Here is a 56,585-nt window from a genome sequence, read left to right as displayed (position 1 = left end):
CGGCATTGCCGCCTCCAAGCTGGACAGCATCTTCGAGGCCTTCCAGCAGGCGGACGGCACCACCAGCCGCAAATATGGCGGAACCGGCCTCGGCCTTACGATCTGCCGGGAGCTGGCTACACTGCTCGGCGGAAGAATCGAGGTGGATTCCGTAGAGGGCAAGGGCAGCACCTTCTCCCTGATCATTCCCGCCGTGGAAGCAGGAGAGGATGCCCGGACCCTTGCTGCCGCAGCTTCAGCAGCAGCCTCTCCTGAGATTCCGGCTTCCGAGCCTATCCGCCGCGAGAATCCGGCCTTCCGCGAGTCCTTCGTGCCCGACATTTCCATCTCCAATCCGAAGCTGCTGCAATATGCTGAGATGGATGATGACCGGAGTAATCTGCTAAGCGGGGATATTATTCTCCTGATCATCGAGGAGGACGCCGAATTCGCCGCCCGGCTGCTGGAGCTGGCACGCAGCCGGGGCTTCAAGGCCATCGTCGCCTTCCAGGGCGATCAGGGACTTGCCCTGGCCCATGCCTACAAGCCTGATGCGATCCTACTGGATCTGCATCTTCCCGTTCTAGATGGCTGGTCCATTATCAGCCGCCTGAAGAGCCGGCCGGAGCTGCGGCATATCCCCGTGCATGTCATCTCAACAGCTGAAGAGAACCAGCAGAGCCTGTCGATGGGCGCCTTGTCCTTCTGGAAGAAGCCGAATGATTATGCGGAGCTGGAAGCAGCCTTCCTTCAGATCGAGACTTATATCCGCCGTCCGGTGAAGAGTCTGCTGATTGTCGAGGACAATAAGATTCTGCGCAGCAGCCTTGTCGAATTCATCGCCCATCCCGATGTGAACATTATTGCGGTTGGCACCGGAAGAGAAGCAATGGAGCATCTGGCCAGCCATCATTTTGACTGTATGGTACTGGACCTGGGCCTCTCGGATATTTCCGGCTTCGACCTGCTGGAGCAGGTCAAGACCAACCGCAAGCTGCAGACCCTGCCGGTGATCATCTATACAGGCAAGGATCTCAGCAAGACAGATGAGCAGCGCCTTAAGCACTACGCCGAGAGTATTGTGATTAAGAACGTGCGTTCAATGGAACGGCTCTATGACGATACGGCCCTGTACCTCCACCGCAAGTATGCAGACCTTCCGCTGGACAAGCAGCGTCTGATTGAGAACCTTCATAATCCGGAGGCCGCTTTTGCAGGAAAAAGCATTCTGCTTGTGGATGATGATATGCGTAATATCTTTGCGTTATCCAGCGTGCTGGAAGGTTATAATATGGAGATCAGCTTTGCCCAAAATGGCAGAGAAGCCCTTGAGCATTTGAAGACCCACCCCGGCACCCAGCTCATATTCATGGACATCATGATGCCGGAGATGGATGGTTACGAGACGATGGAGCATATCCGGCTTAACCCGGACTATGATCAGATTGTCATTATCGCGCTGACCGCCCGCGCCCTGGAGGAAGACCGGGTCAAATGCCTTGAAGCAGGGGCCAACGATTATATATCCAAACCAATTAATACCACACAGCTGGTGAGCGTGCTGAAATTATGGTTGATTCAATAGGAGGCAGCATGGAGTATCCGATTAATATTTTAGTTGTAGATGACCGGGCAGACGAGCTCCTGTCCCTTCAGGCCTTGCTGGCCGATTCGCCCTACCGGCTGGTTCAAGCCCTCACCGGCATGGATGCGCTGAAATGTCTGCTTGAGCAGGAATTCGCCCTGATCATTATGGATGTGCTGATGCCTGGGATGAACGGATTTGAAACGGCGAAGCGGATTAAGATGCGTCAGAAATCACGGGATATTCCCATCATTTTCTTAACCTCGCTTACCTCCGAGCTGGAGAACTATATGATGGCCTACTCAGCCGGGGCGATTGACTACCTGACCAAGCCGTTCCATCCGACCGTACTAAAAAGCAAGATTGACGGCTTCGTCCGTCTCTACCAGACCAGCAAGGAGCTACAGCTCAAAACGCAGGAGCTGGAGACCGCCAACAGCATCCTGACCGAGCTGAAGGAGACCGCCGAGGTGGCCCTGCGAATTAAGAGCGGCTTCCTCGCCATGATGAGCCATGAGATCCGCACCCCGCTGAACGGGATTATTGCCATGTCAGATGTGCTTCGTTCCTCCGAGCTGTCCGCTGACGACCAGGAGATGGCCGAGATCATTCATACCAGCGGTCACGCGCTAGTATCTGTCATTACACACATCCTGGACTTCACCAAGATTGAATCCGGTAAAATGGAGCTCGATTACGAGCTCTTCAATCTTCACTCCTGTGTCAAGGAGACCGTTGATCTGTTCCGGGCGCTGGCCAGAGAACGCAGCCTGACCTTGGAGACCTCTATTGATCCTGACATTCCTGCCCTGCTTATCGGTGACCCCAACCGTTTGCGGCAGGTACTGAATAACCTGATCGGCAATGCCATCAAGTTCACGATCACCGGCGGCGTCAAAGTGCATGTCCATCTCCGGCAGGTCATGGACCAGCTGCTGGAGCTGGAATTCATTATTGAAGATACCGGTATTGGCATTCCGGCGGACAAGATGAACTATCTATTCCAGCCGTTCACCCAGATCGGAGCCACCATCAACCGCAAGTTCGGCGGAACCGGCCTCGGACTGTCCATCTGCAAAATGCTGGTCGACCTCATGGGCGGTAGGATCTATGCCAAGCCCGATGTAGTGGGCGGAGCTACCTTCATCTTCACCATCCAGGTCGCTGAAGGCCAGCCGGACTGAGTCCAACAGCATACAAGATACAAGAAGCTCCACCTTCAGATGATGAAGAGGGAGCTTCTTTGTTATGGGTAAGGATTATTGTAGAATGGAATCAACCAACTGTGGAAGGGGATGAACTCTATAGATGGGAACCTCCAGATTCCCTTTGTTCCAGCAAAACTTCGTGCTGCAAGCGCGAAGTACAACTCATCATTGGGAAGGCACTGGCCCCCTTTCCTTAAAGACATTTCGGAATGGCCGGGCTTATTACAAAACAAAACTCGGCCATTATGCTGTTGAGCGAGAGGGCTACCTCCTGTTAAATGAAGGGGAGCAGTACGCTATAGCCATTGAGTCAGAAACCGAAGTCGACTCTTTTTGTATATTTTTCAAGACTGGCTTTGCTGAAGAGGTTCATAGAGCCGTTCATTTAGGAATAGAGAAGTCCTTAGACGATCCATTTTCAGAAACAACGCACCCGTTGCAATTTTACGCCAAGTCATACCGCCATAGTCATTTGATAACTCCGCTTATCGAGAACTTCAAGAACTCCTTACCTGTACTCGGTAGCGAGAATCTCTGGGTCGATGAACAGTATCAAAATCTAATTCATGCACTGCTTAACGTCCATCAGAAGATTTCTCAAGAAATTAATACCGTCCCCGGCACGCGCCCTGCCACCAGGGAGGAGCTGTTCCGGCGGTTGACCGTAGCATACGAATACTTGCATGCGTACTACAACCAAAATGTGTCTCTTGAAGAAGTTTCAAGAGTCGCTTGTCTTTCTAAAAACCATCTGATCCGCAACTTCCGCCACTTTTTCAAAAGAACGCCACACCAGTTCATCCTCGAAAAAAGGATGCTTGAAGCACAGCGTCTCCTTGCTCAAACGGAAAGCAGTGTAACCGAGATTAGCCTAAGTATTGGCTTCGACAATGTCTCTTCCTTCAATAAGGTTTTTAAACAAAGAACGGGACTCTCACCCCGGATGTTTAGAAAAAAGTGATTTTGGAAAAGTAACGCTTCATCCGCACATGTTACATTTACTGCGTGGAACATACAATATAACAAGGGAGCGATATTGAAATGCATTCAGAATTTCAAATTAAAGGCATTGGGCAAATATCCATTCGGGTACATGACATGGAAGCTGCTACCCGGTTCTATCAAGATACCCTAGGCCTAAATCTGTTATTTCAGATCCCAAACATGACCTTCCTGGAGTGTAACGGGATTCAGATGGTCTTGGGTATTGCTGAAGACCCGCGATTCGATCATCCCAGCTCGGTGTTCTATTTCAAGGTTGACAATATTCAAGCATCGTACGAAACGTTAGTCGGGCGGAATGTACATTTCCTGGACAAGCCGCATAAAGTGGCTGAGATGGGTCAAACCGCAACCTGGATGACGTTCTTTCAGGACCCCGACCAGAATGTACATGCACTGATGAGTGAAGTACCTGTGTCTTAATAATCAGCATTCTCCCCTATTTGAAGACTCCACATGGAGAATAGGCCTAAACTCTGAATTTGGTCTAATGTATTACTTTTGTTTTACCCACTCTCTCGTTCATTATTATGTTGGCACGAAAAAAGCACGCAGACGACTGCGTGCTGTGCTGGCCAAAGTATACTCACATCAGACCATTCAAAGGGAATTATCAAACATTAGAATACAAAAGAATACAAAAGAATACAAAAGAATACAAAAGAATACAAAGCCACCTTATTAAAAAATAAGGTGGCTAGGGACTTTTAGCAAGCTACGCAAGCTTGGCACGCCGTCTTGGCTATTCGTTATTGTATGCGTCAATTTTAACTTATATTCGTACTAAAGTCAATCCATCTTAGATCCATTCATTTATTTTCGAATTTCCCATCCGTTCAAATAGAGCACAAGTAACATCATCATTACCATACTTATTTTCAATATTCCAAAAATTATGTAAAAACAACTTTATTTCTGTTAAATCAATATACATTCTTAACACTTTTAATACATCGAATAATTTAATTACATACTGTGATCTCATAGGTGATAAATGTAAATCAGAAATGATATGATTATTTACTTTTAAATTATGTGATGTCCTAAACCGATTAACCAGTTCAAAATGAGCACAGGAATTTCGTAGCTCCCTAATTATCTCTAGAGAGTTTATGAACTTCTCCTTCTCGTAGGGCTTCAAATTAAAATCTCTTAAAATCCCATCAAGCGTACGCTTTTTTAATCCATACATTAATATAATTAAATCGTTTAACATGAGTGTTTTAATGACAACCCAGAATGGTGGATTATTATAATCATTAATATATGAGAATTTCAGCTTACAATCATCAATATAGTTTAAACCTTGTATAGTTTCTTCTCTTTGTATATTTATGTTGAGAGATACAGTTGATCCTGAGGTTGTACTTACTGTATTAAGTGCAGCTAAAAGTGTTTTTTGGTTTGAGTTATAGAATGTACAGATGCCCGCTTTTACTTCCCTTATCGAAGAAGATCCAAAACGGCCAGTAAAGACTCCGTTTAGTATTGTCTTCGAAGGCTGATACGTTACAATTCCGCTAAATGCACCTCTGAATTTTCCTCTATACTTATAATTACTTCTAAATAATTTATGTGTTTTTTCTTGATCATTGGAATGGTAAAAATATTTCACATATTGTTTTGGACCATCAGTTAATCCTGGTTTATTATAATGATTTATGTCTATATAGTTGTTGTTTTCTGCCAAAGTTGAGCAATGATTTTTACAAAAATGATATGAGATTGTTGTTTTTAATTTAGTTTCAAACTCAGATATTTTCTTTAGTATTAGGCTCGAAAATTGTTTGTCAAAATCATGGAGCCTTAAAAAATTATCAAATGACTTTTTAGTATATTTCTTAGGTGATCGTTTTGCATCATCAAGTAGGAGTGTCTCATGACCATTTATAAGATCAAAATAGTTCTTATCTTTAAGATGTTCTTTAGCAGAGCTCAAATTATTAATTTGCAAACCCCTATTTTTCAATAACCGAATCTGATCAAAAATAGTATTAAATGCTTTGTCTCTTGGCACCAAAATCCCCCCTTCTAACTATTTTACAAAAATTTAGAATCTATTAATAGACAATATAAGTACTATAATAAATTTCGCCCTACTTATGATAGCTTCACCCTAACAGCAGTCCCCTGCCCCCCTATCCCCCCACCGCCGCAATCAGCACCGGCAGGACCAGGAAGGAGGCTAGCGTCGTCCAGACGATACAGCGCGAGACCAGTGCAGGCGAGCTGCCGAAGCGTTCGGCCAGGACGACGGAATTGACTGCCACCGGCATGGAGGCCAGAATCAGCAGCACCGCGAACAGGGTGCCTGTGATGTTCAGGGCGAGCAGCACCAGCGCGGCCAGCAGCGGAGCCAGCAGCAGCCGGACGGTCAGCCCCGTCCAGAAAGCCAGCTGCACATTGCGCTCCGTATGCGCGGCTCTGACCTTCACCATTTGCGCGCCGAGAATGGCCAGCACAACCGGCGAGTATGCACCGGCGACCATCGACACCCCCGAAGCCAGCTCATGCGGCATATGCAGGCCCAGCGCCCGCAGCAGCAGCGCCAGAATGGCGGCGTAGATGGCTGGCAGCGAGAAGACTGACTTCATCGCGCTTCGCACGGAGAACTGTGACCGGGCGGCAAAATACACGCCGATCGTATTCACGATCACCATCTGGGCGATGACATAGACCGATGCCTTGTCCAGGCCCAGCTGGCCGAAGGCCAGCAGCACCAGCGGCAGACCGTAATTGACGCTGTTCGTGAAGGTGGAGATGAGCGTAAGACCGGCGGCTTCCGGCGGAGCCAGCTTGAGCATTTTGCCAATCAACGTCGCCACGCCCCATAAGAGGAACAGATTCAGCAGCGAGAATGAGAGTGTCTTATAGACATCATCGAAGGAGATATCTGCCGTAGCCAGCGTGTCGAGAATAATAGCCGGACTGAGAAAATACAGGTACAGCGTCAGCAGAGGCTTCGTATCAAGCTGCTTATACCGTCCAAGCAGCGCTCCGGCGGCCACCGGAATGGACAGCGGTACGATGACCTCAACAAGTGTCGTGAGTACAGTCTGAATCACAAGCCAGGACTCCTCTATGTAGTAGTTATTTCTACTATAACCCTCCCGGCAGGGAGCGTCTAAGACAAGGAATCAATATCCTTGATAGCAATTGCCTATGGCAGCCAGACATACCCAAACCCCACAAAATGGGGAGTAAGCCTCGATGGTGACTCAAGTACTTTGCGGAGGAGCCCAAAACATAAAGAAAATCCCGCGCCCTTAAATTAAGGGCCACGGGATTCCGGTTAAGACTTCGGTTTACAGCATTTTGATCTCAAGCAGCTCGTATTTGATGACACCCATCGGGGCATTGACGCTGATGATATCGCCTACCTTTTTGCCGATCAGCTCTTTGCCGAGCGGGCTCTCGTAGGAGATCTTGTTGTCCAGCACATCGGCTTCCGCCGGCCCAACCACTCTATATTCGATCTTCTCCGAGTACTCCACATCATTGAGGATAACGATGCAGCCTACGCTGACTGTGCTCAGATCCAGATTGCTGGCATCCACGATCTGCGCCTTGATCAGCATCTTCTCCAGAATCATAATGCGGGTCTCCATGAAGGATTGATCCTCCTTGGCGGAGTGGTATTCGCTGTTCTCCTTCAGATCGCCGTAGCTGATCGCCAGCTTAAGCCGGGCGGCAAGTTCCTTACGCCCTGCTCCCTTCAGCTCTCTTAGCTCTTCCTCCAGCTTGGCCAGGCCTTCTTTGGTCAAAAATACTTCATCATTGTTGGACATGTATACAACTCCTATTATTTGCTCGCTTTATAGTATTCTAACTCATAATCGCCCAACATGCGAAGAGAAAGCGCTATAACGCATGATAAAGGAGTATTTAGGGCAGAGTCCCGGCTTCAAGCCTCCGCCTGCGGAGCAGGGGCCGCTGCAGGCTTGCCGTTGCCGCCTCTCAGGAGGAAGGTCAGCGGAATAGCCAGCAGCCCCACTGCCGTAGCGATCAGGAAAATATCCTGTACGCCCATCGTCATCCCCTGCGCTTTCATAATCAGGTAGCCTTAGCATAAGGCCGGTATTATCAATTATACTAGGTAGACATATGACAAAGTAACCGGTAAAGGACGGAATCTAACTATGGCTGATGAACAGAAGGACAAGCACCTCGAAGCTCTGAACCAGGAGCTGATTACGCTGATCCGCCACGGCTCGCTGGATAAGAAGCATGGCGGGCTGGACCGCTCCTCGTATACCCTGCTCCAACATCTGTCGATGCACGACAAGGTAGGTGTTAAGGCGCTTGCCGAACAATTCGGCCTCGACACCTCTACCATCAGCAGGCAGACGAGCGTCCTGGAGGCGAAGAACTATGTGGAACGGGTACCTGATCCGCAGGATGGGCGCTCCAGCTATTTTCAGCTTACAATGCTTGGTGCACAGACCTTCGCTGAGGCCCGGGACATCCGGCTGGAGCGCTACGGGCAGATCTTCGAGGACTGGTCCCCGGAGGATTGCGGACTCTTCAGCGGACTGCTCGCCCGGCTCAACCGAACTCTGCAGCAAAAATAGCACGAAGAGGATTGACGGATGCTGGCGAAGCTGGTAGATTAGATTAAATTAATCATACAAATTAACTCGGAATTACATTTTAGCCAAAGGGGCCGGTCTGCATGAACTTTATTTTCTTTTCCCCGCATTTCCCCAAGAACAGCGCTGAATTCTGTACGCACCTGCGGGAGCAGGGGGCCACGGTGCTTGGGATTGGCGATGCAGCCTATGACCAGCTGGAGGACAAGCTGAAATCGGCACTGACCGAATACTATAAGGTAAGCAATCTGGAGAGCTATGAGGAGATTCTGCGGGCTGCCGGCTATTTCACCCATAAATACGGCAAGATTGACCGCTTCGAGTCGCTGAATGAATACTGGCTGGAGCAGGATGCGGCTATCCGGACGGACTTCAACATCTACGGCACCAAGTCGGATTTCGTCCATAACCTGAAGCAGAAGTCCAAGATGAAGGACTTTTTCCACAAAAGCGGTGTTAGCACCGTCCAGTTCTCCACAGGCACAACGCGTGAGAGCGTGGAGAGCTTCATCCAGAGCGCCGGCTTCCCGCTGGTGGTGAAGCCCGATCTGGGCTCGGGGGCCAGTAATACGTACAAGATTAATAATGAAGAGGAGCTCCAGCACTTTTTTGACACGAAGCCGGAGGATGTAGCCTTCATTATTGAAGAATTCATAGACGGGGTCATCCTCACCTATGACGGGCTGGTGGACAGGGACGGGAATGTACGCTTCGCGGTCAGCCACCTGTTCGAGAACAGTGTGATGGACGTCGTCAATACGGACAATCACCTCTACTACTTCTGTCTGCGGGAGATCAGCCCGGAGGTCGAGGAGGCGGGGCGGAGCATTTTGCAGGCTTTTGACATCCGGGAACGGTTCTTCCATATCGAGCTGTTCAAATCGCACAAGGATGGCCGGATTATTGCCCTGGAAGTGAATATGCGCCCGCCCGGCGCCTGGATGACCGATGCGATTAACTTCGCCTATGATGTTAATATCTATAAGGAATGGGCCAGCATGGTTGTGCACAATGAGGTCGGCGGTCCATACGAAGGCAAATATTATACCGGCTATGCCAGCCGCAAGAATCATAAGCATTACGCTCACAGCCATGAGGACATCTACCGTGAATTCGGCGGGAAGATTGTTAGTTATGACGAGATTGAAGAGGTCTTCAGCAGAGCGATGGGCAACAGTGCTTATCAGTTCCGTTCACCCGAGCTTTCGGAGGTCAGAGACATTAGAGGCTATATTCAACAAGAAGAGGGATAGGATGTGTTAACGGATGAGGATTAGCTACCATAAGGAGTACAGCCACAACCTGGGCAGAGACATGGAGTATAAAATATACGGCCACGCCGGCAAACCGATGCTCGTCTTCCCCACCTCGCTTGGACGCTTTTATCAATATGAGGATTCGGGCATGATCGATACGCTCTCGTCCTTCATTGAAGCGGGCAAGCTGCAGATCTGGGCCTGTGACAGTCTGGATGAGGAGACCTTCTTCTCCACCCACTGGAACAACGAGGACCGGATACACCGCCATGAACAGTATGACAAATATATTGCGCATGAGCTGATTCCCGGCATCCTCCATGAGAGCAAACGCAGCAACGGCGGGACCGACCAGCGTATTCTGATCTCCGGCTGCTCGATGGGCGCTTATTACAGCGCCAGCTTCTTTTTCCGTTATCCGTACTATTTCGATACCTTGATCGCCCTGAGCGGCGTCTACTCGACCTATTATTTCTTCGGCGACTATATGAGCGGGGACGTCTACCTCAATTCACCGCTGCATTACTTGCCGGGGCTGACGGATGAGCATTATCTGAACCAGTACCGCAGCAGCACAATTATCGCCTGTGTCGGTCAAGGGGCGTATGAGGACGAGATGCTGCATGAGACCCGGCTGCTTCAGGAGGTGCTGGGGCAGAAGGGCATTCCTGCACGGATCGACTACTGGGGCCATGATGTCAGCCATGACTGGCCATGGTGGAACAAGCAGATTCATTATTATGTGGAAGGCTGCCTGGGCTAGTGAAGCCGGGGCTTGAACGCGAATCCATTTGTAGATTTGCACAAAAAAAAGGAACTGCTGAAATCTACAGTTCCTTTTTTGTGAGACCACTGCCGCCTTGTCCTATGCAGGAACATGCTCCGAACAGAACTGTAGCAGCGCGGCTTGCTCATCTTCTTCCATATCGAAATCGAGCAGCTGGCCTGACGAGGTCTCCAGCAGATCGTAGCTGACAATGCTTGTCTGCTCTTCTTCCACTTTGACAATCACGCGTGCGGACACGCCGTTCTCCACGTACAGCTCATCATCCTCCGGCACATCAATATTCACGACGAACTCATATCGCTTGCCGCTTAGAATATTAAAAGGATCTCTTACGTTCTCCACGGTGTAGCTTGTAAATGTCAACAAGTTGCATTCCTCATTTCTCAATTCACTGCCAGATTATTGTAACACAGTATCTGCGGCTTTGCCTTTGGTCTTCTTGATTTGCTTGCTGCGCAGTTGTCCGCAGGCCGCATCAATATCGACGCCCTGCTCCAGCCGGGTGCTGACGCTGACGCCCTGCTTCTTCAGCGTATCGAAGAACGCACGCACCGACTCCCGCTCGCTCCGCTGATACTGGCTGTGCTCATCCACGGGGTTATACGGAATCAGGTTGACGTTCGCCAACTGGCGGCGGTCTCCGATTAACTCGGCCAGCTCCAGCGCATGCTCCTCGCGGTCATTGATATCCTTCAGCAGGATATACTCCAGCGTGATTCTCCGGTTCGTCTTCTCCAGATAGTAATCAATCGCCGGCATTAACTTCTCTATAGGAATGGCCCGGTTAATCTTCATAATCTGTGTCCGCAGCTCATTATTCGGGGCATGCAGCGAGATCGCCAGATTAACCTGCATGTTAGCGTCGGCGAATTCTCTGATTTTGTCCGCCAGGCCGCTGGTGGATACGGTAATTCCTTTGCCGGCTATCGCCAGACCCTTGTGGTCCTTGATAGTAATCAGGAAGTTCAGCAGATGCCGGAAGTTATCGAACGGCTCGCCGATGCCCATAACCACGACATGGGTCACCTTCTGGCCCAGACCGGCCTGATCCAGGTAATGCTGCACCTTCATAATCTGCTCCACGATCTCGCCGCTGGTCAGGTCCCGGCTCTTCGCCAGCAACCCGCTTGCACAGAAGCTACAACCTATATTACAACCGACCTGAGTGGTGACACATACGGACAAGCCGTATTTCTGCCGCATCATCACCGTCTCAATCAGGTTGCCATCCTGGAGGCGGAAGAGGAACTTCACCGTACCGTCCGCTGATTCCTGCTTCACGTGCTCTTCCATCGTCTGAAATACATAATGCTGTTCCAGCAGCTCTATGCATTCCTGATTCATTCCGTCCATCTCGGCGAAGCTGGTAATCCGCTTGCGGTACAGCCATTCCCAGACAGCGGTGGCCCGGGATTTCTTGTGGCCATGCTCCAGCAGCCATGCCGTCAATTGCTCCAAAGTCAATCCATAAATGGATTCTTTATTCATTTCATATCCTCTTTTCAAAACATTAAAGTTCAATCTATCTATTCTACCTTGACAGGGACATTAGCAGCAACAATACCTTATTGTCTCAAATTTCGTTTATTAAAACAAGAGGAAACACTGCGGAGTTAGGAGCTTTTGAGCCGGGAAAATAAAAAGCGCAGTCCGCAGGGACCACGCCTTTTCGCCAAACCTTATTTATACAGAACCTTCTCAACATTGTACTTCGCGCGAAGCTTGTTCACGATGTATGTCTCATAAATCTCTCTGTCCACTGGATCTTCGATGATACAGACTTCAATGCGGGTAACCTCGTCGCGGTGGGACTTCATTACGGATACATTGTCCTCGAAATGCTTCTTGATCCGCGGTCTCAGCTTGCGGGCCTTGCCCACAAACAGCAGCTCGTCCTGATCATTGTAGAACATGAAGATGCCGCCGGCTTCGCGGGTAATCAGGTGGAAATCGGTGAATCCGTAAATATGGCTCAGCTCAGGGTTAGCTTGCTTGTAAATAATAACTTCCGGTGACGGAATGGTAATGCTGATCATTAAGCTTCACTTCCTCATTGGATATAGAAATAAATAGTATCACAGAATGGGTAACGTGACTATTTCTATCTTGTGCAAATTACCCTTGAGCTATAAGAGGAAATTAAAAAATCCGGCTGCGCGGCTACAAATCATGCAGGTAATTGATCAGTCACTAATAATTACACTCCACTCTCAGGCCCATAGGTTACTTGCGCATCGGCTTCAATTCCGGCATGTTCAGCGTAAGCGCCATATTGCACAGCATCGAATTAGCCAGGAAGGTGCTCACCTTCACCTCAGGATGCGCAAACCCGGCAACAGTGAACTTACTCTCCATCAGACGAATGACCTCCAGCATTCCAGCCTGCATGGCCTGCCGGATCGCTTATTCATATAGGCCTCCCCTTTATGCCGAAGCATCCGCTCCAGCAACGATTGGTTATTGATCAATCACTCTTCATAGACTGATGAAAAGGGCAGCCCTTCGCTTCCGCTACCTCATGCTTCCCAGGGTCCGCCTGTTGCTTCTTCCGGTAGACGAAGCGCGGGCTTAGCTGCAAATCACGCAGCTTGTTATCATTCCAGATCGGCGTGGAGGAAGGCGACATCGGCGGGATCAGCCAGCCCCATTTACCGGATACCTCACGCCCCTGCTGCTTCTCCTGCTCCTGGAAGCGGACGAACTGGTCTGCCGCTGTATGATGATCCACAATACTAACCCCCGCTTGCTTGAAGGAATAGAGGACGGCACGGTTCAGCTCCAGCAGCGCCCGGTCCTTCCACAGCGAGGTATTAGTGGAGCGGTCAAGGCCCAGAAGATCAGCCACCGCAGGCAGACGGTTGTAGCGGTCCGTATCGCCGAAATTCCGCGAGCCGATCTCCGTCTCCATGTACCAGCCGTTGAATGGCGCTGCCGGGTAACGGATGCCGCCGATCTCCAGGCACATGTCCGAGACAATCGGAACGGAATACCAGCGCAGCCTTAGCTCCGTGAATTGCAGGATCTCCGGGTGGCTGAGCGGCACCTCCTGTACAAGTCCTGCCGGGATAGGGAAGCAGCGGGGTTCCTCCCCGCCGATGCTGATCACGAGCGGCAGAATATCGAAGTCCCCGCCGGTACCCTGCCAGCCCAGCTTCAGGCAGACTGCGGTGAATTCGTCCGAGGCCGGGTCACCGGCACGCGGATGCTCCCCGTCCCCGGGATAACCGGCATAGCGGATGAGCTGATGATTCCAGATCCGGATGGCATGGTCTTGCTCCTCTTCACTGCGGAAGACGGTAATGACCGGCCGGATACGGCCGCCGTTATTGGCATGCTTCATATGATGCAGCAGCGCCTCCGCGACCTCCGCTACAGTCTCTGCTCTGCGGGCGTCAATCACATCTAAGGAATGCCAGAATAGTCTTCCGATGCAGCGGCTGTTATGGCGCCAGGCCATCCTTGCTCCGTGCGCCAGCTCTTCTCCCGTATGCCTGTATGTACCTGTGCGCTGCACCTCTTCGCGTATGTCCGCCAGACGCAGGTCCCGTTCGCCCTCTGTTAACCCCAGTTCCTGATAGCAGGCCGTGATGAAGGACTCCGCCTGCCGGATCAATTCCTGGGTGTCATGCTGTGGAACTGTGTATTTCATCTTCTCTCTCCTATCCGTGCGTTCCCTGCTACAGTACCCTCAGCGTATCATCTCTGCTCCAGCTCTGCCAGTCTGGAGATAATCCGTCTTTTGCGGTAGAGCATCCGCGCAGCCTCTGTGACCTCTTCAAGCGTCTTCCGGTTGAGGTAAGCGCCGAAGAACATACCTGCGACCGGAATGGTCTGGAGCAGTTTTTTCCAGCCCCAATTGTCGCGGTATACAGTCACTACCTCCTTCCAGCCCTGAATCCTGGACACGGTCTCCTTGGTTGCGGCGAGAATGTTGCCGTCCCCGCCTGCCTGCAGATTCAGCTCCTTCAGCAGCGTGCGCTTCCCCACCACATCGGAGGAGGCGAACTGCATCACCTTCACGGTGAAGATCCGCTCCGCCTTATCGGTCGGATCGTAGCCATAACACAAGCCAATCTCCTGAATCGCCTTCAAGGAGAGGCCCAGGACGGCCGGAATATCCGCAGCCAGTGTGAAAATCCCGCCGAAGCCCGTGGTCGCCCCCTGCGCCGTAGCCGTATTCCGGCTTCTATCCGCAAGCCGGAGCGCTACGGCATCCATTACAGCCAGCGGGAACGGCCCGTCTTCCGAAGCGCCCGCCGCCCGGCTTGTCTCTTCCATCAGCTTGCCCACCTTGCGCCCGGCCACCAGATAGTTGCCGCCGTTCTGGATGTAGCCGCCCAGTTCATCGAGCAGCCGGCCTACCTTATCATGGATAACCTTTGGCGTAATTGCATCAAGCAGCTTGAAGGGCAACCGGGTAATCCGGTCCCAGATCATCAGCCTATTCTGCTCCTTCTCCCACTTGGTAATCTCCTTAAGCGCGGCACGCAGCATCTCCGGTGTCTCCGGAGGACTCCATGAACCGGTGTTGTCCGCTTCTGGCATAGGTATGTACCTCCCCTGAATGGTCTCGTCATTACCTTATAACCTTTTTTACAGCAAATGATTGCACAAGCCCCCATTCGGGCCTCGGATACCATTAACAGCAAACAGGCACTCCCGGATCAACTCCGGGAGTACCTGTTCACCTTACCCTGGTTCAGGCTCTAATCCTGGGACTCGCCTGCCTGCCCATCCAGCGAAGACAATCTGCGCTTCTCTTCCTCCAGCCTCTCTTGGACCAGCTCTACCCCTTGTCTGCCGACCGAACCTTCCGGGGCATGGCGCACGGCTTCCTCAGCGTGCTCCAGGCTGTTCTCTGCCTGATCCAGCATCTGACTGGTCGGATGACTCGAAGCCTGGGTTACAGCGTTGTGCAGCTTCGTCACCGCATCATGCGCCTGATCGACCGTACTGTTGGTACGCAGACTGGATTCGTAGTGCTTCATAAGATCCTTCCCCCTCTATCACAATGTCCGTACTTCTGTAGGATGGATTAGGGAAGGAAATCTTATGCGGATTGTAGGCGCGGGGTTCACCCGGGGCGAATATCTAACTGGTAGTGGCGGGCAGCAACTGGCGCTACGTGTGAGTTGGGGGAACAGGCTGGGGTCCGCAAATCACGGTACTGGGGGCTGTGTGCGCCTGGGCGGGTGGAGGGGATTGTCCCCTTTTCGCACACTCTTTTTCCATGCGGACCGTACGGTCGTTATTACTCTCAAAACCGTGGCCTTGCGCTCCATGCGGACTGGAGAGACCTTATCCCTCCAAAAGCAAGGCCGAATTGGGCCAAATGGGAGTAATAAAGGCTCTGGAGTCCGCATGGGTTCGAAAACAGGCTGATTTCTGGAAATAACGGCGCTGGGGTCCGTACGTACCTGAGTGGCGGAGGTTATGAAGTTACAGCGCCCAGGTCTGTGTGTACTCGAGTGGTGGTGGCTATGGAATTACAGCGTTGGGGTCCATATGCGCCGAGTGGTGGTGGGCCTGGAGTCCGTATGCACCCTGGCGGGTGGAGGGGATGGAATCCTAAGCGGCGCCTACACCAGGAACATGGCGACAATCGTCATGGCCGCCAGACCCAGCAGGACCGGCTTCAGATTGCGCCGGGCCAGCTCGAACGGGCTGACGCCGCAGATCGCAGCGGCGGGAATGAGCGCCCACGGAATCAGGGTGCCGCCGCCGACCCAGATGGCGGCCACCTGCCCAAGGGCGGTCAGCGTTGCCGCGCCGGAGTGGATCGCGGCGGCGAACAGCCCGGCAATCGAGCCGGCCAGCGAGATGCCGGAGAACCCGGAGCCGTCGAGGCCGGTGATCGCGCCGATCACCGTCAGCGTTACGGCGGATGCCGCCCCGTTCAGCGGCACGTGATCCGCCAGGGCCACGCCCAGGTCGTTCACGATGCCGTGCGAGCCGTCCGGCAGCACCTTGCCGTACAGCTCGGTGAAGGCGGCGTCGCCCAGATAGAAGAAGGCGGCAATCGGGATGACTGGCCCGAAGACCTTGAAGCCGAAGATGAAGCCTTCAATAAGATAGGCTGTGATTTTTTCCAGCCCCTGCCCCTGGCCGCGATGGGCCAGCAGGGTAACGACAATCAGGATCAGCACGGCGGTTCCCCCGACCAGCGCGGTAGCATCACCGCCTTGCAGGTGAAGCACGAACATGCCGGTCACATCCAGCAGGAAGAGCAGCGGAATGGCGATGGCTAGCCCTTTTCGCAGACGGTCACTCATGAGGACTTGCCCTTCATCGTCCGTCCCCGCGTCAGCCAGCGGCTCTATTGCTCCCGGCGAAGCGACCAGGCCATCTCTCCAGGTGCCGTTCTTCTGGTCCCGCTTCATCATCCAGAATGCGCTTACCGTAGTGACAATCCCCATCACAACAACCAGAGGGATACTAGCTTGCATTACACTGGACACCGGAAGACCGGCGGCATCCGCCGTCAGCTTCGGAGCGCCTTGAATAATATAATCGCCGGAGAGGGCGATCCCGTGCCCGAACAGGTTCATGGCTACCGCTGCGCCCAGCGCAGGCAGGCCGACCCGGACCGCCACCGGCAGCAGAACTGCCCCGACCAGCGCTACCGCAGGAGAAGGCCAGAAGAAGAACGAGGTTACCATCATAATCAGTCCGATTCCCCAGTAGGCCATCGCCGGTGTGCGCAGGAACCGGGTGAGCGGCGATACCATCGTCTCGTTGATACCTGTTATAATCAGAATCCGGCTCATCGCCACGATAATGGAGATAATCATTATAGTGCCGAGCAGCTCCTTAGTCGCATAGACAAAAGAGTTAAAGATCCCCGACACCGACCCGCTAAGCGTCGCCGTTGCCAGCAGCCCGAGCGCCAGAATCCCGGTCACACAGATCATGGTTGTATCACGCCGCTTGATCAGCAGCGCCAGAATGAACACAATAAACACCAGATACACCCAATGAATCGCAGTAAGCTGGATACCCATTAGCCATGCGCCCCCTTTCCACTTACAAATAGCAAGCAGGTGCTATATGCTATGCAGGAGGATAGGCCATTGTTCGCCTCAGGGACGCGGAGGATAGCAAAAAGACCCCCGCCTCCACATCACATGGATTCAGGGATCTTATTTGCGGATTACACGCTGTTACCGGTGCCTGCCTGCTCTTCTGGCCCGGAGGAACGCGAGCTGCTTGAGTCTGTCCTGATCGTATAAGCTGCCCGCGATTTCCGGTTGCCCGGTATGTAGATGGGTAATCTCCTGCACTGCTGCCGGTCTAGCGGCGTCAGGAAGAAGGGTGGAGGTGCCGTCCCTGTGAACAATCAGGCTATGGCCGGGCGAGGGGTACGGCTCGCGCACATACTCGTCAAGGTAGCCATAGACCTTACGCTGCATCACAGGATCTTTGCTCATCTGCTGCAGAATATTCGGAGCGATTACAAGCTCCCGCTGATCCCTCCGGTCTCCTGCATTAGTCTTCTTCCCCTTGCTGCCGCCTTTGGCTACCGCCATAATTCGGACGGACAGACCGTACCTTGCCTTGATTCTGCGTGCCTGATCCTCAATTGCCGCTCCCACAGCCGCCATCATCTCCGGGAAGCTGAGCGAAGATGACCCGGCTGAAGTGTGGTCCGCCTGTTGCGATGAGCGGGTCAGCGAAGCGGCGTTGATTCGTGATATGGGAATATACATCGGACGTTCCTCTTCTCGCGCGTAAAGTTCAGGACAACTCTTTATCGGCGAAAAGAGGAGAATTACTTATAAAGAGGCTATTCCTTAGCCAATGCGCCCGCTGCCGCATCCTCGCCCCCAAGCCGCCCGGAGGTGAAGGAGTAACCCAGTCCAACTCCGTTGCCTACATAGGTATCATTGAAAAGCACCCCTTCAGACTCCACGCCCACGGCATACAGTCCTTTGACCGGCAACCGCTTATCATTCAGTACCTGGAACTTGGTATTTACCAGCAGACCGCCAACCGAACAGAGGTTGTTGATCTCGGCAATAACGGCGTAATAAGGCCCGCTGCTGCCCATGGGAACCAGATATTCCTTCGCCTTGCCGAACTCCGTATCAGTGCCCGTCTTCGCTGCTTCCTCATAGAGCTTGAATTCAGCGGCAAATACTCCAGGGTCCATCCCTGCATTCTTCGCCAGCTCCTCCAGCGTATTTCCCTTGAAGCCATCGCCGTTCGCTACCATGGATTCGAAGACTTTGTCGGCATCCTTCCAAGGCTGCTCCAGCGTGAACTTGTCTTTATAAGATGCATAGAATTCCGGCGGCATACCCGGCAGCTTAGGTGCCTGAAGCCCCTTCATTCCCTTGGTCTTAAGCGCATCGAGCTGCGCCTGCGAGACAATAACCAGATGATAAGCTCCGTTAAAAGCACTGGTATTCGCTGCCGCAACCGCAGTCAGCGTCGCCGCCTCATCTCTGAATCTTGCGCCCGAAGGGCCGACATTCATCAGGGTTGGCAGGTAAGACAGCATCATCGGATAGCTGGCTTCAAACGCCTCGTACTGTGTCTTCAGCTTGTCTGTAGCTCTGGCCAGCGTCTGGTGAAGCATCTGTCCGCCGAAGTTATCCGGCACCTTCGCGCCGATCTCCCAGGACATCTTCAGCCCTTCGCCGATGTTCTGCCCAAGCCCGCCATTAAGGCCTTCGAAGCCAAAAGCTTCCTTAACCATCTCTTTATTCCCGGCATACCCGCCGGTAGCCATTACAACGCTTGCCCCTGCAATCTCCAGGGTGGTTCCGTCAGACTTCTTAGCAACGACTCCGGTCACCTCTCCGTTAGCGCCAGTCATCAGCTTCTGCGCGGTGGCCTCCGTGATCACCTGTCCGCCGCCCTTCTCTACGGATGCTGCAAGCATCTTGCGCAGCAGCTCCTGGCGGGTCTCATAAGGAGGCAGCATATGAAGCTGTTCCCCGGCGAAGTTAAGGAAGGTAGTGGTGTAGCCCTTGCCTGTCAGCCAATCGTAGGTCTCGCCCGACTTCGTGACGTACTGGCGGATCGCCGCCGCATCCACGCGCCAGTGATTGTTCACGATCCAGTCGGCAATCTCCTTCTCGACTTCTACTTTAAGCCCGCTGCTTACTGCGGCGGAGGAGTTGTAGAATTTGCCCGCCCAGGACAGGTTGCTCGCGCCGCCGATCGTCGCTGTTTTCTCGATCAGGATCACCTTTGCGCCCTTATCAGCTGCCGATACCGCTGCCGACACACCGGACGCACCTGCACCAACCACGACCACATCTGCGGACAGCTGCTCGGTCTTGCCTTCTCCCGATTTCACTACAGCCTTTGTTTTAAAAGCCTCCACATTGCCGCCCGCCTGCTTAAGCGCGTCTTCCACAGCGGTCAGAATCGCCTTGCTCGACTCGGACGCACCGCTGACGGCATCAATATTCAGGGTCTGGCCGGATAGAATCTCCTCCTTGACCTTGTTGATCGCCTCCACCCCGATTCCGGCGGTTTCGTTCTGGCTGACCACATTGATCCCGGTAATGACCGAATGATCGTCAAGAGTTACCTCAACCTGAATCTTGCCGTCCTTGCCTTCGGCCTCTGCTTTATAGGTTCCCGCTTTGAAGTCTGCCGGTACAGCACTTGTATCCGCTGGCTGTGATGCCTGCGGCGAAGCGGACGGCTGCTCTGAGGCTGCCGGTGCGGCGGAATTGTTACCGCTGCAGCCGCTGAGGAGCGACAGGACCAATACCAGACATACGGTGAATAGAAACACCTGTTTTGTTGCTTGCTTACGCATCAATTTCTCCCCCTGTGTGGTTAATGCAGCCCCGTTTCTCTCTCTAATAGGACTGCTGACTACCGCTCACAGTGTAAACCTTGGTACTGTACCAAGGTCAATGAACAATATGTGAAACTTTTCTCAAAGTAGGGCGGACCCTTCATCCGATTCTACCGGGATATTAATCTCCAGATACGTTTTGCTGCCGTTATTCGTGCGCTCGGTGAACAGAATTTTACCGCTGATGTCCCCGCTAATCTTATAATTCCGTGCCTTCACATAGTCCAGCATGAACCCGAACGCTCCCCGCTCCAGGTAATCCTCGTGGCCGCTGACAATGACGGCAGAGATGCAGGTCGCCGGCTCCAGAACCTCCACGCCATCGTTCAAGCAGACCCCGAGCTTCTCCTGATCCTCCGCAAGCAGGCCAAGTCCCCAGCTATACTCCAGATCCCCTAATCCACAGATACATTCGCCTGCCTTATTCTCAACCCGGAAGGAATAAAAGGTGAACGGCAGCAGCTCCATCCACGCCTGGACCGTGTCTTTGAGATCCTCCTTTTGCAGCAAATGATTCTTGTTCGTCTGCTGAATCCGGTACATCCCCGGCACCTGCTTCATCTTGCACGTATATAGGGATGCGCCGACCTGCGCCAGCTCCGCCTGAATCTCCTGAATCTTGCCGAGCAGCAGCGTGCTGCGCCGGATCTCCTCCTCCAGCTGCATACCCGCAGCAGCAATCGACTCCACCACTTGCTCACACGGCGCGTCCTTGATCAACCCGGCCACATCCTGAAGTGGAATCTGCATGCTCCGGTACCATCTGCTCGTCAATAGATTCCGCGCATCCAGATCGTTGAAATACCTGTAGTTATTATGCTGATCCTTCATCGGCCGGACAATATCATGTTTCTCATATAAGCGCAGTGTATCTGCCGTCACTCCCAGAATGGATGCAAATTCACCGATTGAATACTTCATCAGCAGCCCCCCAGCTTACTTGATCGCATACGTTCATGCCTATCGTTCATGTAGTTAATGATAGAGGGTTTGGCCGGGAGACATTGTGGATTATGTCACACCACTTCTGCCGGAGGACCGGGAGGAGCTTTTGCTGTCGCAGGTGACGGCGGCATGGTCTATACTTGAAAGATACGGAAGAAATTGACGAACGGAGGCGGCTGTCATGCCCGCACAGCTAACAGACAAGGTCGCCGGCCTGCCCTTAACGCCTGGCGTATACCTGATGAAGGACGGCCTGGGCCATGTGATTTATGTCGGCAAGGCGAAGCAGCTGAGGAAGCGGGTCCAGTCTTATTTTTATAATAATAAGGGACATTCGCCCAAGGTGAAGCAGCTGGTTAAGCATATCCGCGATCTGGACTACCGGCTGACCGATACGGAGCTGGAGGCCTTCATGCTGGAATGCCAGCTGATCAAAGAGATCAAGCCGATGTATAACCGCAAAATGAAAAATCCGCTCGCCTACAGCTATATTTCCATCGTGGACAAAGCGCCTTACCGGCAGATTGAGATCGGCTACGAGCCAAGTACAGAGGCGGGCAGCCTCGTCTATGGCCCTTATACCAGCCGGAGTACGGTGGAGAGAGCGGTGCTGGGCATCAAAGAATCACAGCGCATTCTGTGCAGCAGCCCCCATTCCCGCAGCTCCCGCTGCCTGAACCATTCGCTGGGCCTATGCATCGGCATGTGCGGAGGCGGGGAGGCAGCAGTGCTACAGTATGAAGCCGTCATAGACGAGATGATCTGCTTACTGGAAGGCAGAGACAGCGGAATTGTAGCCGGACTGGAAGCCCGGATGGAGGAAGCTGCGCTGCGGTTCGACTTCGAGACCGCCGCCAAATTCCGCGATTATCTGGGTGCCGTCCACTCGCTGCTGCAGAAGGAGCAGGTGATCGAATTCACCGGAGCGAACAAGAATATTATCGTGCTGGAGCCGGTGGACGAGCAGTCCCATAAGCTGATCCTCATCAAGGGCAGCATGATCCTCTACCGCACCCTGCTGGCTAGAGACGCGCTGAACGAGGGGCAGCTCACCGGGATGATCGCAGCATCCGCCCGGGAGGTCTTCCGCAGCAGCAGCCAGACCGCCGCTACCGAAGAGATGAGCCGCCACAAGATCGACGAGGCACAGATCATCTACAGCTATCTGAAGAGCAGCTCCAGCCATTATCTGCTCGTCCCGCCGGAGTGGCTGGAGGATGAGGATGTAACGGGGTTAGAGGAAGGGATAGCGGAACTGGTTCAGTCTTCAGTCTTGGATATGTAGCACTTGATTCTGCCTCCCCCTTAATACACCGCCTGTGGCGCAAACTGCCCGGTGCCTTTTAACGTATAGTCGTAGAATTCAAGAATCAGCCTGTTCATCGTCTCTATACAGTAATATTTATCGATATCCGCCTGCCCGCGCTGCAGCATATTCGCAAGTATCGGGGAGAACAGCGGCAGATCCGTGAGACTCAAGTGCTTGGCTCCCTCAAAATGAACGGTATACGCATCCTTGAAGTTCGGATTACCGGTCTTATTCGCCGCATAAGCCGAGTTCTTGCCGAGCTGTCTCCACACATCGTCTGTATAGATGTTCAGCAGAGGTACGCGGTAAGGCTCTTCTTTGGCCACCAGATCATTCATCTTCCGGTCATACACCAGCTCGGTGAAGAACGGGGCGTCCAGATTGACGACGGCATCCACATCATTGCGCTCCCGGGCGAGCGCCACGCTTGCCGCACCGCCCATGGAGTGGCCGAATACGCCAATGTGCTTATTGTCGATCAGTTGGTATACAGGTTCCTGGTCACTTCCCGCCTTATCCAGAATCGTATCGATTACCAGATTCATATCCCCGGTTCGCAGCTTCATCCATTTTTGCGTAAGGCCGTACAGCTCTTCCACGGTGTATACTCCGTCTTTATTGGAGTCGTTAACCTCACGCATATATTCTGCATTAACCATAGTGACCTTCCCGTCCGCGCCTTGTGTATAGAAGGAATGGTAAGGATGATCGATGGATACCACAACATAGCCGTGACTGGCCAGCTCGGTGAAGGTTGAAGCGTTACTCTCTCTAACCCCGAAGGCTCCATGAGAAAAGACTATCAGCGGATACTTGCCCTCCGCATGGCCCGGATACCAGAATTCCACATTCACCCGCCGGTGCTCCCCCGTATCTGTAAACTCCTCCACTCGGGTAGTGTCTGTATAGGTGTAGACAGCCGTTCTGACCTCATATTTCCCTGTTACTTCAGGTGTACGGTACTGCGGGAATAGAATAGGCGGGATAAGTGCAATTAGCAGCGCCACAGCGGTTAGCAGCCTTTTCCACACCCGGGTTGAACGCCTGGACGGTCTCACGCCTGTCTTCTTGCGGATCAGATCAACCGAGCCTTTCAGCGCAAAAACAAACAGTAATACCGCCAGTAATACCCAACTGAAGCTCCAATCGATAACGGGGGACCATGTCAGAATAACGAATACAATAAACAGGGTAATTCTAATCCAGCTTATGAGCTTGATGCGGCTGTGCATAGAGATTCTCCTTTTCGCGTGAGGTGATGAATTCATCATAAAAAACTGCGAAAAGGGTGTATACCCATTTACGGTAAGCTGTAGCTACAGGGCAATAAGATGCATAATACCCCCGCGCGGCACTCCCTACGGAATTACTCACGGATGTCCTGCTTCACCGCCTTCAGTCGCTCATTAATCTGCTCCGCTTCCTTCTTATCCTTCTCATAGGACAGCAGACGGACAATGGCATAGACTACAGCAATCTGCAAGACAAGCAGGAGTGCAGCGGACACACTGGCCACAACTCCAATCAGGCTGGCAAGGGTAATCAACAGAAGCTCCAGCAGGAGAAAATGAATAACGATTCTCACACGCATCGCCTGCTCACTTACCTCGTCAGGAGCGTACAACATCAAGCCTGTCAATGCTCCGAGCAGGGAGAAGCCCATAATCGTATAGATGGATGTCAGGTCAAAGGCGAGTTCCGGCATGAAAATCTGCCGCAGCACCGTAATGATAATGATGATGGATGCGAAGATAACCAGAAAATCGCGGATGATGTCTTTGGCAACCTCAGAACGCTTCAAGCTGTAATCCCCCTTTATAATCCAAGTCTTTGTTTCAGTACGGGCACATACTGTCTTGAAATGACTACACGTTCCCCATTATCAAGCAGTGCTGTGAACCGGCCGCTGAGGGACGGACGCACGCTTTCGATCTTGGCGATATTCAGAATCGTGGATTTGGAGGCGCGAAAACAGTTCTTGTCCCGGCACAGCTCCTCCAGCTCATACAGCTTCTGCTTCACTTCATGCACCTGGTTCTCGCTGTAGACGAATACTTTGCCGTCCACGGCTTCGAAATAATAGACGTCACTGAGCTTGATGCGGCTGACCCGCTCTTCCTGTACTCCCAGCAGGACCAGAGTCTCTGCCTTAAGCTTATGTACTATCTGACTGATTTTTTCATTTGCTTCATAGCATCTGATAATGATTTCCTCTTGCTGCTCCCTGCTGATTTGCTCGATGGAAATTCGGATAGGATCACCTGCGATAATTCAGATTTGAAGGTCTGTTGTACTTGACAAAAAGCTCGGTTAATAACATAATAATAGCAAGGATTTGCTCGCACGTTGTGTACGACTAAATCCGCATCTTAAGACATTCGGTATCTAGCTCAAACGTTGTGTTTGACTTAAATACCCAATGTCTTAATTTCATTGTCATAACTGCAACATTTTATGGGTAATATAGTATTAGGTCGCACGTTGTGTACGACCATAGAGAGGAGATCGCACGTTGTGTGCGATCTCCTCTTATTTATTTGTATTCCCACTTGATTATTTTTTGGTCCAGATGTCTTGAGTAGAAATCCATAATCTTCTGCTGATGTCTCTTTCTTGGCTGAAAACCATAAACATTACGAAAATAGACAGAGGCAATAAAGTTAACCATATCGGCAAGCTGTATTAAATTACAATTTTTATCATGTGATAGTTTTACTTGTAGGTCTGGATAGACCCTTCTATTTGCAGGATTTCTTAACGCGTCCCCAAAATTATTCATTTCACTGGGTTTGCCGTCATCACATATGACGAACGCATGAGAGTCTGAGGCATCTAATTCTATCGAGATACATTTAACAAGCTCTGTATATGCGTGGATGTGCATCCGATTATGATTAGTCTCTCCTGTGTTAGTTTGGTACAAGGCCTTGTTCACGATGGCCGCAACCACTTTAACATCAGTCACTTGAAGTAGAGCTAACAAATTATCGACAACAGCGAACCTCTCAACATCAGACAAATTATAATAGAAGTCCTCACCGTCAATAAACGCCTTACCATGAATTTCAAATTTTCTAAAAAAATCAATACTGGGGAATTGCTCTACTGGAATACCATGGATCTTTGATTTTATATCCTTTTCAAGACTATCCTTAATTTTTTGAACCTCATTATGTAGATAGACTTGGTAGTGCGCAGGTACGAGCACACCAGCATAACAAAGAACAGGTTGATTTCTCATATCCCCGAAGCCATTATTTCCGGACTCGTCTGTATAGAACCCATATAATGTCACGTTAGTTCCTGCTCTCACGTTTATTTTCCGAAAAGGAATTTTTAAGCTCCTCTATTCCACGTTTTACAATAGCAAGATCCTCGAAATCAAGAGCAGTAAGATTGGACAAATTGATTCGCTTTAATTGTTTATCATAGGATTCAAGGATTGAAGAAAGCAACTGTTCAGCAACTGTCCCACCCTCAAAAGCGGTGTCAGCTTTCAATTCCGTCTTTGTATTACTATAAGCAAACTTCCCCCTACCAACTTTAAGCACTTCATCACTAGTAATATGAAGGTTCCATAGGGCTGCACGTATACTCGCAGGGTTTCTTCCAGGATATCTATCCACATTAGCATTAATTAATGACTGAAGCTGTATGGGTCCTCCTGCATGGTTTTTTAACAGCTTAATCGCATATTCCCGATATTCATCAGTTGCAGTTAAGTAGTTTTCACTGTTCAAATTTAATTACTCCTCCAAGAAAGAATTAATGCAGTAACTCCATACTACATTAATGATAATTAATTGTAAATACATTCAATCAAACCATTTTTTCATTCAGAAACAAAATCACCCTGCACGTGAACGATGCTGGTGCCTCATGCAGCGCATAGGCAATATTTCACGTACTTCCATCCGTCCTGCTTTCTAGCCACATACCTTGTCCACAAGAGAAGGAAACTATATTTACCTAAACAACAAATAAAAAAGCCATCCGCCGGATACTCCGGTACAGACAGCCTTATATAAGCTTAGTTGTTATGATACCGCCCTCTAGGAACGACCAGCGGGGAACCGGAGACCGGGTCAGGGATGACTGTGCAATCCAGTCCGAAGATCTCTTTGACCCGCAGGCTTGTGATGACCTCTGAAGGCGCACCCTCCGCAACCAGCCTGCCGGAATGCAGTGCAAAGATATGGTCGGCATACCGGGCAGACAGGTTGATATCATGCAGGACCATGACGATGGTGGTTCCATGCTTGCGGTTCAGATCGGTGAGCAGGTCCAGAATCTCCACCTGATAGGTGATATCCAGGAAGGTGGTCGGCTCATCCAGGAACAGGATATCGGTCTGCTGCGCCAGGGCCATCGCAATCCAGACCCGCTGCTGCTGCCCGCCTGAGAGCTCATCAATATTACGGTTAGCGAATTCGGTGATATTCATAATCTCCATCGCTTCGGCCACGGCCTCGTAATCCTTCCGGGACCAGCCCCCAAGCAAGGATTGGTGCGGGAATCTGCCGCGTCCCACCAGATCGGCAACCGATATCCCTTCCGGCACAATCGGTGATTGCGGCAGCAGCCCGATGACCCGGGCCAGCGCTTTAGCCGGAATCTGCGAGATCGGCTTGCCGTCCAGCGTCACCCGGCCTGCGGTATGCTTGATCAGCCGGGCCATGGTTTTGAGCAGGGTGGATTTCCCGCAGCCGTTGGAGCCGATAATCACACTGATCTGACGATCCGGGATCACCAGGTCTATCCCATGAATAATCGTCTTATTCTCATAGCCCGCTATCAACTGCTCAGCTCCAAACACATGTGCCTTGTTCATTATAATTCTCCCTTTCGATTCATGCGGATTAACAGGAAGATCAGATAAGGCGCTCCGAGTAATCCGGTAATGATGCCTACAGGGAATCTGTACTCAAAAGCAAATTGTCCAATCAGATCGGACGCCAGGACCAGATTCACACCCACCAGACCTGCGGGGATAATGCTGGAGGCACCTGTACCCACCAGTCTTTTGGCGATCGGTCCTGACAGGAAGGAGACGAACGCAATGGGTCCTGTGGTAGCCGTAGCAATCGCCACCATGAATACAGAGCTGACAATCAGTGCAATTCGGGTCCGGTCTGTGCGGACTCCAAGCGAGGTAGCCGACTGCTCCCCCAGCTCGAGAATACTCAGATGCTTGCCCAGCAGTATGATGACAGGCGAACAGATCAGCACGATGATCACCAGCGGCGGAAGCTCGCGCAGCTGTGAGCCGTTCAGGCTGCCGGTCAGCCAGCGGACCGCTGAAGGGATGTCCTTCTCGGAGCCGATCAGCAGCAGGTAGGAGATCACGGCATCCAGCATCGCCTGAAGGCCAATTCCGATCAGAATTAACCGCCCGATGGAGAAGGTTCTTCCCCTGGAGAGCACGTAGATCAGGAGCACGGTAGCAAGGCCAGCGATTACCGAAGCAACAGAGACTACAGCTCCGCTGGCTTGCAGGATCACGATGCAGTATACCGCTGCCGCACTTGATCCGGAGGTAATGCCAATAACATTCGGGTTCGCCAGCGGATTGCGCAGCATCGTCTGGAAGGTGTACCCGGCAATACCGAAGGCGAATCCGGCAAAAAGACCCGCCAGCATCCGCGGCAGCCGGATAATATTCACGGCGAAGGAGACACCCTTCAGCTCTTCGCCAGAGAGCGCGCGGATGACCTCAGAGGCCGGATAGATGGTATTCCCGAGCAGAAGCATCGCGCAGCACAGTACACAGGCAAGTACTGCAAGCAGGCTGGTAACAATCAGGCCCCGGCGGTGTCTCTGACGTCTGCCCGCCATAATGAATTCAATCGTTTCATTTCTCATAAGGATCGCACTTTCGACTTCATCGCTAATAGAATCAGGATCGGTGCCCCTACAAAGGCTGTGACCACACCGACTTCAAGCTCTCCGGGGCTTCCAATCAGCCGGCCGCCTACATCGGAGACGGTCAGAATAATAGCCCCGGTGACCGCTGACATCGGGATCACGAACCGCAGGTCCGAGCCGAGGATCAGACGGATTACGTGAGTGGACAACAGACCGATGAACCCGATAGGCCCGGCCAATGCCGTCACCGCTCCGCATAATAATACCCCCGCCAGCGCGGCGATCAGCCGCAGCGTCCCTGTGCGGACCCCGAGTCCGGTCGCCACATCATCGCCCAGAGCCAGCGCATTCAGGGCCGGAGCTGTAATGAAGGCAATCAGCATGCCGATCAGCAGGAACGGAAGGAAGGTTGTAATGCCGCTCCAGGTTCCCGCACCCACACTGCCCACCTGCCAGAACCGGAACTGGTCCATGACGTAAGCGCGCGGAATCATGATGGCGGTAACCAGAGAGGACAGGGCCGCACTGATCGCAGCACCCGCCAGAACGAGCTTAATGGGCGTGGCTCCGCCACGCCCCATCGAGCCGATTCCGAATACGAATACCGCTGTAATTGCAGCTCCGGCTAAGGCTAACCATATATATTGGCCCGCAGTGCTTATGTTCAGGAATGCAATTCCGCAGACCACGAACAAAGAAGCTCCCGTGTTCACCCCGAGGATGCTGGGATCAGCAATCGGGTTACGGGTCACCGCCTGCATCAAGGCTCCCGATACACCGAGCGCCCCGCCGCACATCAGGCTGAACACCGTCCGGGAGATCCGCTTGCGGACCACGTTTGCCCCATAGCTGTCCACCTCTGGACGGAATAGCCCGTCAATCAGCTCATTCCAGCCTACATGACGGGCTCCCAGTACCAGTGAGGCAATGATGCACAGGACCAGCAGGACCATGCAGCTCACCAGCACCAGGATGAAATTCTTCGGCATATGCAATTTTAGCTTGTTATCGTCCGAGACCGGTGAACTCATCATTTTATTTTATCAATAGCTCCCCCAATTAAGGCAAGGTATTCGTCAATCGTATACGCTATGGACAGCGGGTTCGGTGTTCCGGCAGCTACCAGCGGAGTATCACTGTCGATAAAAGCTACCGATCCCCGTTCAATGGCCGGGATTTTGCCGATCAGTGAATCTGCCTGGAGCGTCTTAAGCAATTCGTCATTTCCATAACCCACGATCAGATCCGCATCATACAAGGCTTCCACATTCTCGGAGCTTAAGCTGAGCGAGTAGCTGGTAGGGTCTGTAATCTGTTTGGTAATACTCTCGGGATACGTCATGCCCAGCTCATACAGGAATGCGACCCGGGAGTCCACAGGTGTATAAATATGCAGTTTCGACAAATCCTCAGCGGAGAAATTGACCCAGACCACTTTTTTGCCGGCAATCTGCGGATATTTGCTCAGCTTGTCCTTAACCAGGGCTTCGGTGTCCTTGATGAGCTGCTCGCCTTCAGGCTTCATGCCCATGCCTTCTGCGTTCAGCAGCACCTGCTCGCGCCATGTCGTAGCCCAAGCAGCCGTCGGGTAAGCTACCACTGGAGCGATCTGGCTCAGTGTCTCATAGTCTTCCTTCGTCAGGCCCGAGTACGCGGCCAGAATAACATCCGGGTTGGCGTCAGAGATCGCCTCGAAATCAAGACCATCCGTATCCTGGAACACATTCGGATCGGTTACATTCAGCTCCTTGAGCTTATCTGCGGTCCAAGGCAGCAGTCCGCTGCCATCCTGCACGCCGAAGTTCGCAGCCGAGAAGCCTACAGGGACAACGCCCAAGGCCAGAGCCACATCATGGTTAGCCCACTGCACAGTAACTACGCGTTCCGGCTTGCTCTTAATGACAGCTTCACCAAGCGCATGCTTGATGGTAACCGGATAGGTCACAGCATCCTGCGCCGCTGGTGCTTCTGTGCTTGCCGCTTCGCTAGTTGCAGCTGCTGTCGGTGCAGGGGAAGGTGAAGCTGCTGAATTCGACTGGTTAGACGAGCAGCCTGCCAGCACTATAGTTAGCGCTAATGGAATGAATAATGTCTTGAAAGAGAACTTTTGGGTACGGTTCATGTGTGGACCCTTCCTTATCTAAATAGGTTTTTTATACGATAATGAGAATCATTATCGATAAATATATAGGTGTTTGGACAGGTTGTCAATGTAAAATCTGGATTCCAAGCTCAACAAAAGCCCGCAAGCGGCACCTGTTACAGTGAGCCGCTTACAGGCTTGATCTAATCCTGGCCTAATATAGAAGGTTAACTCTTGTCCACAAAATTATATGCTCTTAGTCAAGGTAATGGACTGATCGGCGTTGCCCCATTGTACGTTCCAGCCCAGCAATTCGGTGATGAAGCGGAGTGGAACTACGGTTCTGTTGTCTTCGTTCACAAAGACTTTGGCGCCGACGGATTTTCTCATGCCGTTGACTTCCATGAAGTCTTTGTTCATCCAGAACACAAGTGTGTCGTTGCCTGCCTTAATGGTAACCTGCTGAGCTTGTTTGTCCCATTTCACATCCGCCCCGATGCCTTCACTCAGATAACGAAGCGGGATGTAGGTCATTCCATTCCAGATGAATGGCTTAGTATCCATTTGAGTTACTTGTCCGTTAATGTTCAGGACGGCGCTGCCCACTTTCATCCAGACTTTCATCATGGAAGCAGGATCTGCTGGAGTTGCAGGTGCGGGTGCTGCTGCATCCTGGAACTTGTCGTTGAACTGCGTCACAATTGCATTGCCCAGCGCTTGGCCTACACCGAACATTGTCTTGTAGCCCTCGCGGTTTGTCTTGTACGAAGCGTCATAGTTGCCCGCTGCATACTGCGTAAGTACCTGCTGCACTTGATTCTCGTGGGTGGTCAATGCGGATTGCCCCGCTGACTTCGGCAGGTTGCCTGCTGTAGCCGAATCAAGGAAGGCTGCAAATTCAGTGGTGAAGCCAGCGATACGCGTTTCTACTGCTGCTTTTGCCGCAACATCATTGTTCTTCACTGCCGTTACGAAATCAGCCTGGGCATTCACATGATTCGTTACCCATATCTTCTCAAAAGCCGCTGCCCCTTCTGCACCATAGATGGAAGCAATGGCTGCTTTGAAGTCCGCCGTATTCATAGCTTCGGCTGCAATCAGCGCATTGGAAGCCGCTCTTCCGTCATATTGCTCCTGCATTTGCAGGACGGACAGAGCGAAGTGTTCACCCGCTAACTGGTTGAGTGCGGATCTCAGATCAGCAGCCTTGGTATCTGCCTTGGTATTCTCGAATTTAGCAGGCATTTGCGTAGTAATCGCACTGGACAAAGCCTTGCTGATGCCGAACATCTCTGCGTAACCCTTACGGTAGGCTTCATACGCGCCTTTGTAATCACCGGCTGCATAATCCTCGAACACTTCCTGGACATGGTTCTCATGACTGCGGATAACCTGCTTCGCGGCAGCTGCCGGAAGCTTGCCCTCTGTTGCCGTACCGAGGAAATTTCCGAACTCGTCTACAAAGCCGCTTACTTTATCTTCTGCAGCTTTGACAGCTGCGGTGTCCTTACTCTTCGTCGCCTTCACCAGATCGTCGGTGTACTTGTTATGTGCGCGGAAAATCCGTTCAAATTCTGCTGCGCCTGCATCGCCGTACAGTGAAGCAATGGCGGGCTGCATGTCGAGCGCGTTCTGATCAAGCGCCTGGTAAGCCGCTGCCGCATCCTTGGTGCCTTCGTAGGCCTTCGTCATTGCGGTTACGGCAAGGGTGAAATGCTCGGAGAGCAAATAATCCAGGCCCGCTCTCAGCTCTGCAGCCGGTGTATTCACCGAAGCCTTCATCATTGTGGCTGCCGGAGCTGCCTCCGCACCTGCCAGTGCAGGTATCATCAAGGTCAAGCTCAACATCGGGACGACCAGTTTCTTCATCTTCATCTCACTTCACTCCTTAGGTTGGTTTCATATGTGGTGTTCACGTTGCCTGTTTGTCTGTACATACACTGAAACGCAGGGGATTCAGGTTTGGATCACAATCCCGGCTAAAAAAATTAACACCATCCCCAACCTTCGCCCCCCAATCCGCTTGTATCTCCAGCCGCAGCGCGGCTTACACCGCCTTTGACTCCCTATGATCTACATCCGGCCCGCGCGTCTCCCGCTCAGATCATGCAAACGCAAAAAAAGGCTGCCTGCCGGTTGCAAAACAACCGGTATAGGACAGCCTCTTCTCATAGCAGGCCCTGCCAGAGTATAACTGGCGGGCTTGTTCAACCAACAGTGATTAACCCAGCAACGCGCGTACGCCTTCACTCAGCGGGGTAAGCGGACGGTTCAGCAGCTTCACGAGGTCGCCGCTCTCGATATTCAGTGCGCCATCACGGATGGCTGCCTGAATGGCAACAACGATCGGCAGCGCTGCTTCCGGCACGCCTGCACCGGCCATAATCTTCGCATAGGCGGTGTCATCCACCTGCTGCACAGCAACCTCCTGGCCTAGAACCTCGCCGACCACTGCTGCCAGCTCTGCCTGAGTAAGTGGAGTACCGGACAATTCGTAGATGACACTCTCACGGCTCTCTCCAGCCAGAACAGCAGCAGCCGCTTCAGCATAATCGCCGCGTGTAGCCCAGCCTACCTTGCCGTCTCCGGCGGAGGTCAGCCAAGGAGCGCCGGCCTTCACGGCCTGAATGGAGCCGACTTCATTCTCCAGGTACCAGTTGTTGCGCAGGAACGCATACGGAATACCTGATTCACGGATGAACTCTTCTGTCGCACGGTGTACCGGCGCCAGGAACAGGGAGCTGTTATCGGCCTCGCCTACACTGGTGTAGACGATGAAGCCTACACCTGCACGGACAGCTGCGTCTACAGCTGCCTTATGCTGGCGGATACGGGTGTCATTGTCGCCGTCAGCCGAGACGATCAGCAGGCGCTCCACTCCGGCAAAAGCGGTATCCAGCGTCTCCGGATGATCGAAATCACCATGACGCACATCTACGCCGCGGGCCTTCAGTGCTTCTGCCTTCTCCGGGTTTCTGACACTGGCTACAATATTCTCAGCGGGTACGGTCTTCAGCAGAGTCTCTGCTACGATGGAACCAAATTTACCTGTTGCTCCTGTTAATGCGATTGTCATCTCATATTCCTCCATTTGGGTTCTTGTATTTCAATCTCAGCTATAAGCTCTCGTTGACATCGGCAATCATCACTCATGTAACCATTGTAGTTACAAGTGAGCCGGATGTCAAATAGATTATAGGATTCACCCAACTGTCTTAAAATATCGGTAGATCTGCTCCAGCTTCTTGCTCTGCTTCCCCTTCTTGCTCTCCATGTTACCGAACTCGAAGAACTTCACCTTACGGATGCCCACATAGTTGAACAGGGCCTTGCGCATCAGAATCTTATGCGAGTTCCCCAGCCACAGCAGCGGGTAGTGGGTGGGCCCCTTCATGCTGGAGATGCAGACCACGCTCTTCCCCTTGAGCAGCCCCTCCGGCAAAAGCCCGCCCTTATCCCGGTAGGCGAAGCCCGATGCGAACATCCGGTCGATGTAGCCCATCAGCATCGCTGGCGGGCGTCCCCACCAGATCGGATAGACCAGGACGATCTGATCGGCCCACAGCAGCTGCTCCCTGTACTCTGCCAGCTCCGGTTCCCGGTACATATCCCGTCTGCGCCGATTCTCATGGAACACCAGCACCGGATCGAATCCGGCCTCATACAGATCAAGCACCTTAACTTCGGTAATCTTCGCATTCTCCTTGCTGCCGCGCAGTACTTCCTCCAGGAAGGCATAGCTCAGGCTCTTATGGTTCGGATGGGTGTAGATCACAAGTGTATTCATCAGTGGTATTCCCCTTTAGTTGTCATTTGATAACCAAAACATAACACAGCCGTAAATTACTTGTCAAATGATAATTGTTTTTTGATAATTATTCTGGTATCGTGACCTCTGAGGTGATCTTATGGACAACAACCATCTATTTCAGAAATTCATAGCCTTTACTGCTGCCGTCCATCAAATAACGAACGATATTTCCAGAGATGTGAATTCGGACGGCTTAACGCCGCTGCAATATAAGATTGTTGAATACATCGCCGTTAGCCAGCCTGTCACGCTCAGCGAGATCAGCGACTGCATGAACATGTCGATGCCCAATACCAGCCGGGAGCTGAGGAAGCTCAGCGAAAAAGGGCTATGTACCCGCATCACCGATCCCGCTGACCGCCGCAGGCAGGGAATTACGCTCTCCGCCGCAGGCGAGACGTTGATGAATGAGGCCTTTGGACAGATCGCTGTCCGGTTCGAGCAGCGTATTGCGGCCCTGAGCGCTGAGGAACGCAAAGAGACCGAGCAGGCGCTCGATCTCTTGCAGCAGAAGGTATTTTATTTGAACTAAGAATACATCCTATCTCCATACATGAGCGGTTATTTCACAGCGACGCCCTTCGCGGGAATCTCCGCGGGGATCTCTTCCTTCCGCCGGATGAAGAAGGACAGGATCAATGCAACCACTGCGGCTCCTGTCGTGACCATGGAAGCTACATTCATCCCGTGAATTAAGCTATGGACATCGCCCGTCTGCTTCACGCCGCCGCCGCTGTAGGTCATTATAGTGACAAGCAGGGCGGTTCCGATGGAGCCAGCGACGGTACGCAGGGTGGTATTCACGGGAATCCCGTGGCGGATCAGGGCGGGCGGCAGGGAATTCATTCCGCTGGTGATGACAGGCAGCAGGGTCAGGCTGACGCCGACCATCCGCAGAGAGTAGCCAACCATCAGGAACGTATAGGACGTATGCTCCGTCAGATTCGAGAACAGTAACGCAGAGATGACCGTCAGGCTGAGTCCGGTAATTACCATCGTTCTGGCACCTATTTTATCAAAAATCTTCCCCGCGATAGGGGACATAATACAGATCAAAATCGCACCGGGAAGCAGCATCAGACCCGACTTCAGCGCGGAATAGCCAAGCATGGTCTGCATATAGAGCGGCAGCAGGAGCTGTGCGCTCAGCATGATAATCATCAGGATCATACTGATTACAGTAGCCAGGGTAAAAGAGGGACTGGTGAACACCCGCAGCTCCAGCAGCGGATTCTCCATCGTCAATTGCCGCCAGACGAAGAGGCCGAGCGCAATGAAGCCGACTGCGAGGGAGATAAGCACCTCGGTGCTCCCCCATCCTTTGCTCCCGGAGACGCTGAAGCCATACAGCACGCCGCCGAAGCCGAGCGAGGACAACGTCATGGATAAAGCATCGGCTTTGCTTTTCACCTGTGGCGTAACGTTCTTCACGAGCAATACCCCAAGGAGGGTGAGCAGCAGCGAGCAAGGGGCCAGAATATAGAACAGCAACCGCCAGGAATGATTCTCCACGAGCCAGCCGTTCAGCACAGGTCCGATCGCCGGAGCGAAATTAACCGCAAGCCCGATCATCCCCATCGTGAACCCCCGCCGGGCAACCGGGATCAGGATGAACGTCAGTGTCTGCACCAGGGGGAGCATGATGCCCACTCCAACCGCCTGCACGACTCTTCCCGTGAGCAGCAGGCCGAAGCCCGGAGACACCGCGCACAGAAGCGTTCCCGCGCTCAGCATCCCCATGGCGAAGACGAATACCTGCTTGGTGGTGAACCGCTGAATAAGAAAAGCCGTAATAGGAACTACAATGCCCGTAACCAGGGCAAAAGCGGTCGTTAACCACTGCACGGTACTCGCAGATATCCGGAACTCGCCCATAATGTTCGGCAGTGCCGTATTCATCGAGGATTGATTCAGCAGCCCTGCCATAGTTCCGATAATTAGAATAGCCATGATAAGGATCGTGCCCTTCGGTGCCTTTTCCATTTCCGTTCCCCTCCACTACATAAAATCTGCAATAATAAAACTCTGCAATTTCGCCCGGCTTAGGTCTGGTCGACATACCGCCACCAGGCAAGCGTGCCTATGAGGCCAACAGCGCCGGTGAGAAACGGAAGCATACGGCTAACCAGCTCCAGATGTGTGCTCTCCTCTCCTGAGGCACCGCTGAGCAGTCCGGGAATGGCCCACGGAATATACTCTACAATGCCCAGCGCCCCGCCGAACTGGGCGATCACAATGGTAAGCAGGACGATGCCCAGGGGATACAGGAAACCGCGCCCGATACAAGCCATCCACGCTACAGGGATGCTCAGAAAGATCACCATGAGACAGATCTGTGCGTACCCGCTGAATCCCTGAACAATGACCTCCAGACTCCATCCGTCCAAGCCGGTAAGCCATGCCGTGATGCACCCGGATATGAACATGAACAAGGATAGAACTTCACATAATAACGTAGAAACAACAATCTTCGCAGCGGCCACCCCATACCGGGACAGCGGCAGGGCCAGCAGGTCCTTCACCGTGCGGTCCGAATATTCCCGGCCGAAGCTCCAGCTGTACACGAACCCGAAGCCGATCAAGCCTCCCATGGAGACGATAATACCCAGCTCCTTCAGAAACCCTGCCATATTGATCTCACCCTCAAAGGCGCTCTGGGAGCCAATGGTCCCGGAGAACACCAGTCCGATCATTACCGGCACCAGGATGCTGACCACCAGCGAGATCACGAACAGCCTGGAACGGCGAAGCTTCAAGACCTCCACCCACAGGGCCGATAGCCATTGATTCATCCTCTCACTCCTCCTTCAGATCCAATGACTCTTAGAAAATAATGCTCCAAATCCTCTTCCTCCACCTGTATCAGCGTAGGCGGCATATCCGCATACACCAGCAGCTTGGAGATATGTTCCGGGTTCGTTACGGCTCGTTCTTCCTGAAGCAGCAGTGTGCCCTCTGCGTTCTGTTGCACAGCATAGCCTGCTTGAGTCAGCCTGCTGCGCGCGCTTGCCGGATCGCGGGTCTGCACCAGCAGACTCCTGCGGAGCAAGGGATGAAGATCCTCCACATCCGTCTCTTGCAGCAGCTTCCCTTGATGCACGATGCCAATTCTGCTCGTCAGCCTGGAGACTTCGCCAAGAATATGGCTGGAGATAAAAATCGTCACTCCCTGATCCGCCGCAAGCTCCCGAAGCAGCTCCCGCACCTCCACAATCCCCGCCGGGTCAAGCCCGTTCGTCGGCTCATCCAGAATCAGCACCTGCGGATGATGCAGCATGGCCTTGGCGAGACCCAGCCGCTGCCCGTTACCGAGGGAGAGCGTCCCGGCTTTGCGGTCCCGGTAAGCGGTAAGCTGGAGCCTGTCAATAATACTGTCAATGGCAGAGCGGTCCGGGAAGCTCCGCAGTCTGCGGATAATCTCCAGATTCTCGCGGACCGTAAGCTCAGGATAGGAGTAGGGAGTTTCGACCATGTACCCCACCTCCGCCCACAGCTTATGGCTGCCCGCATCGACCCGCCGTCCGAACAGGTAGGCCGAACCGGAATCGGGGCGGATCATGCCCAGGAGCATGCGGATGGTTGTTGTTTTGCCTGCTCCGTTCAGCCCCAGGAATCCGTAGATTTCGCCCGGGTTGACCTCAATTGACAGCTGATCTACAGCATGATGGCTGCCGAAATGCTTGGTTAATCCTTCTGTCTGAATGATTGCGGTCATCATCATCACTCCTATGCTTTATTTAAAACTAACTAGTTGTTTATATTTAGTCCAAAGAAACAGCCGCCCTTACAGTAAAGACGGCTCTATGACGCCATGGATAATAAATTGCACAATCTGCTGTGTAGTCTGTTCTCTAATCTGCGGAGAGTCCGGGCTGCCAAACAAGTGCTCAAATCTTGAAGACGACTGCAGTGTCATAGCAATCACGTTCATGATCAGCATCGGAAAGAGCGCGGGGTCCAGATCCTGACGAAGGATACCGTTCCTCTGGGCGGCCATGGCAAGTTCATGCATCTGAGGATCATCTTCCGGACGGTAGGTAATCTGATTCCAGGTCTTCCAGCCCTCCGCAGCTTCCCAGAAGAGGATTCTCAGGTAACTCCGGTGCTCCAGCAGGAAGGAGACGGTCTGACGAGTCCAGTACTCCAAGAAAGTCTTGAATGCGGACGCGTCCTGTAGTACCTGCTCATCCTTCAGCAATTCGCTGATGAACGAGCCTGTGATCTGTTCGCCAGTCTGGTCCGCCCGCTTAACCACTTCCGTATATAGCCCTAGCTTGTCGCCATAATACTGATAAATCAGGCTTTTGTTGTACCCGGATGCCTTCGCGATGGCATCAATCCGTGCCGCTGAGTAGCCGGACTCGGCAAAGATCTCCTCTGCTGCATCCAGAATAATCCCCCGGGTGCGGGCGGCATCGTATATTTTGGCGTTGCGTTTGCCCCCTGTTGTGGTTATGGTTTCCATCTCCTTTTTTCTAACTAACTGGTTAGATTATAGTCTGTACCTTTGCGGACGTCAAGCGGGGCTCTTGCAGGCCTTGTCTGCTAACCGTTACCAACAATTGGCACAGAACCAATTCACACCAATAACGTCTAACAGGAGAGAGTTAAATCTATCCATAAGGTGATGAATCCATGACAACAAGAACAACTATGCTGCTGTCTCTGCTTGGACTGGCCCTGTTATTACCAGACCGCGTCCATGCAGATGCAGCCCCTTCACCCCAGCCCATCTCCATCTACCTGGACGGGCAGCAACTTCAGCCGGAGACCCGGCCGCTGAACATCGGGGGGACCGTACTGGTTCCTATGCGCGGCTTGTTCGAAGCCCAGGGGGCTGAGCTCTCTTGGAACAATGCAAGCAAGACGGTAACTGCCGTCAAAGGCGGAACTGCACTCACCTATACCTTAGGCTCGTCCACAGCTCTGCTGAACGGGAAGACCGCTCAGTTGGCTGTGCCGGGGCAACTGTCGCAAGGCTACAGTATGATTCCCCTGCGCTTCATCAGTGAAGCCCTAGGTAGCCAGGTGAGCTGGGAGCCGGCTTCGGGCTCCGTCATGATCTCCTCGGCAGCCGCCTATGAGACCTCGGTCACCTGGGGGGTCAACCTGCGCAGCACCCCGGATGCCGGGAGCAGCGCCACTAGCCTGGGCCTGCTGCCCGCCGGAAGCAAGGTCCATGTCATCCGTGAGGTTAATGCCCTCTGGCTGGAGGTGCGGACTGCGGATAATGGGAGAGGATATATCTCCTCCAAGCCGAAATTTACGGATTACAGAAGCCCTTCCCTGCTGCAGAAGCAAGGGGAAGCGCTGATCGCCTCCGGTCAACAATACCTGGGTGCCCCTTATGAATTCGGCGCTTCTCCTGACCAGACGGATACATTCGACTGCTCTTCTTTTGTGAAGCGTGTATTTGGGGATACGCTCGGAGTTGAGCTTCCCCGTGTCTCCTACGATCAGGCACAGGAAGGCCGGAAGGTTGGCATGGACGAGCTGCGCACCGGAGACCTGCTGTTCTTCACCGCCAGAGGTCTTGACATCGGACACGTAGCCATCTACGCCGGAAATAACCGGATACTGCATACCTACTCCAAGGAGCAGGGTGTACATATGGAGGATTTCGGCAGCAAGTGGAAGCAGCGGTTTGTTACCGCGCGGCGGATTCTATAACGGGGGAGAGAGCATTCGGCAATCCCCTGTAGGAGATGGGAATAAGTTCCTTATTTCCATCTCTTCCGCTCTTGCTTCATGCTATGCTATGCCTTGCGCACAAACTCCGATTTCAGCTTCATTGCGCCGAAGCCGTCGATTTTGCAATCGATATCATGGTCGCCTTCCACCAGCCGGATGTTCTTCACCTTGGTGCCTATCTTCAGAACGGACGAGCTGCCCTTGACCTTGAGATCCTTGATCACCGTTACGGTGTCCCCGTCAGCCAGTACATTCCCGTTAGCATCCTTGATTACTTTCTCTTCTTCACCGCTCGTACTTCCTGCATCCAAAGACCACTCATGTCCGCATTCCGGGCAGACCAGAAGCGCTCCGTCCTCATAGGTGTACACAGAGCTGCACTGCGGGCAATTTGGCAATTCATTCATGATTTCATTTCTCCATTCCTGCTTAAGCATGTGTTATAGGGATAAGTCTGTCTAAGTTTAACATATAACTTGATAATACTCAGTTATTAAATTAATATCTAATTAGATGTTAATTTAATAACAAGGTGGGATTATTATGATCCAGTTAGAAGCTGTTACCGAACCACTGTCTCTGGAGAGTCTTGACATACAAGCCTCCATCCTGAACTCACAGCCTGAATTCAATCTGATGGTAGAGCATAAGCCTTACCTCGAACCGCTGGAGCTGCAAGCAGAGAACCGTAAGAACCTCGTCATGGGTGAGAAAATGCTGTATATCAAATTCCGTGATCATACCGCCGGTCTGCTCACCTATCTTCCTGACTACGGCCCGGATCACTATCCCTGGATTGGCCTTCTGGTAATTCACCGGCAATATAGCCGGCAAGGCTTAGGGAAGGCTGCCGTGCATGAACTGGAGAGAATACTTCAGCAGCAGGGCTTACAAGCCGTTAGGCTGGCTGTCCAGCTCGAGAATAAGGCCGGTGAGGCATTCTGGACCCTGAACGGATATGGCCGGATCAGAAGTGCCACGGATAACCATGATAACCAGGTGGATGTCTACGAGAAGCAGTTTGGATGAGCGGCGGGAGTGGTAATAATTAGAAGGTAGCTTGTATACGTTATAAATGACCGTGAAGGAGTGAATGAGGGCATGAATAAATTGGAATCAGAATCGGAGCATAGCAGCAGCCTGCCTGCCGCTGAGGCCGTAGATGCCATAGAGAACCTGTCCGGTGTCCATCCCGGATACCGCCGCGCCCATGCAGCGGGAGTCTGCTGCCGCGGCCTCTTCCGCCCGAGCGGACTGGGGAAGGAATTCACGGAGGCGGGACATCTTCAGGAGCAGCAGGTGAATGCCGTTGTCCGCTTCTCGGGCAGCTCCACCGATCCGGTACTTGCCGATCTGCTCTCCCCTGCTAAGGGGCTGGCTGTCCAGTTCGTCCTGCCGGATGGCGAGGTTACGAATCTGGTTGGAGTGACCGTGCCTGTCTTTTTTGCGCGGACCCCGGAGTCCTTCATCGACATTGTACATATGGCCCACCGGTTGCGGACCGGGACACTCGGACCGATTGAGCTGATGAAGGAAATTGTCAGCCACTTCAGCGAGAGCAAGGAAGCTCTGCTCGCTGTGAGACGGCTGAAGCCGCCTGCCAGCTACGCCGAATGTCACTATTACTGCATACATGCTTATGTGCTGGTCAATGCAGAGGGCAGGCAGCAGCCTGTCCGGTTCGAATGGGTTCCTGAGACGGGCGTGCGCACACTGACGCTGGAGGAGGCTGCGCAGCAGCCGGACCGCTATCTGGAGGATGAGCTGGAGCTGCGCTTCAAGGATGAGCCGGCCATCTTCCAGCTGGTCGCTGTTCTTGGGGAGGAAGGCGATGCTACGGATGATCCTACCCATGCCTGGCCCGGGGACCGACGGAGAATCGATCTCGGGCGGCTGCATATTTCAGAGATCATTCCCGATCCGAAGGATCTGCTCATGGACCCGACAGCCCTCACAACCGGCATGCTCCTCTCGGATGACCCGATTCTTAAGTTCCGCAGCGCGACCTACGCCGAATCTTATGGACGGCGGATCGAAGGAAGATAGCAGTTGCCTGCTGCGGCAGACATATACCGGCCCAGCGCCAAAGGGACAATGCGCCCTTTGGCGCTTTTTGATTCAAACAATGTACTTAGTTGGTTAATGGATAGTAATCCGGTTACAAGAGAGAGGAGTGCAGTATGCAGCAGGCCATGGTCATCATGAACCCGTCATCCGGCAAGGCAGAGGCGCGGGATTATATCAGAGCAGCGGAAGAGGTGCTGCAAGGCGCAGGCTATCAGGTTACCGTCCAGGAGACCGCAGGGGAAGGAGATGCCACCGCCTTCTGCCTCCAGGCATGCGCCGAGTGCTATGATCTGGTGGTTGCCATTGGGGGAGACGGGACGCTCCACGAGACGATGAACGGCCTTGCAGATCAGCAGCACCGCCCCACACTTGGCATTGTACCGATGGGCACCGTCAACGATTTCGCCCGCGCGCTGCAGATTCCGCTTGTTCCTGAAGAGGCCATCCAGAGCCTGGCTTCTCCCCGGACCCGAAGAGTCGATATGGGCCGGCTGAATGACCGGCTGTTCGTCAATGTGGTAGCCGCAGGCTCTCTGGCAGGCTCCCTCTCCTCGGTTAGCTCCGAAGACAAGAGCCGGCTCGGGTTCCTTGCTTATCTAAAAGAGGGCATTAAGGAGCTGGCCAGCAATACTGCACATACCCTGACGATCACTCACGACGGGGAGATCTGGGAAGGCTCCTCCCCGCTGTTCATTGCGGCCCTGACGAATTCCGTGGGCGGCTTCGAGAAGCTTGCCCCCACTGCAGCTGTAGATGACGGCCTGCTCCATTGCTTCATCGTCAAGGACCTGCACCTGCTGAATTCCGTTACGGTCAGCATCTCCCTGCTGCTCGGCAATCTGCGGAATCATAAGGATATCATCTACTTCACAGCCAAGGAGGTCTCCGTCCGCTCCACTGAGCAGGTACAGACGAATGTGGACGGCGAGCAAGGTCCGCCGCTGCCGATCTCCTTAAGCACCATTCCGCGCCACATTCAGGTCGTGGTGCCGGAGGACTGACCGGCTCAGGCGCCTCAGGCGCTCCAGGCTACAGAATATAGGAATCCGTGAAAAGCCTCTTCCTCAGCTGATTCCGTGCAGCTCTGCGAAGTCCTCACCGAGCGTCCATTCCAGACGTCTGACCCATTCACGCTGCACCTCCTTGGGCGCTATTTGCAGGCGTTGCAGGATATTCCATACCCTGTACAGACTCGCCGCCTTCATCTGGGGCGCAGTGAAGGATAACGGGTTAACAGACAGATAGCCCCGCATGAAGGCAGTGTTGAGCAGCACGGATTGTACGGGATAATGGTGCTTCGTGAACCAGCAGACCCAGGCTACATCATTCAGCGGGCTGCCCCATTCCGCCCATTCCCAGTCCAGCACATGCAGCAGATCATCGGCTTCACAGAGCAGATTATGTACTCCGTAATCGCCATGGGTCAGGACCCACGGAAGCTCCCCGGCCTCCGCAGCAGACAGAAAGTGAAGGGACTGCCTGCCGAGAGCGGCGGGGACGAATTCCAGCTTCTGAATCACCTGACTGAGTGCAGACCTGTTGCTGAGCCGGATCTCTGTCTCTTGCGGCTGATAAGGGCGGGAATGAATCTGGGCAGCCAGCAGCTGGCCCATTCTGCTGTAGATCCGCTCGGCTCTTGTCCAGTCCCTGGCATCCAGAACGGATTGGGCGTTCCCGCCCTGCATGCAGTCCATGATGATGATGCGCATCCCCTCCATCTCCGACACCTCATGCACCACCGGGGTATCACAGCTTCCCTGCACCAGCCGCATCACCTGAACCTCATTGAGGGTGTCTTCATTGGACAGATTTGTTATTTTGGCTACAAGCGGCGGCTCCGCCCCCGCCATCAGATAGGTGAGATTCGTATATCCCCCTGTCAGCCGCTTCAGCCGGCAGGCATATCTTGCTTCCAGACCTCTGATGATGTTCTCAATCATGATATGAATTCCTCTCTTTTCCCTTCAGTAGACCCTATGCCAAGAATATCACATGCTCCATTTCATTACAGATTAAGCTATTCTGCACAAGCAGATCTATGGTGCGGTCCGCACTGTACGACAAAGAGACCGGCAAGAGAATTCCGGCCAGTCTGCTTGGGCCATGCCTTATAGCGGTCACCCTGCACAGCCAAATACCTGCCCTGAACGGGCTTATGCTTGTAGCCTGGCCGGAATGTACAGCTTGTGGATCAACACTATTTGACCGATATGATAGGCATTATGAGTTGCCGCATTGCTGATGATCTCCCACCATACAGCCGGTACCGGGAACCCGTTCACCTGCTCTTCCAGCCCTTCCTCAGACAGCAGGCTCTGCCAGTTCAAGAGCGTCTGCAGCAGCCTTCCGCGCAGCTCACTGAACGCAATATCTGCCGGAAGCCGGAAGCTGAGGTTATTATCCTTAACCGGAGGCAAAGCGTCCATATGCCCTTCGCGGTACCGTGTCTGCCAGGCTTCATTCCAGTACAGTAAATGCTGGGTAAGCTCAGCTATGCTGCTGACTCCTTCAACCGGCTTCCAGAACGCTTCCTCCTCGGTCACGTTCTCCACAGCCTGCATATAAGGAAGATGCCAGCTGGGATCGTTGGCCCCGGCCAGCAATTGATTGGCAAGCACATCCTTGGCATGAACCATTCCTTCACTCTCCTCTTTTTCGCATTTTGTTATATTCTAAGTAAAGCCCCCTTCCCCTGCCGGGAACGAGGACTTCTCTACTGGCTGGAGGGCTTGTATTCGCTCAGCTTGCCGTAATAGACTAGATGCAGCCGGTCACTCTGCCGGAAGTCATCCGGGGTGACGAGCGCAGGCAGCTTGTTCCACAGCTTAATGCCCGAGCGCTCCAGAATCTCGGCAACGAACTGCGAACAGAAATAGGAGTTGCTGAACTCCACCGGCTCCTTCAGCGCAATGCCGATGACGCCGAGGATATTGTAGAGATACTTCTGGCGGCTGCGGATGAAGACCTGGAGCACCCGCTTCATTTTTTCAACCTCACGGTCTGTAACCTGAAGCTCGTAGATGACGCAGGTCGTCTCCGGGTATTTGCTGTAGGTGCCTGTGCGGATATCCTCCTTCACGAACCCGCCGTTCAGCGGATTGGCCGGATGCTTCCTTCCAAAGCTATATAGCTCGGACAGCTCCCGGTTAAATGAGATCGAGGCATGATTATACGGCGCTTTGGTATAGCCCTGAATGAGCCTCGTGAACAGCGTTCCCGTATTGGTGAGCATGATGTACACTGACCGGTCTGCTGACATTGCAATTTTCCCCTTATAATCTGTTTATAGGCCTTTTGGGTAGTGATCCCATAACTCTTTGGAATCCTGCACATAATACAACATTATGCTCATGAAATGAGCTTAAATCCAAAATTGTTGTCTAAAAGACAGCATTTCGCCTTCTCCAAACGGCTTAACGGGATAATTCCTGTATTTGATGCAGCAATCCTCTCGAACACCCGGTTACCAATGATTCAGAGTTGTAGAACGTACAACATTTATGTCTGTAGTGCCTACTAAGGTCTCTATACTGCACAACGAATCAAGTGTAAGCTTCAAATTAAGCTGGACGCTCCGTCTATTTTAGCATAAAATCCCTGTATTGAAATGCCACTCCGAGACAAGTTGGTGATTGCAAGTGGACCGCTCCTTATTCACACTAGTTCTGATCTTTGCAGCTCTATCGGTTATACATGGACTGTATCTTGTGGTCAGCAGATTGCAGAAGGACAAGGATTATACCGGAATCGGCTTCCGCATCAAAACCTGGTGGGGCATGCTGTTCATCTTCTGCCTCGCTACCCTGTCCAATTCTGTCGTGTCCCTGCTGTCCCTGATGGTGCTGAGCTTCTTCGCCCTCAAGGAGTATTTCTCCATGATCCGGACCAGAAAAGCGGACCGCAGGCTGTTCCTATGGGCTTATCTGTCCATTCCGCTGCAATTCTACTGGGTCTACATTGAATGGTACGGGATGTTCATTGTCTTCATTCCGGTCTATGTATTCCTGCTGCTGCCGCTTCCCCGGCTGATCAACAAAGGGACCCTTGGCTTCCTGCGCAGTGTCAGCGCTACCCAGTGGGGACTGATGCTGATGGTATTCGGACTGAGTCATCTGGCTTACTTCCAATTCGCAACGCCGGAGTACGGGGCAGGTCTGGTCCTCTTCCTGGTGGTACTGACCCAGCTCAATGATGCCGTTCACTATCTGGCTTCGATCTACTTCGGCAGACACCGGATCGTCCCGACCGCAAATCCCCACCTGACCTGGGAAGGATTCGTCTGCGCGTTTGTGGTGACAACAGCGGTCTCCTATCTGATGTATCCTCATCTGACACCGCTGAATCCGGTCTTCGGTTATCTCTCCGGCATGCTGGTCAGTCTCAGTGGATTCTTCGGCAGCCTGACCGTCTCCGTGCTTAAGCGGGATCTGCTTATCGGGGATGATGACAAATTCGCCGCACTTCAGACAAGCTATCTGAGCCGCATCGACAGCCTCACCTATACCGCACCGGTGTTCTTCCATGTAATCCGCTACTATTTCGACTTCATGTAGCCGCTGGGCATACCCGCTTGTTACCCCGAAGCGCAGCCAAACAGAGACTATCCGCTCGCGGATAGTCTCTGTTTGGCTGCGGGGATGCCGCTCACCATACTGCTTATTCCTTGCTTGCCCCTGCATTGGCTGGAGCCGTGGTGCCTGCATCGGCAGGTCTTGTCGTGCCCGCGTCAGCCGGCGGCGTTCCTCCTTGGCCGCCCGGCCCGCCGCCGGTCCGGTTGCCTCGCCCTCCGCCGCCCGCTCCTCCCATCCCGCTTCCGCCTGTGGTTACACCCGATGCATTCACCCAGGTCACCGGACTGGTGATGTCAAAAGCAACGAATTTGCCGCCCCCGCTGTACGTCCCGCCGGTATTCAATCCGTCTGTTGCTGTTCCGGTAGAACTGCCGCCGGTATAGACCGTATAAGAGCCGCCATTCAGCTCTGGAGCGCTGACCACTACGGTCTGGAAGCTCTTCGCTGGAGTGAAGGTCAGGATGCCCTTACCGTCAGCGTCTTCCAGGTGAACCATCGTTCCGGCCTGCTGGGTCTCTGTGAAGCTGATGCTTACCGAATGCTGACTGGAGTCCCCGCCCGGAGCCTGTGCCATTCCTGATGCACCTGCGGCTACCAGGAACCCGCCTGTGATGTTGAAGGCTCCGTCATAATCCAGGGCACCGTTGCCGGAGTTCTCGGGGCCATTCACAATGACGGTGCCGCCGGTCATAGTTACCGAGCCGTTGGAGTCCAGGCCATCGCCTGCGGCATCTACAGTCAGGGTCCCGCCGCTAATGGCCAGCAGGTTGCTGCCGGTGCTGCTGAACGTATCATGAGCCTGCGTTCCTGCTGCCGTATTAGTATCGTTGCCTCCGGCCACATTGACTCCATCGTCTGTAGCTGTCACATGGATCTCACCGCCGGATATGGTGATATCCGCCCCTTCTATCCCTTCATAGCTCCGCGTAATATTGACGGTGCCGCCCGATATCGAGACCAGAGCATCGGCGTGAAGCCCGTCATCCCCTGTAGTGATCTGGAATTCCCCATCCGTTACCGACATACTGCTGTTGCTGTGCAGCGCATCATCTGCGGCATCCACCGTGAAGCTTCCGCCGTTCACCGTCAGGACGCCGCCTGCCTTCATCCCTTTGGCGCTGACGGATTCTGTCTCCGCCGCTGCTGCGGTGCCACTCTCCACTGCTTGGGGCTGGTCAGCCGCCGGCTCAGCATCCATCGCAGGCGGCGTACCCCCTTCTTCCCCGGGAGCAGGGAAGGCTCCATCCTCCGGATGCTGACCGAAGCCGCCGCCCATTCCCGGCCCGCCCTGATCGCCGGTCTTCACTGCGGCATTCACATAGCCGCCTCCAGTCACCAGTGTATACGTGCCGCCGTCGATGACAGCAGCGGTCTCCGCTTGAAGCCCGTCATTACCGGCCGTAATGTCGAAGGTTCCGGCGGCAATAGCGATGAAGCCCTTGGCGGCATCCTTGTCATTCGTTGATTTGATGCCGTCGCCTTCTGCATGAATTGTAATACCGCCGTCCTGTATAGCTACCAGGTCCTTACCGACAATACCGTCATCTGCTGCCTGCACTTCGATCGTGCCGGACATGATTTTGAGATCATCCTTGCTGGTGATGCCATCGTTATAGTTGCCGGTTACCGTCAGCTTGCCGGTGCCGTTAATCGTCAGGTCTGCTTTGCTGAAGACCGCCGCACTTGGCTCATCCTCAGCTCCGTCTGCGAACACGTACGCAGCTCCATCTGTCACACTGTTATCCGTCCCTTCCTGCAAGGTGATGACCACTTTACCGGCTTCCTTGATGTAGAGCGGAGCACTATCACTGTCCGTCAGGTGAGCGCCATTCAGCACCAGCCTTACGGTCCCTTTGGCCTGCTCATCTACGATAATCTGGCCGTCACTCAGTGTGCCGCTTAGCACATAAGTGCCTGCTTCCGTAATGGTTACTGTGCCTTCTTGCACCGTTGCGCCTGCACCGTCTACCACAGCAGTAGTTCCAGCCAGAGTTATAGCAGTCGAATCTGCTGCCGTCCAATCGGTTACTGCATCTTCTTCCTCCCAAGCCACAAGATCCGCTGCCTTCACACTTGCCAGCTGCACAGCGGCAGAGGTACTGCTCTGCGCGGCCGAAACTGATGTACTCACGTTGTTACTTGTATCAGATGGCGTAGCGGCTTTTACACTGCATGCTGACATGACTGCGGCGCATAGCAGCACCAGTCCTATCCGGCTGCCTGTTCTGAAATTCTTCATCGGTCATCATTCCCTTCTTGTAGCGGATTAGTATTCGTTCATGACAGGTGCCATGGTCAGTGAGAGATCCAGGTTCCCGTTACGTGTGCGGATGGCGTCCAGCAGCTCCTTCTGGCTCGTCTGCTCATCAATCGTTACAGCGTAGACCAGCTCATACAGGCTGCCCAGCTCAGTAGTTCTGATCTTCTTCAGCTCGTAGGCCACATTAAAGGCGTTGAAGACCTCCGCGAAGGCTTCCTCATAACCCAGATTCTCAGGGATCGTTACCTTCAGTGTCTTGTGCATCGCCTTCTTAAGTCCAAAGCCCGTACGGTTAAGCACGGCCATCAGAACGCAGAGGATAAGAGTGAAAAAGACCGCGTAACCGAAGGCCCCTACCCCGCAGGCCAGCCCGGAGGCCATGGTGAACAGGACAAAAGTGATATCCTTCGGATCACCGGGAGCGCTGCGGAACCGGATGATCGAGAAGGCACCCGCCAGGCTGAAGGCCCGGGCCACATTGCTGCCGATAAGCAGGATGATGATCGCTACAATGACCGGCAGCAGAACCATAGTCAGTGTGAAGCTCTGTGAGTATCCCGCAGGGCTCGTCTTCATGTAGGTGAAGCTGATCAGCCCGCCGAGGATAATGGCGATGACGATGGTTAAGGCAGCATTCATGAACGTTAGTTCCGAAGTTGACTCAGCTACGGAAAATATCGAATCAAGCATAGCAGACACACTCTCTTTCTGATTGGCTGGTTCGCAGCATTTTTTTATATTCGTTGCCGTATTTGGAGAAGCTGGTGCGGTACATCTGATGCTCCGACAGCATCCTGGCCAGCCAGACCGGAATGGTCTTCTCCGCCTTCACTTCCATCAGCCATTGCCCCGGCTCCAGCAGCTCCTCGCCATACACGCCATGCTCCATCTTCAGATCATACCGGCGGCAGCGGATATTGGTGTCGAAGGTGATGCGGAGGTCCCGGTTGTTTTTGCAAAACATGGCTTTGCGGTCATAGGACAGATACAGCTTCGGCTGCAGATCATAGCGGGTCAGCAAGTACTTGATCTCCCCGATCACCTGCTTGTTCATATAGCTCTCGAATTCAGGCTCCCTGCCGCTCTCGATGAATGCATAGGCTTCATCCAGCTTCAGCGGGGTTCTTCTTTTGTTGACCAGGCCCAGCACCTTCTTCTTGATCTCCAGATAGACTCTGGTGTCGCCTTCAGGAATGCCGTAGGCTCTGATGCGCAGCTTCTCCCTGTACTTCGGCTTCGCCAGGCTGCTGCGGATCAGGGAATTCTGCGGGGTGTCATAATACAGATTGGTGATGGAATAATATTCGTGCTGCTTGTTGTATGCATCAGGCTCCATATATTCCAGCAGTTCGTGATAGAGCTTCAGATAGGATTCATGGTCGAACAGATACTTGTTCTCGTAACGGTTGAAGACCTCAATAGCCATGGGGATCAGTTCCTTTCAGGGGTGTAATGGGTGCCGCTTGCTTATAAATGTATCTTAGCCTCCGAACCTTTAGTGAATCTTAAATGGATTAAGGTTGATTAAAGGTCACCTTGATATAATGGCACCAGCGGCAAATACATTACTTAAGAAGAGGATGAGCCAGCCCATGAGAATATTAATCGTAGAAGATGAGGTCCATCTGGCGGAGGCCTTAACCCAAATCCTCAAAAAACACAATTATTCGGTAGACGCGGTGCATGACGGCCGAGCCGGTCTCGATTATGCGCAGAGCGGGATCTATGACCTGCTGCTGCTGGATATTATGATGCCGGAGCTGGATGGAATCAGCGTGCTGAAGGAACTGCGCAAGGACGGAATCTCCACACCGGTTATCATGCTTACCGCCAAAGGGGAGATTACCGACATGGTGACCGGACTCGATCATGGAGCAGACGATTATATCGCCAAGCCGTTCGCTTCGGAGGAGCTGCTGGCCCGTATCCGGGCTGCGCTGCGGCGTAAGGGCGAGGTGATTCCTGACGATGCTCTGAAGTTCGGGGATCTGGAGCTGAATACGGCCAACCCGAAGCTGACGGTGAAGGGCAAGGAGATGAAGCTGAATCTGAAGGAGACGGAGCTGCTGGAGCTGCTGATCCTAAGGAGGCAGGCAGTCACCTCGAAGGAGCAGATCATTGAGAAGCTATGGGGGTTCGATTCCGATGCGGAGCATAACAACGTGGAGGTCTATATTTCTTTTTTGCGTAAAAAGCTGGCCTTCCTGAACTCAGAGGTGCGCATCAGCACGATTAGGGGCGTAGGGTATGTGCTGGAGGGAAGTGCCTGATGTTCAATAAACTCCGAACCCGGTTCCTGATTGTCAATCTTGTCACCATCTCCATCATCATGCTGGTGGCCTTCGCCGCCATCTACATCTTCACGTACCGCAATGTGCAGGGAGACATCTATATGGCGCTCCACCGGATTGCGGACATGCAGCAGCGGGGTCCGGGCGACGGACAAGGCCCACGCGGTTCAGGTGGCGGCGGGGCAATGCCCGCGGGCCAGGGGCCGATCGACCCTTACCAGCCGGAGCGCTCCGTCTCGTTCACGGTGCAAACAGATGCCAGCGGCACGATGACCGGCAAAGAATCGAAGTTCACGATGGATGATGAACTCTATAGCGCCGCGCTGAAGGAGGCGCTCAGTCAGGGCAAGGACACCGGCCAGTTCACGCTGGACGGCAGCCGCTGGATCTTCATGGTAAAGCCTGTAAGCAGCGGACAACAGTTTGTCTTCATGGACATCACCGCCCAGCAGCAGATCCTGACGAACCTGATCTATACCTTCGCGGCTGTCGGCCTGCTGACGCTGGTCATCCTCTACTTCACCAGCCGCTACTTTGCGGGGCGCTCGATTGCGCCGGTGCGGGAGGCTTTTGACAAGCAGAAGCAGTTCATTGCCGACGCCTCCCATGAGCTGAAGACGCCGCTGACGATTATTAACACCAACGCGGATGTGCTGCTGGCGAACAGTGAGGATACGATCCGCAATCAGGCAAAATGGCTGCAGTATATCAAGTCCGAAACGGAGCGTATGACGCGGCTGATAGGCGATCTGCTGTACCTGACGGAGATGGATGACTCCCGGACCGGGAAGCTCCACAGCAAGTTCAACATGAGCGAGGCGGTAGAGAATATTATTCTAACCATGGAGGCGGTCATCTTTGAGAAGAACGTCTCCTTCAGCTATGACCTTCAGCCTGAGCTTACCGTACACGGCAGCAGCGAGCAGATCAAGCAGGTGGTCATGATTCTGCTGGATAACGCTGTGAAATATACGAATCCTAAGGGCGCTGTCCATATCTCCCTCCATAAGCAGAACAGCGATGTCCTCCTCTCCGTCTCGAATACGGGGGAAGGCATCGCTGCTGAACATCTGACGCGGATTTTTGACCGCTTTTACCGTACGGATACCTCCAGAGCGCGCAAGCAGGGCGGCTACGGGCTGGGTCTGGCTATCGCCAGGTCCATTGTGGACCAGCACAACGGGAAGATCTATGCGAAGAGCGTAGCCGGAGAGTCCGTGACATTCTATGTGCAGTTGCCTTGAAGGGGCAATCGGTTATAATGGGGACTTATGTGAAATCTATTATATTCCAGGAAAGGTGTGTGCTTATGCCTTCTATAGGACCCGATCCAAACGCAATTTACCCAAATCCCCAGATTAAGCAAGTCCGCTTCATCAAAAATACACTGACCCGCCCCAACATCATCGCCGGAGACTTCTCTTACTATGATGATCCCGACGAGGCGGTGACCTTCGAGAGCCGTGTTACCCATCACTATGAGTTCATCGGCGACAAGCTGATTATCGGCAAGTTCTGCGCCATCGCCAGGGGTACCGAGTTCATTATGAACGGCGCCAACCACCGGATGGGCTCCGTGACCACCTACCCCTTCAACATTATGGGCGGCGGCTGGGAGCAGGCCACTCCTGCACTTGCCGACCTGCCCTACAAAGGCGATACTATCATCGGCAACGATGTCTGGATCGGCCAGAATGCCACCATTATGCCTGGTGTGACCATTGGCGACGGGGCAATTATCGCCGCTAATGCCACCGTCACCAAGGATGTTCCCGCATACCATATTGCCGGAGGCAACCCGGCCCGGATGTTGCGGCAGCGCTTCGATGACGAGCTCATCGCCCTGCTGCTGGAGCTGAAGTGGTGGGACTGGAGTTCCGGGAAGATTAGCGCCCATCTGGAGACGCTATGCAGCAGTGATCTGGAGCAGATCCGGGCTCTTGCAGGCCTAGACTGAAACGAAAATAAGGGGTGCCTTGTCAGCTATGTACTAGCTGGCTGGGGCACCCCCTTCAATATTGTTGCTTTAATTGATTTCCAGATAATCAATATAAGCATCCCAAGTCCCGTCATCGGCGGTAACCACCAGCTCAATCACCTGATTGCCGGTTCCATGGCTGACATTGCTGATCGTATAGACCGCAGGGCTGCTTCCGCCATAGTAGAAGGTCCCCTTCGTCACCCCGCCGATCTTGAGGTCCACCCTGGCCATATTGGCGTTATTGGAGGCTCCGCGCAGAGAGAAATTATGCGTGCCGCTGGCGAAATTCTGGGTGTACTTCACAGAATCATTATTCGCGTATAGGGCGACTCCAGCGAAGGGGGAGCTGATGTTAGCAGTGTATTGACCGGCCTTGGTCATGCTCTCCGCCTCTACCTTCGTTGCAGCGGGGCCAGGACCATTGCCGCCATCAGGCGCAACCGCCCTGCCGGTGCTTGGCGAGATCATGCCTGAACACAGGCCGCGGTTCTTGAGGTTCTGCGCAATCTGCGGAACCGCCTGGAGCGTGGGCTGATACTGGTCATGCATCAGGATGACATCCCCATTCTTCATCGTGCCCACAGCGGCCACGATCTGGGCAGTTCCCGCTCCGTTCCAGTCTTGCGAATCCACGTTCCAGAGCACTTCAGTCAGGCCGTTCTGGGCCTCGATGGACTTGAGAGTCGCGTTAGTAGCCCCGTACGGCGGACGGAACAGCTTCGGAGCAGTGCCGGTAATGGATTGCAGCGTCTGCTGGGTATTCGTAATCTCCGATGAGATCTGGGAGGTGCCCACCTGTGTCAAATTCGCATGCGACCAGGAATGGTTGCCAATCCACATCCCTGCGTTCTTTTGGGCGAGTACTAGCGAAGGATTGTTCTGTGCATTCTGCCCGACATTGAAAAAAGTGGCGCGCAGGCCATTCTGCTGCAGAGCATTCAGCAGGTTCGTCGTGTTGCTTGGATTCGGCCCGTCATCATACGTTAGAGCTACATAGCCGGCCGAGCAATCGGCAGCGAACACCTTCTCCCCGCCCACCGCCAGCGACCCCATAAATAAAGACACGACCAGCGACCCGATGGCGGCCCATTGGATGACTTTGGATTTAATTTGGATTGAATACATGATTCTGCACGCTCCTCTCAAATATAGATAACGTTTACATTTGTAACTATAACAATTATTCCCTTTTATGGCTAGCTGTAATTCTCATAATCTGGAAGAATAAATAGTAGATAGTATGCGATGACCCCCTACCACGACGCCTGCCAGCCAACAAGTGGAATAGCGTATCTTAATTCGCCGATTTTGGAGCAATCCAGGGAAGCAAGTGGAAAAACTCCAACTACTATTGTCCGTTTCGGCTTCTTTGACTGATATGTGATCATTTAAGTGCTGTTTTTCCAACTCTTGCTGTAATACGGCCCATTCGTTCTTCAGCAAGTGGAAGAAATCCATCTAATTCCGCTCCCCGGCTCGCCTTCAGAGCGGCGCTTCTCATCAGCATTTTCCGCCCCTCGTTTCGCCTTCAGCGAAGCACTTCTCAGCAGCATTCGAACGAATTCAATAATTTTCCATATTTAAGGCTGTCCCGGATGAATAGGTTATCATTTTACCCGTATGATATAAAGTTCGACTTTATCAAGAACCATATAAGAGGAGGAAGATGAATGACCTTTGGTTTCAGGACACTGGGGAAAATGCTTTTGGCTTTAACACTGCTTGCAGGTACCGCCGCTATTGCCGGACAGCCGGTGAAGGCTGAGGGGGCAGCGAAGCTTTTTTATCACACCTCGGGCAGCCGGATTGTAGATTCGCAGGGGAACCCGGCCGTATTCAACGGACTCAACTGGTTTGGCTTCGAGACACCGAACTATTCCCCGCACGGATTATGGTCGCGCTCCATGGATGATGTGCTCGATCAGGTCCGCGCAGAAGGGTACAACTTGATTCGCCTGCCGTTCAGCAGTCAAATGTTCGATCCGGCTTCACAGGCCAACAGCATTGATTATGCCAAAAACCCGGACCTGGCCGGTCTGACTCCCATCGAAATTATGGATACCTTAATCGAAAAAGCCGGCCAGCGCGGCATTCAAATCTTCCTGGACCGGCACCGTCCCGATTCCGGCGGACAATCGACGCTCTGGTATACCGCCGCTTATCCTGAATCCCGCTGGCTCAGTGACTGGGTGATGCTGGCTAACAGATATGCGAATAATCCTACGGTAATCGGTGCTGACCTGCATAATGAGCCTCATGGCACGGCAAGCTGGGGGACCGGTGATCTAAGCACAGACTGGCGGCTCGCAGCTCAGCGGGCAGGGAATGCAATCCTTGCAGTGAATCCGCACTGGCTGATCATCGTCGAAGGGATCGAGCAGAATGTGCAGGGTAACACCAGCAAGTACTGGTGGGGCGGCAACCTCACCGGGGTGCGGAATTATCCGGTAACGCTTACCGTTCCGAATCAAGTGGTCTATTCTCCGCATGATTACGGTCCCGGGGTGGCGGAGCAGCCGTGGTTCAGCGATCCTGCTTTTCCGGCGAATCTGCCTGCTATATGGGATCAGACCTGGGGTTATATCAGCAAAGAGAACATCGCTCCTCTAATCATGGGTGAATTCGGAGGCCGCAGCGTGGATACTCTCTCGGTTGAAGGGAAGTGGCAAAATGCCCTGGTCGATTACATCGGCACGAATGATCTCTACTGGACCTACTGGACACTGAACCCCAACAGCGGAGATACCGGCGGTCTGCTGCAGGATGACTGGGCAACCTGGAACCGGCCGAAGCAGCTCATGCTGAACCGGATCATGAAGACGGTCACCTTCCCTCCTATTGAACAGCCTGGAGGCCCAGGGACAGGACCTGTAACCGCCACTCCGCTCTACCGCAGTGATGAGACCGGCAACAACGTGGGCTCCATCCGGGCAAGTCTTCAGCTGAAGAGCACTTCCACCGTCCCCGTCCCGCTCAGCCAATTCACGATCCGTTACTGGTTCACCCAGGACGGCAGCTCCGCACACACCATGGAGATTGACTACGCCGTTGTTGGCAAAAATAATATCCAGACCACCATCGTCCCGCTCGCGGTCCCGGTCCCTGATGCCGATGCCTACGCTGAAATCTCCTTCAAGGACGGGGCAGGCAGTCTGGCTGCTTCCGGTTCGACCGGAGAGATCCAGTTCCGTATTCATAAGGATAACTATGCGAATTATAGCCAGGCCAACGATTACTCCTTCCGGCCGCAACTGACCAGCTTCACTGCCAATGACCGGATCACTGTATACCATAACGGAACGCTGATCTACGGCGTAGAGCCCTAACCAAGCGGAAACGGCTACGAGGCTGTCCCAAAAGCAGGTTTTCTACGGCGGAAGACAGTTCTCTTCATTCTTAAAACCACAAAAAGTGAGCAGAGCAGCGATTCCCCCATTCGGAGGATCGCTGCTCTGCGTTTTTGGTCATTGGGGGCTCATGGGAAATCC

At 53.1% G+C, this 56,585-nt stretch carries 58 protein-coding genes (2 of these 58 cut by a window edge); 18 read left to right on the top strand and 40 right to left on the bottom strand.

Annotated elements, in window-relative coordinates; translation table 11 throughout:
• The 4 genes from ACFSX3_RS09330 to ACFSX3_RS09315 all read left to right on the top strand — a co-directional run.
• A protein-coding gene (locus ACFSX3_RS09330; RefSeq protein WP_209986681.1) for a response regulator crosses the window boundary here: on the top strand, nt 1–1,564 show its 3' portion. The gene continues 1,955 nt to the left of window position 1, outside the view; only the last 1,564 of its 3,519 coding nucleotides appear in the window; its start codon lies beyond the left edge, outside the window; it ends in the stop codon at nt 1,562–1,564.
• A gap of 8 nt (nt 1,565–1,572) precedes the next feature.
• Complete coding sequence (locus ACFSX3_RS09325; RefSeq protein WP_209986683.1) at nt 1,573–2,748, top strand: ATP-binding response regulator; 1,176 nt, start codon at nt 1,573–1,575, stop codon at nt 2,746–2,748.
• Nucleotides 2,749–2,872: 124 nt separating this feature from the next.
• Complete coding sequence (locus ACFSX3_RS09320; RefSeq protein WP_209986686.1) at nt 2,873–3,733, top strand: helix-turn-helix domain-containing protein; 861 nt, start codon at nt 2,873–2,875, stop codon at nt 3,731–3,733.
• A gap of 80 nt (nt 3,734–3,813) precedes the next feature.
• Nucleotides 3,814–4,197, top strand: a complete 384-nt coding sequence (locus tag ACFSX3_RS09315; protein WP_209986690.1) for a VOC family protein — start codon at nt 3,814–3,816, stop codon at nt 4,195–4,197.
• Nucleotides 4,198–4,573: 376 nt separating this feature from the next.
• Here the strand turns inward: ACFSX3_RS09315 and ACFSX3_RS09310 are convergent, their stop codons facing one another.
• From ACFSX3_RS09310 to ACFSX3_RS09295, 4 genes are all read right to left on the bottom strand, one after another.
• The gene (locus ACFSX3_RS09310) at nt 4,574–5,791 is read right to left on the bottom strand and encodes an Abi family protein (RefSeq protein WP_209986694.1); all 1,218 of its coding nucleotides are present in this window, start codon (nt 5,789–5,791) and stop codon (nt 4,574–4,576) included.
• Between the two features lie 121 nt (nt 5,792–5,912).
• Entirely contained in the window at nt 5,913–6,839 is a 927-nt protein-coding gene (locus tag ACFSX3_RS09305; protein WP_209986697.1) for an AEC family transporter, read from the bottom strand.
• A gap of 240 nt (nt 6,840–7,079) precedes the next feature.
• Nucleotides 7,080–7,562, bottom strand: a complete 483-nt coding sequence (greA, locus tag ACFSX3_RS09300; protein ID WP_209986700.1) for a transcription elongation factor GreA — start codon at nt 7,560–7,562, stop codon at nt 7,080–7,082.
• Nucleotides 7,563–7,678: 116 nt separating this feature from the next.
• Complete coding sequence (locus ACFSX3_RS09295) at nt 7,679–7,825, bottom strand: hypothetical protein (RefSeq protein WP_209986703.1); 147 nt, start codon at nt 7,823–7,825, stop codon at nt 7,679–7,681.
• Between the two features lie 88 nt (nt 7,826–7,913).
• On the opposite strand from ACFSX3_RS09295, the gene ACFSX3_RS09290 reads away from it, so the two are divergent.
• The 3 genes from ACFSX3_RS09290 to ACFSX3_RS09280 all read left to right on the top strand — a co-directional run bounded on the left by ACFSX3_RS09290 (nt 7,914) and on the right by ACFSX3_RS09280 (nt 10,382).
• A complete protein-coding gene (locus ACFSX3_RS09290) occupies nt 7,914–8,345 on the top strand; it encodes a MarR family winged helix-turn-helix transcriptional regulator (protein WP_209986706.1) in 432 nt (143 codons plus the stop codon).
• Between the two features lie 101 nt (nt 8,346–8,446).
• Entirely contained in the window at nt 8,447–9,616 is a 1,170-nt protein-coding gene (locus ACFSX3_RS09285) for an ATP-grasp domain-containing protein (protein WP_209986709.1), read from the top strand.
• Nucleotides 9,617–9,629: 13 nt separating this feature from the next.
• On the top strand, nt 9,630–10,382 hold the full coding sequence (locus ACFSX3_RS09280; protein WP_209986711.1) for an esterase family protein: 753 nt from the start codon (nt 9,630–9,632) through the stop codon (nt 10,380–10,382).
• A gap of 102 nt (nt 10,383–10,484) precedes the next feature.
• Here the strand turns inward: ACFSX3_RS09280 and ACFSX3_RS09275 are convergent, their stop codons facing one another.
• The 11 genes from ACFSX3_RS09275 to ACFSX3_RS09225 all read right to left on the bottom strand — a co-directional run bounded on the left by ACFSX3_RS09275 (nt 10,485) and on the right by ACFSX3_RS09225 (nt 21,144).
• Nucleotides 10,485–10,772 (bottom strand): DUF6509 family protein, encoded by a 288-nt coding sequence (locus ACFSX3_RS09275; protein WP_036722763.1) that lies wholly within the window; start codon nt 10,770–10,772, stop codon nt 10,485–10,487.
• A 33-nt stretch (nt 10,773–10,805) separates the two neighbouring features.
• Nucleotides 10,806–11,894, bottom strand: coding sequence for a 23S rRNA (adenine(2503)-C(2))-methyltransferase RlmN (gene rlmN / locus ACFSX3_RS09270; RefSeq protein ID WP_209986714.1), 1,089 nt, complete (start codon nt 11,892–11,894; stop codon nt 10,806–10,808).
• Nucleotides 11,895–12,085: 191 nt separating this feature from the next.
• Nucleotides 12,086–12,442 (bottom strand): nucleotide excision repair endonuclease, encoded by a 357-nt coding sequence (locus ACFSX3_RS09265; protein WP_209986716.1) that lies wholly within the window; start codon nt 12,440–12,442, stop codon nt 12,086–12,088.
• Nucleotides 12,443–12,629: 187 nt separating this feature from the next.
• A complete protein-coding gene (locus ACFSX3_RS09260; protein WP_209986717.1) occupies nt 12,630–12,794 on the bottom strand; it encodes a hypothetical protein in 165 nt (54 codons plus the stop codon).
• Nucleotides 12,795–12,870: 76 nt separating this feature from the next.
• Nucleotides 12,871–14,055, bottom strand: a complete 1,185-nt coding sequence (locus ACFSX3_RS09255) for a nitric oxide synthase oxygenase (protein WP_209986720.1) — start codon at nt 14,053–14,055, stop codon at nt 12,871–12,873.
• 47 nt (nt 14,056–14,102) lie between these two features.
• Nucleotides 14,103–14,951: an EcsC family protein gene (locus tag ACFSX3_RS09250; RefSeq protein ID WP_209986722.1), complete on the bottom strand. Its 849-nt coding sequence runs from the start codon at nt 14,949–14,951 to the stop codon at nt 14,103–14,105.
• A gap of 161 nt (nt 14,952–15,112) precedes the next feature.
• The gene (locus ACFSX3_RS09245) at nt 15,113–15,394 is read right to left on the bottom strand and encodes a hypothetical protein (protein WP_209986724.1); all 282 of its coding nucleotides are present in this window, start codon (nt 15,392–15,394) and stop codon (nt 15,113–15,115) included.
• 591 nt (nt 15,395–15,985) lie between these two features.
• On the bottom strand, nt 15,986–17,407 hold the full coding sequence (locus ACFSX3_RS09240) for a hypothetical protein (RefSeq protein WP_209986726.1): 1,422 nt from the start codon (nt 17,405–17,407) through the stop codon (nt 15,986–15,988).
• A 159-nt stretch (nt 17,408–17,566) separates the two neighbouring features.
• Nucleotides 17,567–18,112, bottom strand: coding sequence for a hypothetical protein (locus tag ACFSX3_RS09235; protein WP_209986728.1), 546 nt, complete (start codon nt 18,110–18,112; stop codon nt 17,567–17,569).
• A 77-nt stretch (nt 18,113–18,189) separates the two neighbouring features.
• Nucleotides 18,190–20,181, bottom strand: a complete 1,992-nt coding sequence (locus ACFSX3_RS09230; protein WP_209986730.1) for an FAD-dependent oxidoreductase — start codon at nt 20,179–20,181, stop codon at nt 18,190–18,192.
• Nucleotides 20,182–20,304: 123 nt separating this feature from the next.
• On the bottom strand, nt 20,305–21,144 hold the full coding sequence (locus ACFSX3_RS09225) for a MerR family transcriptional regulator (protein ID WP_209986732.1): 840 nt from the start codon (nt 21,142–21,144) through the stop codon (nt 20,305–20,307).
• 205 nt (nt 21,145–21,349) lie between these two features.
• Between ACFSX3_RS09225 and ACFSX3_RS09220 the strand changes: the two genes are divergently transcribed.
• Entirely contained in the window at nt 21,350–22,453 is a 1,104-nt protein-coding gene (locus tag ACFSX3_RS09220; protein ID WP_209986734.1) for a UvrB/UvrC motif-containing protein, read from the top strand.
• A gap of 20 nt (nt 22,454–22,473) precedes the next feature.
• Here the strand turns inward: ACFSX3_RS09220 and ACFSX3_RS09215 are convergent, their stop codons facing one another.
• From ACFSX3_RS09215 to ACFSX3_RS09160, 12 genes are all read right to left on the bottom strand, one after another.
• Nucleotides 22,474–23,709: an alpha/beta hydrolase family protein gene (locus ACFSX3_RS09215; protein WP_379254458.1), complete on the bottom strand. Its 1,236-nt coding sequence runs from the start codon at nt 23,707–23,709 to the stop codon at nt 22,474–22,476.
• 134 nt (nt 23,710–23,843) lie between these two features.
• A complete protein-coding gene (locus ACFSX3_RS09210) occupies nt 23,844–24,278 on the bottom strand; it encodes a DUF3021 family protein (protein WP_209986737.1) in 435 nt (144 codons plus the stop codon).
• Nucleotides 24,279–24,292: 14 nt separating this feature from the next.
• The gene (locus tag ACFSX3_RS09205) at nt 24,293–24,577 is read right to left on the bottom strand and encodes a LytTR family DNA-binding domain-containing protein (RefSeq protein WP_379258537.1); all 285 of its coding nucleotides are present in this window, start codon (nt 24,575–24,577) and stop codon (nt 24,293–24,295) included.
• Between the two features lie 433 nt (nt 24,578–25,010).
• Nucleotides 25,011–25,772: a DUF3800 domain-containing protein gene (locus ACFSX3_RS09200; protein ID WP_209987487.1), complete on the bottom strand. Its 762-nt coding sequence runs from the start codon at nt 25,770–25,772 to the stop codon at nt 25,011–25,013.
• Nucleotide 25,773: 1 nt separating this feature from the next.
• Nucleotides 25,774–26,217: a hypothetical protein gene (locus tag ACFSX3_RS09195; protein WP_209986739.1), complete on the bottom strand. Its 444-nt coding sequence runs from the start codon at nt 26,215–26,217 to the stop codon at nt 25,774–25,776.
• Nucleotides 26,218–26,507: 290 nt separating this feature from the next.
• Nucleotides 26,508–27,308 (bottom strand): ABC transporter ATP-binding protein, encoded by an 801-nt coding sequence (locus ACFSX3_RS09190; protein ID WP_209986741.1) that lies wholly within the window; start codon nt 27,306–27,308, stop codon nt 26,508–26,510.
• Nucleotides 27,308–28,339 (bottom strand): FecCD family ABC transporter permease, encoded by a 1,032-nt coding sequence (locus ACFSX3_RS09185; RefSeq protein WP_209986743.1) that lies wholly within the window; start codon nt 28,337–28,339, stop codon nt 27,308–27,310. The genes ACFSX3_RS09190 and ACFSX3_RS09185 overlap by 1 nt, the downstream gene beginning before the upstream one ends.
• Nucleotides 28,336–29,376, bottom strand: coding sequence for a FecCD family ABC transporter permease (locus ACFSX3_RS09180; protein WP_209986744.1), 1,041 nt, complete (start codon nt 29,374–29,376; stop codon nt 28,336–28,338). Before ACFSX3_RS09180 ends, ACFSX3_RS09185 begins: the two co-directional genes overlap by 4 nt.
• Nucleotides 29,373–30,464 (bottom strand): iron-siderophore ABC transporter substrate-binding protein, encoded by a 1,092-nt coding sequence (locus tag ACFSX3_RS09175; protein WP_209986745.1) that lies wholly within the window; start codon nt 30,462–30,464, stop codon nt 29,373–29,375. The genes ACFSX3_RS09180 and ACFSX3_RS09175 overlap by 4 nt, the downstream gene beginning before the upstream one ends.
• Before the next feature lie 207 nt (nt 30,465–30,671).
• Nucleotides 30,672–32,300, bottom strand: coding sequence for a copper amine oxidase N-terminal domain-containing protein (locus tag ACFSX3_RS09170; protein ID WP_209986747.1), 1,629 nt, complete (start codon nt 32,298–32,300; stop codon nt 30,672–30,674).
• A gap of 346 nt (nt 32,301–32,646) precedes the next feature.
• A complete protein-coding gene (locus ACFSX3_RS09165; RefSeq protein ID WP_209986749.1) occupies nt 32,647–33,501 on the bottom strand; it encodes an SDR family oxidoreductase in 855 nt (284 codons plus the stop codon).
• A 126-nt stretch (nt 33,502–33,627) separates the two neighbouring features.
• Nucleotides 33,628–34,212, bottom strand: a complete 585-nt coding sequence (locus tag ACFSX3_RS09160; RefSeq protein WP_209986751.1) for an NAD(P)H-dependent oxidoreductase — start codon at nt 34,210–34,212, stop codon at nt 33,628–33,630.
• Nucleotides 34,213–34,333: 121 nt separating this feature from the next.
• On the opposite strand from ACFSX3_RS09160, the gene ACFSX3_RS09155 reads away from it, so the two are divergent.
• Nucleotides 34,334–34,768: a MarR family winged helix-turn-helix transcriptional regulator gene (locus ACFSX3_RS09155; RefSeq protein WP_209986753.1), complete on the top strand. Its 435-nt coding sequence runs from the start codon at nt 34,334–34,336 to the stop codon at nt 34,766–34,768.
• 29 nt (nt 34,769–34,797) lie between these two features.
• On the opposite strand, the gene ACFSX3_RS09150 is transcribed toward ACFSX3_RS09155, so the two are convergent.
• From ACFSX3_RS09150 to ACFSX3_RS09135, 4 genes are all read right to left on the bottom strand, one after another.
• On the bottom strand, nt 34,798–36,219 hold the full coding sequence (locus tag ACFSX3_RS09150; protein WP_209986755.1) for a DHA2 family efflux MFS transporter permease subunit: 1,422 nt from the start codon (nt 36,217–36,219) through the stop codon (nt 34,798–34,800).
• 59 nt (nt 36,220–36,278) lie between these two features.
• Nucleotides 36,279–37,028, bottom strand: coding sequence for an ABC transporter permease (locus ACFSX3_RS09145; RefSeq protein ID WP_209986757.1), 750 nt, complete (start codon nt 37,026–37,028; stop codon nt 36,279–36,281).
• Nucleotides 37,025–37,951: an ABC transporter ATP-binding protein gene (locus ACFSX3_RS09140; RefSeq protein WP_209986759.1), complete on the bottom strand. Its 927-nt coding sequence runs from the start codon at nt 37,949–37,951 to the stop codon at nt 37,025–37,027. Before ACFSX3_RS09140 ends, ACFSX3_RS09145 begins: the two co-directional genes overlap by 4 nt.
• 69 nt (nt 37,952–38,020) lie before the next feature.
• The gene (locus ACFSX3_RS09135) at nt 38,021–38,701 is read right to left on the bottom strand and encodes a TetR/AcrR family transcriptional regulator (protein ID WP_209986761.1); all 681 of its coding nucleotides are present in this window, start codon (nt 38,699–38,701) and stop codon (nt 38,021–38,023) included.
• Nucleotides 38,702–38,871: 170 nt separating this feature from the next.
• Between ACFSX3_RS09135 and ACFSX3_RS09130 the strand changes: the two genes are divergently transcribed.
• Nucleotides 38,872–39,906: a C40 family peptidase gene (locus ACFSX3_RS09130; RefSeq protein ID WP_209986763.1), complete on the top strand. Its 1,035-nt coding sequence runs from the start codon at nt 38,872–38,874 to the stop codon at nt 39,904–39,906.
• 86 nt (nt 39,907–39,992) lie between these two features.
• Here ACFSX3_RS09130 and ACFSX3_RS09125 read toward each other — a convergent pair whose 3' ends face one another.
• Entirely contained in the window at nt 39,993–40,334 is a 342-nt protein-coding gene (locus ACFSX3_RS09125; protein ID WP_209986765.1) for a zinc ribbon domain-containing protein YjdM, read from the bottom strand.
• Between the two features lie 136 nt (nt 40,335–40,470).
• Here ACFSX3_RS09125 and ACFSX3_RS09120 point away from each other — a divergent pair, with 136 nt between their 5' ends.
• The 3 genes from ACFSX3_RS09120 (at nt 40,471) to ACFSX3_RS09110 (ending at nt 42,995) form a co-directional block, all read left to right on the top strand.
• Entirely contained in the window at nt 40,471–40,956 is a 486-nt protein-coding gene (locus ACFSX3_RS09120; RefSeq protein WP_209986767.1) for a GNAT family N-acetyltransferase, read from the top strand.
• Nucleotides 40,957–41,028: 72 nt separating this feature from the next.
• Nucleotides 41,029–41,973, top strand: a complete 945-nt coding sequence (locus ACFSX3_RS09115; protein WP_209986770.1) for a catalase family peroxidase — start codon at nt 41,029–41,031, stop codon at nt 41,971–41,973.
• A gap of 134 nt (nt 41,974–42,107) precedes the next feature.
• Nucleotides 42,108–42,995 carry a diacylglycerol/lipid kinase family protein gene (locus ACFSX3_RS09110; RefSeq protein ID WP_209986772.1) on the top strand — a complete coding sequence of 296 codons (888 nt, stop codon included), beginning with the start codon at nt 42,108–42,110 and terminating at the stop codon, nt 42,993–42,995.
• Between the two features lie 63 nt (nt 42,996–43,058).
• Here ACFSX3_RS09110 and ACFSX3_RS09105 read toward each other — a convergent pair whose 3' ends face one another.
• From ACFSX3_RS09105 to ACFSX3_RS09095, 3 genes are all read right to left on the bottom strand, one after another.
• On the bottom strand, nt 43,059–43,934 hold the full coding sequence (locus ACFSX3_RS09105; RefSeq protein WP_209986774.1) for a phosphotransferase family protein: 876 nt from the start codon (nt 43,932–43,934) through the stop codon (nt 43,059–43,061).
• Nucleotides 43,935–44,147: 213 nt separating this feature from the next.
• Nucleotides 44,148–44,630 (bottom strand): DinB family protein, encoded by a 483-nt coding sequence (locus tag ACFSX3_RS09100; protein ID WP_209986777.1) that lies wholly within the window; start codon nt 44,628–44,630, stop codon nt 44,148–44,150.
• A gap of 77 nt (nt 44,631–44,707) precedes the next feature.
• Nucleotides 44,708–45,253, bottom strand: coding sequence for a hypothetical protein (locus ACFSX3_RS09095; RefSeq protein WP_209986780.1), 546 nt, complete (start codon nt 45,251–45,253; stop codon nt 44,708–44,710).
• Nucleotides 45,254–45,632: 379 nt separating this feature from the next.
• Here ACFSX3_RS09095 and ACFSX3_RS09090 point away from each other — a divergent pair, with 379 nt between their 5' ends.
• Nucleotides 45,633–46,547, top strand: coding sequence for a phosphatidate cytidylyltransferase (locus ACFSX3_RS09090; RefSeq protein ID WP_209986782.1), 915 nt, complete (start codon nt 45,633–45,635; stop codon nt 46,545–46,547).
• 103 nt (nt 46,548–46,650) lie between these two features.
• On the opposite strand, the gene ACFSX3_RS09085 is transcribed toward ACFSX3_RS09090, so the two are convergent.
• From ACFSX3_RS09085 to ACFSX3_RS09075, 3 genes are read right to left on the bottom strand one after another with little or no spacing between them, the layout of a single operon-like run.
• Nucleotides 46,651–48,804, bottom strand: coding sequence for a carbohydrate-binding domain-containing protein (locus ACFSX3_RS09085; protein ID WP_209986786.1), 2,154 nt, complete (start codon nt 48,802–48,804; stop codon nt 46,651–46,653).
• 27 nt (nt 48,805–48,831) lie between these two features.
• The gene (locus ACFSX3_RS09080; RefSeq protein ID WP_209986788.1) at nt 48,832–49,515 is read right to left on the bottom strand and encodes a DUF4956 domain-containing protein; all 684 of its coding nucleotides are present in this window, start codon (nt 49,513–49,515) and stop codon (nt 48,832–48,834) included.
• Nucleotides 49,508–50,251 (bottom strand): polyphosphate polymerase domain-containing protein, encoded by a 744-nt coding sequence (locus ACFSX3_RS09075; protein WP_209986791.1) that lies wholly within the window; start codon nt 50,249–50,251, stop codon nt 49,508–49,510. Before ACFSX3_RS09075 ends, ACFSX3_RS09080 begins: the two co-directional genes overlap by 8 nt.
• A gap of 166 nt (nt 50,252–50,417) precedes the next feature.
• Between ACFSX3_RS09075 and ACFSX3_RS09070 the strand changes: the two genes are divergently transcribed.
• The 3 genes from ACFSX3_RS09070 (at nt 50,418) to ACFSX3_RS09060 (ending at nt 53,073) form a co-directional block, all read left to right on the top strand.
• Entirely contained in the window at nt 50,418–51,095 is a 678-nt protein-coding gene (locus ACFSX3_RS09070; RefSeq protein WP_209986795.1) for a response regulator transcription factor, read from the top strand.
• The gene (locus ACFSX3_RS09065; protein ID WP_209986799.1) at nt 51,095–52,360 is read left to right on the top strand and encodes a sensor histidine kinase; all 1,266 of its coding nucleotides are present in this window, start codon (nt 51,095–51,097) and stop codon (nt 52,358–52,360) included. Before ACFSX3_RS09070 ends, ACFSX3_RS09065 begins: the two co-directional genes overlap by 1 nt.
• A gap of 65 nt (nt 52,361–52,425) precedes the next feature.
• On the top strand, nt 52,426–53,073 hold the full coding sequence (locus tag ACFSX3_RS09060) for a Vat family streptogramin A O-acetyltransferase (RefSeq protein WP_209986802.1): 648 nt from the start codon (nt 52,426–52,428) through the stop codon (nt 53,071–53,073).
• Nucleotides 53,074–53,142: 69 nt separating this feature from the next.
• Here the strand turns inward: ACFSX3_RS09060 and ACFSX3_RS09055 are convergent, their stop codons facing one another.
• Nucleotides 53,143–54,150, bottom strand: a complete 1,008-nt coding sequence (locus tag ACFSX3_RS09055; RefSeq protein WP_379258535.1) for a polysaccharide deacetylase family protein — start codon at nt 54,148–54,150, stop codon at nt 53,143–53,145.
• A 617-nt stretch (nt 54,151–54,767) separates the two neighbouring features.
• On the opposite strand from ACFSX3_RS09055, the gene ACFSX3_RS09050 reads away from it, so the two are divergent.
• Complete coding sequence (locus tag ACFSX3_RS09050) at nt 54,768–56,423, top strand: cellulase family glycosylhydrolase (protein ID WP_209986808.1); 1,656 nt, start codon at nt 54,768–54,770, stop codon at nt 56,421–56,423.
• A gap of 138 nt (nt 56,424–56,561) precedes the next feature.
• Here the strand turns inward: ACFSX3_RS09050 and ACFSX3_RS09045 are convergent, their stop codons facing one another.
• Nucleotides 56,562–56,585, bottom strand: the 3' end of a protein-coding gene (locus ACFSX3_RS09045; protein ID WP_036722827.1) for a TetR/AcrR family transcriptional regulator. 561 nt of this gene lie beyond the right edge of the window; 24 of the gene's 585 nt are visible here — the last part of the coding sequence; the start codon falls outside the window, past its right edge; the stop codon is at nt 56,562–56,564.

It is taken from the genome of Paenibacillus rhizoplanae (assembly GCF_042684125.1).
GTDB classification, from domain to species: Bacteria; Bacillota; Bacilli; order Paenibacillales; family Paenibacillaceae; genus Paenibacillus_AQ; species Paenibacillus_AQ rhizoplanae.
Note: the sequence above shows the minus strand (reverse complement) of the source record. Positions and strands in the feature narration are given on the sequence as shown.

Bases quoted from the DNA above. Each gene is read 5' to 3' on its own strand.
- ACFSX3_RS09100 (WP_209986777.1), bottom strand. From the start codon at position 44,630: ATGGTTCATGCCAAGGATGTGCTTGCCAATCAATTGCTGGCCGGGGCC.
- ACFSX3_RS09135 (WP_209986761.1), bottom strand. From the start codon at position 38,701: ATGGAAACCATAACCACAACAGGGGGCAAACGCAACGCCAAAATATAC.
- ACFSX3_RS09125 (WP_209986765.1), bottom strand. From the start codon at position 40,334: ATGAATGAATTGCCAAATTGCCCGCAGTGCAGCTCTGTGTACACCTAT.
- ACFSX3_RS09140 (WP_209986759.1), bottom strand. From the start codon at position 37,951: ATGACCGCAATCATTCAGACAGAAGGATTAACCAAGCATTTCGGCAGC.
- ACFSX3_RS09165 (WP_209986749.1), bottom strand. From the start codon at position 33,501: ATGACAATCGCATTAACAGGAGCAACAGGTAAATTTGGTTCCATCGTA.
- rlmN (WP_209986714.1), bottom strand. From the start codon at position 11,894: ATGAATAAAGAATCCATTTATGGATTGACTTTGGAGCAATTGACGGCA.
- ACFSX3_RS09160 (WP_209986751.1), bottom strand. From the start codon at position 34,212: ATGAATACACTTGTGATCTACACCCATCCGAACCATAAGAGCCTGAGC.
- ACFSX3_RS09065 (WP_209986799.1), top strand. From the start codon at position 51,095: ATGTTCAATAAACTCCGAACCCGGTTCCTGATTGTCAATCTTGTCACC.
- ACFSX3_RS09190 (WP_209986741.1), bottom strand. From the start codon at position 27,308: ATGAACAAGGCACATGTGTTTGGAGCTGAGCAGTTGATAGCGGGCTAT.
- ACFSX3_RS09170 (WP_209986747.1), bottom strand. From the start codon at position 32,300: ATGAAGATGAAGAAACTGGTCGTCCCGATGTTGAGCTTGACCTTGATG.
- greA (WP_209986700.1), bottom strand. From the start codon at position 7,562: ATGTCCAACAATGATGAAGTATTTTTGACCAAAGAAGGCCTGGCCAAG.
- ACFSX3_RS09085 (WP_209986786.1), bottom strand. From the start codon at position 48,804: ATGAAGAATTTCAGAACAGGCAGCCGGATAGGACTGGTGCTGCTATGC.
- ACFSX3_RS09325 (WP_209986683.1), top strand. From the start codon at position 1,573: ATGGAGTATCCGATTAATATTTTAGTTGTAGATGACCGGGCAGACGAG.
- ACFSX3_RS09155 (WP_209986753.1), top strand. From the start codon at position 34,334: ATGGACAACAACCATCTATTTCAGAAATTCATAGCCTTTACTGCTGCC.
- ACFSX3_RS09105 (WP_209986774.1), bottom strand. From the start codon at position 43,934: ATGATTGAGAACATCATCAGAGGTCTGGAAGCAAGATATGCCTGCCGG.
- ACFSX3_RS09055 (WP_379258535.1), bottom strand. From the start codon at position 54,150: ATGGGGTCGCTGGCGGTGGGCGGGGAGAAGGTGTTCGCTGCCGATTGC.
- ACFSX3_RS09280 (WP_209986711.1), top strand. From the start codon at position 9,630: ATGAGGATTAGCTACCATAAGGAGTACAGCCACAACCTGGGCAGAGAC.
- ACFSX3_RS09110 (WP_209986772.1), top strand. From the start codon at position 42,108: ATGCAGCAGGCCATGGTCATCATGAACCCGTCATCCGGCAAGGCAGAG.
- ACFSX3_RS09145 (WP_209986757.1), bottom strand. From the start codon at position 37,028: ATGAATCAATGGCTATCGGCCCTGTGGGTGGAGGTCTTGAAGCTTCGC.
- ACFSX3_RS09315 (WP_209986690.1), top strand. From the start codon at position 3,814: ATGCATTCAGAATTTCAAATTAAAGGCATTGGGCAAATATCCATTCGG.
- ACFSX3_RS09130 (WP_209986763.1), top strand. From the start codon at position 38,872: ATGACAACAAGAACAACTATGCTGCTGTCTCTGCTTGGACTGGCCCTG.
- ACFSX3_RS09180 (WP_209986744.1), bottom strand. From the start codon at position 29,376: ATGATGAGTTCACCGGTCTCGGACGATAACAAGCTAAAATTGCATATG.
- ACFSX3_RS09050 (WP_209986808.1), top strand. From the start codon at position 54,768: ATGACCTTTGGTTTCAGGACACTGGGGAAAATGCTTTTGGCTTTAACA.
- ACFSX3_RS09260 (WP_209986717.1), bottom strand. From the start codon at position 12,794: ATGCAGGCTGGAATGCTGGAGGTCATTCGTCTGATGGAGAGTAAGTTC.
- ACFSX3_RS09220 (WP_209986734.1), top strand. From the start codon at position 21,350: ATGCCCGCACAGCTAACAGACAAGGTCGCCGGCCTGCCCTTAACGCCT.
- ACFSX3_RS09245 (WP_209986724.1), bottom strand. From the start codon at position 15,394: ATGAAGCACTACGAATCCAGTCTGCGTACCAACAGTACGGTCGATCAG.
- ACFSX3_RS09235 (WP_209986728.1), bottom strand. From the start codon at position 18,112: ATGTATATTCCCATATCACGAATCAACGCCGCTTCGCTGACCCGCTCA.
- ACFSX3_RS09150 (WP_209986755.1), bottom strand. From the start codon at position 36,219: ATGGAAAAGGCACCGAAGGGCACGATCCTTATCATGGCTATTCTAATT.
- ACFSX3_RS09225 (WP_209986732.1), bottom strand. From the start codon at position 21,144: ATGAAGTATTCAATCGGTGAATTTGCATCCATTCTGGGAGTGACGGCA.
- ACFSX3_RS09230 (WP_209986730.1), bottom strand. From the start codon at position 20,181: ATGCGTAAGCAAGCAACAAAACAGGTGTTTCTATTCACCGTATGTCTG.
- ACFSX3_RS09185 (WP_209986743.1), bottom strand. From the start codon at position 28,339: ATGAGAAATGAAACGATTGAATTCATTATGGCGGGCAGACGTCAGAGA.
- ACFSX3_RS09070 (WP_209986795.1), top strand. From the start codon at position 50,418: ATGAGAATATTAATCGTAGAAGATGAGGTCCATCTGGCGGAGGCCTTA.
- ACFSX3_RS09250 (WP_209986722.1), bottom strand. From the start codon at position 14,951: ATGCCAGAAGCGGACAACACCGGTTCATGGAGTCCTCCGGAGACACCG.
- ACFSX3_RS09240 (WP_209986726.1), bottom strand. From the start codon at position 17,407: ATGGGTATCCAGCTTACTGCGATTCATTGGGTGTATCTGGTGTTTATT.
- ACFSX3_RS09115 (WP_209986770.1), top strand. From the start codon at position 41,029: ATGAATAAATTGGAATCAGAATCGGAGCATAGCAGCAGCCTGCCTGCC.
- ACFSX3_RS09080 (WP_209986788.1), bottom strand. From the start codon at position 49,515: ATGCTTGATTCGATATTTTCCGTAGCTGAGTCAACTTCGGAACTAACG.
- ACFSX3_RS09285 (WP_209986709.1), top strand. From the start codon at position 8,447: ATGAACTTTATTTTCTTTTCCCCGCATTTCCCCAAGAACAGCGCTGAA.
- ACFSX3_RS09075 (WP_209986791.1), bottom strand. From the start codon at position 50,251: ATGGCTATTGAGGTCTTCAACCGTTACGAGAACAAGTATCTGTTCGAC.
- ACFSX3_RS09175 (WP_209986745.1), bottom strand. From the start codon at position 30,464: ATGAACCGTACCCAAAAGTTCTCTTTCAAGACATTATTCATTCCATTA.
- ACFSX3_RS09095 (WP_209986780.1), bottom strand. From the start codon at position 45,253: ATGTCAGCAGACCGGTCAGTGTACATCATGCTCACCAATACGGGAACG.
- ACFSX3_RS09120 (WP_209986767.1), top strand. From the start codon at position 40,471: ATGATCCAGTTAGAAGCTGTTACCGAACCACTGTCTCTGGAGAGTCTT.
- ACFSX3_RS09060 (WP_209986802.1), top strand. From the start codon at position 52,426: ATGCCTTCTATAGGACCCGATCCAAACGCAATTTACCCAAATCCCCAG.
- ACFSX3_RS09290 (WP_209986706.1), top strand. From the start codon at position 7,914: ATGGCTGATGAACAGAAGGACAAGCACCTCGAAGCTCTGAACCAGGAG.
- ACFSX3_RS09265 (WP_209986716.1), bottom strand. From the start codon at position 12,442: ATGATCAGCATTACCATTCCGTCACCGGAAGTTATTATTTACAAGCAA.
- ACFSX3_RS09320 (WP_209986686.1), top strand. From the start codon at position 2,873: ATGGGAACCTCCAGATTCCCTTTGTTCCAGCAAAACTTCGTGCTGCAA.
- ACFSX3_RS09215 (WP_379254458.1), bottom strand. From the start codon at position 23,709: ATGCACAGCCGCATCAAGCTCATAAGCTGGATTAGAATTACCCTGTTT.
- ACFSX3_RS09255 (WP_209986720.1), bottom strand. From the start codon at position 14,055: ATGAAATACACAGTTCCACAGCATGACACCCAGGAATTGATCCGGCAG.
- ACFSX3_RS09295 (WP_209986703.1), bottom strand. From the start codon at position 7,825: ATGAAAGCGCAGGGGATGACGATGGGCGTACAGGATATTTTCCTGATC.